Below are 56262 nucleotides of genomic sequence, written 5' to 3'. Positions count from 1 at the left end.
TCCGGCGTGTTCAGGCAGTCGATGAACGCGTAGATCCAGAGCGCCAGGACCAGCAGGAACGGCAAGTAGCGCAGCATGGTGTCGCGATCCCCCAAGGAGCGGAACGGGGCACATCGGGCCCCCGGTGACCCGGCCAGCGTAGCCCGTGCCGGATACTGGAACGCATGGCTTACGACGATCTTCGCTCCCTGCTCAGGGCTCTGGAACGCGAGGGCGACCTGAAGCGCATCAAGGCCGAGGTCGACCCGTACTTGGAGGTCGGTGAGATCGTCGACCGGGTGAACAAGGCCGGCGGCCCCGCTCTCCTCTTCGAGAACGTGAAGGGCTCGTCGATGCCCCTCGCGATGAACGTGTACGGCACCGACCGGCGCCTCCTCAAGGCGCTCGGCCTCAAGTCGTACAACGACATCAGCGACAAGATCGGCGGCCTGCTGAAGCCGGAGCTGCCGCACGGGTTCGTCGGCATCCGCGAGGCGTTCGGCAAGCTCGGGGCGATGACCCACGTACCACCGAAGAAGGTGAAGTCGGACGCCGCGCCCGTGCAGGAGGTGGTGCTCCGGGGCGAGGACGTCGACCTCGACAAGCTGCCCGCGCTGTTCACCTGGCCCGAGGACGGCGGCTCCTTCTTCAACCTGGGGCTCACCCACACCAAGGACCCCGAGACGGGCGTCCGCAACCTCGGTCTCTACCGCCTCCAGCGCCACGACAAGCGCACCATCGGCATGCACTGGCAGATCCACAAGGACAGCCGGAACCACTACCAGGTGGCCGCCCGCAAGGGCGAGAAGCTCCCCGTCGCGATCGCCTTCGGCTGCCCGCCCGCCGTCACGTACGCGTCGTCGGCGCCGCTGCCCGGGGACATGGACGAGTACATGCTGGCCGGGTTCATCCAGGGCAAGCGCGTCGAGATGGTCGACTGCAAGACGGTGCCGCTCCAGGTCCCGGCCAACGCGGAGGTCGTCATCGAGGGCTGGCTCGAGCCCGGCGAGATGCTCCCCGAGGGGCCCTTCGGCGACCACACCGGTTTCTACACGCCGCAGGAGCCGTTCCCGGCGCTGAAGATCGACTGCGTGACGATGCGGAAGCGCCCGCTGCTCCAGTCGATCGTCGTCGGCCGTCCGCCGACGGAGGACGGCCCGCTGGGCCGCGCCACGGAGCGCTTCTTCCTGCCGCTGCTCAAGGTGATCGTCCCGGACATCGTGGACTACCACCTGCCGGAGTCCGGCGGCTTCCACAACTGCGCGATCGTCTCGATCGACAAGAAGTACCCGAAGCACGCCCAGAAGGTGATGTCCGCGATCTGGGGCGCGCACATGATGTCGCTGACCAAGCTCATCGTGGTCGTCGACTCCGATTGCGACGTCCACGACCTTCATGAAGTCTCGTGGCGAGCCCTCGGCAACACGGACTACGCCCGCGACCTGATGGTCACCGAAGGCCCGGTCGACCACCTCGACCACGCCTCGTACCAGCAGTTCTGGGGCGGCAAGGCGGGCATCGACGCGACGAAGAAGTGGCCCGAGGAGGGCTATACGCGGGACGGAGGCTGGCCCGAGATGGTCGTCTCCGACCCCCGTACGGCGGCCCTGGTGGACCGCCGTTGGAAGGAGTACGGACTCTAGTGACCAGCGCTTCAGCAGCAATCCCGCAGCAGCCGGGACGGACCAGGGCGTTTCTGCGCCTGGTCATGATCGAGCACTCGGTCTTCGCGCTGCCCTTCGCCTACATCGCCGCCCTGACCGCGATGTTCGAGTGGGACAAGAACATCCACTGGGGCCGGCTGCTCCTGGTGACGATCTGCATGGTCGGCCTGCGGACCTTCGCGATGGCGGCGAACCGGATCATCGACCGCGAGATCGACGCCCGCAATCCGCGCACCGCGCACCGCGAACTGGTGACGGGCGCGGTGTCGGTGAAGTCGGCGTGGACCGGTGCGCTGATCGCCCTGGCCGTCTTCCTCGCCTCGGCGGCGCTCCTGAACCCGCTCTGCCTGGCCCTCGCGCCCATCGCGGTCATCCCGATGGTCGTCTACCCGTACGGCAAGCGGTTCACGAACTTCCCGCAGGCGATCCTCGGCCTCGCCCAGGCGATGGGCCCGATCGGCGCGTGGATCGCGATCACGGGGGAGTGGTCATGGACCGCGGTCATCCTCGGCCTCGCCGTCGGCATCTGGATCGGCGGCTTCGACCTGATCTACGCCTGCCAGGACGTGGAGACGGACCGCGAGGTCGGCGTGAAGTCGGTCCCGGCGCGCTTCGGGATCCCCGGCGCGATCTGGGGCGCCCGCGCCTGCCACACGATCACGACGGCCCTGTTCGTCTGGTACGCCCTGGCCACCGACGCGGGCACCTTCTTCTGGGTCGGCCTCGTGATCGTCGCGGGCGCCTTCCTCTACGAGCACACGATCGTGAAGCCCCACGACCTGTCCCGCCTCAACCGGGCGTTCTTCCAGGTCAACGGCTTCATCGGCATCGCACTCTTCGTGTGTGCGCTGCTCGACCTGCTGGTGCGGGGGCTGTCGGTCTAGGGCGCGCCCCGGGGCGACGGGCGGCGGCGGAAGACGAACGCTGCCGCCACGCCCGCGGCCAGCCCGATCAGGTGGCCCTGCCAGCTCACCCCGTCGTTCGTGGGGGAGAGGCCCGCCAGGAACGACGTGCCCCAGTACGCGGCGATGAGCACGCCGACGACGATGCCGAGCGGGCGGCGCTCCACGAAACCGGACAGGACGACGAAGCCGAACAGGCCGAATATCAGGCCCGACGCGCCCGCCGTGTTCGTGTGCGCCGGGGCCACCAGCCACACCCCGAGACCGTCCGCGACGACGATCAGGGCACAGGCCCAGAAGAAGCGGCGCAGCCCGCCGAGCGCCGCGACGAAGCCCAGGACCAGCAGGGGTGTCGAGTTCGCCGCGACGTGGGCGAAGCCGAAGTGGATGAAGGACGCCGGGACGACGTCGATCAACTCGGAGGCATCGCGCGGCTGAATGCCGAAGGTGTCCAGAGCGTGCCCCGAGGCCGCGTCGACCACTTCGAGGAGCCAGAGCAGGGCCACCCAGGCGAACATCACCTTGCCCGCCGTCAGCGCCCGCTCGCGCGTCGGCCGGCGCCGCACCGCCGCTCGGCCCGATCCGTCCTCGTACGTCATCCCAGCCCCCGCCCGTCATGGAAAGAACGCTCGCCGCCCCTGCTCAAGTTCCCCCGCCGGGCCGCCGGATAGGCTCGTGGTGTGGAGCACGTCAAAGCAAGCAGCCGCAGACCCTGGGTCGTCGGGGTGTCCGGAGCCTCGGGTACCCCGTACGCCGCTTCCGTGCTGCGGGCCCTGCTCGCGGCGGGCGAATCGGTCGACCTCGTCGTCTCGCGGGCCTCGCGGCTCACACTGCTCGACGAGACGGGCATCCCGCTCAGGGACGCGCACTGGCGCGAGGACCTGGCGGAGTGGCTGGCGCGCGGCGCCGACGGCAAGCCGGACACGTTCACCGGGATCGGCCTCGACGACGTGCGGTACTGGCCCGCGGGCGATCTCGCCGCCGGGCCCTCCTCGGGCTCGTACCCGGTCAAGGGCATGATCGTCGTGCCCGCCTCGACGGCCTGCGTGGCCGGTGTCGCGCTCGGGCTCTCGAAGGACCTGTTGCAGCGCGCGGCGAGCGTGACCCTCAAGGAGCGGCGGCCGCTGATCGTCGCCGTACGGGAGACGCCGCTGAACGGGCAGACCCTCAAGCACCTGGTGACGCTGGACGAGGCAGGCGCCGTGGTGCTGCCCGCCTCACCGGCGTTCTACGCGGGGGCGACGCACATCCAGGACCTCGTGGACTTCGTCGCGGGGCGGACGCTGGACGCGGCGGGGGTGCCGCACACGCTGTACCGCCGCTGGGAGGGCGAGCTCGGGGGAGGCTCCCGTGCAGCCGGGTGACGCGGTCGCGCTCAGCGCTTCTTGGCGGGGCGGGCGGCGTGCCGGCCCTTCGTGCGGCGCGCCGGGGCGGGCTGCTCGGCACCCGAACGAATGGCCTCGGCCCGCATCTCGCGCATACGGGCGTACGCCATCTCGATCGTGAACACGCTGACACTCTCCTGGGGGGTTCGGTATCCGATGGATCTTTACTGATCCGAAGGATGGACTTTAGATTTTGCGGGGATAAACCCTAGCGCGCCTTCGATCGTACACATAAGCTCGCGTCAACGCTGAATAATGAAAGGCATTGGACCTTATGGACGCCGTGGACAGGCAGCTCATCCAGGCCCTGCGCGAGAACGGCCGCGCCTCGTATGCGGAGTTGGGCCGGCTCGTCGGCCTGTCCGGACCCAGCGTCACGGACCGCATCAACCGCCTCGAGGCGGCCGGCGTGATCACCGGCTACCGCGCGACCGTCGACTCCGCCTCGCTCGGCCTCGGTGTCACCGCCCTCATCGGCATCTCGCTCTCCGACGCGGCCGACCACGAGGACGTGGCGCACCGCCTGCGCGACCTGCACGAGATCGAGGACTGCTGGTTCATCGCGGGCGACGACTCGTACATGCTCAAGGTCCGCGCGGGCGACGTCGACAGCCTGGAGCGCACGATCCGGCGCCTCAGCGGCACGAAGGGCGTGTCCCGGACGCGTACCACGATCATCCTCTCCACGAAGTGGGAGAACCGGGTGGGGGAACTTCCCGAGGAAGCGTGACGGCGTACGGTGGGACGGTCGTTGAGCGAGGAGAGGTAACGGGCATGGACGCAGGGCTCAAGCGCGAGCTGGAGCAGAAGGTCAGGGACGGTGAGCGGCTGTCCCGCGAGGACGGCATCGCGCTCTACGAGTCGGACGACCTGGCCTGGCTCGGCGGCCTCGCCCACGAGGTGCGCACGCGCAAGAACGGCGACGTCGTGCACTTCAACGTCAACCGTCATCTGAACATGACGAACGTGTGCACCGCGTCGTGCGCCTACTGCTCCTTCCAGCGCAAGCCCGGCGAGAAGGACGCCTACACGATGCGCATCGAGGAGGCCGTCAAGCTCGCCCAGGAGATGGAGTCGGAGAACCTGACGGAACTCCACATCGTCAACGGGCTGCACCCGAACCTGCCGTGGCGGTACTACCCGCGCTCGCTCAAGGCGCTCAAGGAGGCCCTGCCGAACGTCGGCCTCAAGGCCTTCACCGCCACCGAGATCCACCACTTCGAGAAGATCTCCGGGATGAGCGCGAGCGAGATCCTCGACGAGCTGATCGAGGCCGGTCTCGAGTCCCTCACCGGCGGCGGCGCCGAGATCTTCGACTGGGAGGTCCGGCAGCACATCGTCGACCACGACACCCACTGGGAGGACTGGTCGCGGATCCACCGGCTCGCGCACGAGAAGGGCCTCAAGACGCCGTCCACGATGCTGTACGGGCACATCGAGGAGCCCCGGCACCGCGTGGACCACGTGCTGCGGCTGCGCGAGCTCCAGGACGAGACCAACGGTTTCCAGGTCTTCATCCCGCTGCGCTACCAGCACGACTTCGTCGACATGCAGGACGGCAAGGTCCGCAACAAGCTCCAGGCGCGGACGACGATGGCCACCGGCGCGGAGGCGCTGAAGACCTTCGCCGTGTCCCGTCTCCTGTTCGACAACGTGCCGCACGTGAAGTGCTTCTGGGTCATGCACGGGCTCCAGACCACGCAGCTCGCGCTTCAGCACGGGGCGGACGACATGGACGGCTCGGTCGTCGAGTACAAGATCACGCATGACGCGGACAACTACGGGACGCCGAACAAGATGACGCGTGAGGATCTGCTCGACCTCATTCGCGACGCGGGGTTCCGGCCGGTGGAGCGGAACACGCGGTACGAGATCATCCGTGAGTACGAGGGGGCGGACCCGGGGCGGCGGGACGAGCCGCAGCCCATGCGGGTCTGAGGGTTTTGTTGCGGTAGGCGTCCACCTGGGTCGCGGGGCTCTGCCCCGGACCCCGCGCCTCAATCGCCGGCGGGGCTTCAAAAGATCGGGGCTCTGCCCCGGGCCCCGCGCCTCAATCGCCGGCGGGGCTTGAAAAGACTCACCGGCGGGGCTCGAAAAGACTCAATCGCCGCAGGGGCTTGAAATGCGGGGCTCGAATCAGCCCAGGGGCAGCATCATGTGGACGTCGTCGCGGTCGTCGCCCGGGGACACCCGGATCGCGCCGGGGACGCGGCCGACCTCTTTGTAGTCGCATGCCGCGTAGAAGGCGTCCGCGCCCGTGCCGCCGCGGCACGTGAGGCGGATGGCCTCGATGCCGTCGAAGGTGCGGGCCGCGTCGGCGGCGGCCGACATCAGGGCGCGGCCGTAGCCCTTGCCCTGGTGCCGCGGGTGGACCATCACCGTGTAGAGCCACAGGTGATGCTTCATCAGGCGGTGCTGGTTGTACGCGAGGAAGGCCGACGCCGCGATCTCCCCGTCCTCGTCGTGACCCACGAGGAGCCGGGTCCGGCCCTCCGCGAGGTCGGCGAGGCGCTTGACCAGTTCGGGGCGTATGTCGTCGGGCGTGACCGGCGGCACGAAGCCGACCGCGCCGCCCGCGTTCGTGACGTCGGACCACAGCGCGAGGAGCCCGTCGCGCAGGGCGGGGTCGATCGCGGGGTCGAGGGTGAAGCGGAGGGACATGTGGGCGAGCGTAACCACGGGATTCCCGGTGAGGTCGGGACGTTCGTATGCCGGGATCGGGACCTTCGGCCGTAGGGGCGGGCTAAGCACCGGGCGTAGCTTGTGAATGTATTCACGAGCGGATCGCACCGCAGGGTGCCCAAGGAAGAAGGCAACGGCCATGGCTCTCCACGCATCGGACAGTCCCGCCCGACACGGCGCCACGGGCGCCCCGCGCCGCGACGCCGGCAGCCAGGACGACGTACTCGTCCGCGCGCCCGCCGCCCGCAAGGTCCTCGCCGCGTCCCGCGTGCTCGTCGGCTTCTACTTCCTGTGGGCCTTCCTGGACAAGACCTTCGGCCTCGGGAAGGCGACCCCCTCCGGCGGAAGCTGGCTCAACGGCGGCAGCCCCACCGAGGGCTTCCTGCTGCACGGCACGAGTGGCCCCCTCGCCCACATGTTTGACTCCGTGGCCGGTGCCTGGTGGCTCGACCTGGTCTTCATGCTCGGCCTGCTCGGCGTCGGCCTCGCCATGATCCTCGGCATCGGCATGCGGATCGCCGCCGCCGCGGGCACGCTGATGATGGCCTTCATGTGGCTCGTCTCGCTGTGGCCCGACAGCAACCCGTTCATGGACGACCACTGGATGATCGCCCTCGTCCTGCTGATCACCGCGGCGACCGGTGCCGGCCGCTACTACGGCCTCGGCGGGGTGTGGGCCCAGCTGCCCGCCGTCCGCAAGAACCGCTGGCTGGTCTGACAACGGGACTCCATGAGCCCCCGCCGAAATCGGACGCCCCTCCCCGTGCTTCACTGGAGGGGCGCTCGTCCTGTAAGGGCACCATTTCGGAACGGAAGAGTGGATTGACATGCTCCGCTACACGCTGATGCGGCTCGGGATCTTCGTGGGCTGCTTCCTCGTCGTCTGGGGTCTCGTCGCCACCGGCATCGTGCCCGCTGGCATCGGTGGCTCCTACTGGCTCTGGATCGCGCTGCTGGGCCTCGTGATCTCCGCCCCCATCAGCTACATCGTGCTGCGCGGTGAGCGCGACCGCGCCTCTCAGAAGGTCGTCGCCCGCGTGGACCGCGCCAAGGCGAACATGGCGGCCAGCCGCTCCATGGAGGACGAGGCGGACGACGCCGCCCGCACCGGCTCGGCCTCGTAAGCTTCCTCACACCTCGCACGACCCCGGCACCGGATCTGGTGCCGGGGTCGCCTGCGTTTTCAAGGTAAATCCCGCTTTGGGGGCGTACGGGTGCCTCGTCTTCCCCAAAGAACCCCTTTGATGTACTCAAAGGTGCAGTGTTAACGTTCTTGTCATGAAGACATCAGCAGCGCACCAGAAGGCCATGAGCGTCCCGCTCGTGGAGCGCCTGCATGTCGATCTCTGCCGCTGCATGTCCGCGGCGTGTCGCGTCTGATCGCGAAATTCCGAAGTATGCAGCGGCGCCGTTGACCGGATCCGAGGATCCAGCGGTCGTCGCTCCTGCACGTTGCCCGCAACCCCGCGCGTCATCACTGGAGTGCCTCCGTGTCCGCGAACACCCCCGCAGCCGAACAGAAGTCCGGCTTTCGCATACCCAAGATCCCGTTCTGGGCGCAGATCCTGGGCGGTCTCGTCCTGGGTGTGCTGCTCGGCTGGCTGGCCCGCAGCCAGGACATCTCCTGGCTCGTCACCACCCTGCAGAAGGTCGGCGACACCTTCATCCAGCTCCTGAAGCTGGCCGTCGCCCCGCTGGTCTTCTTCGCGATCCTGGTGTCCATCACCAACCTGCGTAAGGTCAACAACGCCGCCCGGCTCGCCTCGCGCACGCTGATCTGGTTCATGATCACGTCGCTGATCGCGGTCGTCATCGGCCTCGCCATCGGGCTGCTCACCAACCCGGGCGCCGGCACCGGCCTGACCCCGAAGGACGGCGCCAAGCCGGAACAGGCCGGGTCCTGGATCGACTTCCTCACCGGCATCATCCCGACGGACATCATCACGCCGTTCACCCAGCTGAACGTGCTCCAGATCGTCTTCATGGCCGCCGTCGCCGGTATCGCCATCCTGAAGGTCGGCGAGAAGGCCCAGCCGATCCTCACCCTCTCGGAGTCGGTCCTCGAACTGCTCCAGAAGGCCCTGTGGTGGGTCATCAAGCTCGCCCCGATCGGCACCATCGGCCTCATCGGCAACGCCATCGCCACGTACGGCTGGAACCTCATCAGCAAGTACGCGACGTTCACCGCCGACATCTACGTCGGTTGCGCCCTGGTCCTCTTCGGCGTCTACCCGCTGCTGCTCGCCACGGTCGCCAAGCTCAGCCCGCTCCAGTTCTTCAAGGGCGCCTGGCCCGCGATCCAGCTGGCCTTCGTCTCCCGCTCCTCCGTCGGCACCATGCCGCTCACGCAGCGGGTCACCGAGCGCCTCGGCGTCCCGAAGGAGTACGCCTCCTTCTCCGTGCCGTTCGGCTCGACGACCAAGATGGACGGTTGCGCCTCGATCTACCCGGCGATCGCCGCGATCTTCGTCGCGCAGATCTTCGGCATCGACCTCAACGTCGGTGACTACCTGCTCATCGCGTTCGTCTCGGTGATCGGTTCCGCGGCCACGGCCGGCCTCACCGGCGCCACGGTCATGCTGACGCTGACCCTGTCGACGCTCGGCCTCCCGATGGAGGGCGTCGGCCTGCTCCTCGCGATCGACCCGATCCTGGACATGATGAGGACGGCGACGAACGTCGCGGGTCAGGCCCTCGTGCCGGTGATCGTCTCCGCCCGCGAGAAGATCCTCGACCGCGACGCCTACAACAGCGCGACGTCCTCCCCGGTGGACGAGCCGCAGGAGGTGGCCGTGACGGCCGCCGCCTGACGTCCCCCGGCTCGTCCCCACGCGAAGGCCCGCTCCCGGATCCCCGGGGCGGGCCTTTCCGTGTGTCCGCGGCCGCGGAGGGGTCAGAGGATGCGCTCGGCCGCGTCGAACTGGTCGACCGGGGCGTCGTCGCACGCGGCGACAGGGCCACCGAGCACATTGCCGCCGACACCCTGCGGGGCCGGCACGGCGCAGCGCAGGTCGGCGTTGACGAGCGGGGCGCCGTAGGAGTTGAGGATGCCGCCCGGGTCGCCGCCGATCGCGACGTCGCCGTTGTCGGTGGCGAACTGCGAGACACCGGTGCCGCTCGTGGTGTCGCCCGACATGGTGGTGGCGCCGGTGTCGGTCCCGTCGTAGCCGCCGGACACCGTCTCCGGCGTGTCGCCGTATCCGGTGGCGGATGCGACGCCCGACGCTCCGACGGTGGCGGCGACGGCGGCCGAGGCGAGAGCGGCGCCGGCCAGAACCTTGCGAATCATGAATTCTCCAAGAATGCGGGGGAGTGGACAGCAGGAGCATGCACGCCGCCACCCCGACACCATGCACACCACCTGTGAAACGGCACATCAAACTAACCGAATAGATCAATAGAGACCCGGTGACGATATGGCGGGCGAATTCCGGGCCGCGGCGAAGCCTTTGATCCAATGGAGTGGATCACGGGACACGTCAAAGAGGGCGGTCGTTTTCGCAGGTCATTGAGGTGCATGCTGCATCCGCGCCGCCCGGAGTCTTCCCTTTCCCTCGGGGTGTGGCGCCGGCGGGACGAGGTTCTCGCGATGACGCGCGTCACTCCTTGCGCGGGTCGTCGCGAGAATCTCACGCCTTTTTCCTCAAAAGAAGAAACGTTTCCGTAATTCCTGATCGAAAACCATTGATCTGTTTGGTTGGATTGATGGGATCTACCGCCTGTATTTCGTGTCCCGAGGCCGCCGGAACGTGCAAGCTCCTGCTGTCCACCCCCACAGCTTGGAGTGATCATGATCCGCAAGGTTCTGTCCGGTGCCGCTCTCGCCTCGGCCGCCGTCGCCGCCACCGTCGGTGCGACGGGTGTCGCGTCCGCCGCCGAGTCCGGCCCGCAGGCCGAGACGATGACCAACGCCCACGAGGCGAACGAGGCCGGCCGCGCCGCCGCCTTCGGTGACACGACCAGCGGGACGGGCGTCTCGCAGTTCGGCACCGCGAACGGCGACGTCGCCATCGGCGGCGACCCGGGCGGCATCCTCAACACGTACGGCGCCCCGCTCGTCAACGCCGACCTGCGCTGCGCCGTCCCCGCCGCTCAGGGTGTCGGCGGCAATGTGCTCGGTGGCCCTGTCGCCGCGTGCAACGACGCGCCGGTCGACCAGTTCGACGCTCCCGAGCGCATCGTCTGACCGCTGCTCGCCGCGGCCCCCGCGACGACCCGTGTTCCTCCAGGTGCGGATCGTCGTGGGGGCCTCGGCGTGCCGTGACACGGCGCCCGATGCGTACGCTGAACGGGGTAGAACGTGCGAGGGAAGGCGGCTGGGGTGGGCGGTGGCGAGCAGTCCGCGGTGGTGAGGCAGAAGAGGATGCCGCGGGCCGAGCGGGAGCGGCAGATGCTGGACGCCGCGGTGCGGGTGTTCGGCGAGCGCGGCTACCGGGCCGCGTCGATGGACGAGATCGCCGAACTGGCGGGCGTGTCCAAGCCGTTGGTGTACCTGTACCTGAACTCGAAGGAAGACCTGTTCAGCGCCTGTATCCGGCGTGAAGCGGCGGCGCTCGTCGACGCGATCCGGGCCGGTGTGCGCACGGACGTGGCCGCCGACCGGCAGCTGTGGGAGGGCCTGACCGCCTTCTTCGCGCACACCGCCGAGCGCCCAGACGGCTGGGCGGTGCTGCACAGCCAGGCCCGCTCCGGCGGGGACCCGTTCGTCGCCGAGGTCGTCGCGATGCGCGAGGAGATCGTGGCGTTCGTGACCCATCTGATCGCGGAGGCCGCCCGCGAGGCGCACGACAACCCGGAGCTGGCCGAGCGTGAGGTCGCGGGCCTCGCCCAGGCGCTGGTCGGCGCGGCGGAGGCGCTGGCCGGCTGGGCGAACGGCGACGAGTCGGTGTCCGCGAAGGAGGCCGCCGCGACGATGATGAACTTCGCGTGGTCGGGCCTCGGCAACCTGATGGTCGGGGAGCGCTGGTCGGCCCGTTAGGTCCCTAGTCCGCCAGCCCGTGCACCTCGCCGGTGACGTGCACCCGGTCGCCCTTGGTGTCCCGCAGCTCGAAGGCCGGGCCCCGCGCCGCGTACACCACCTCGCCCGGCAGCAGCACCGGCGCCTTGAAACGGGCCTGTACGTGGACGGGCCCGTGCGCCTTGTACTCCGCCAGGCAGCGGGCCACCGTCCACATGCCGTGCGCGATGGCGCGCGGGAAACCGAAGAGGCGGGCCGTGAGCGGGTGCAGGTGGATGGGGTTGCGGTCGCCCGACGCGGCGGCGTAGCGGCGGCCGAGGTCCTCGCCGAGGCGCCAGCGGGCGAGTTCGGGGAGCGGTTCGGCGGGGGCGGTCTCCCGCGGCTCCTCGGCGGCGGGCGCCGACGTCCTGTGCCGTGCGAGATACGTGCTGGTCGACTGCCACACCGGTTCCCCCTCGGCGTGCAGCTCGGTGACGACGACGGCCTCGGTGCCGCGGCGGTGCGGCTGCAACTCCCTCACCTGGACGCCCAGTTCAAACGTTTCGTTCGGTGTCAGGTCGCGCTGCTGCGTGATGGCGATCGACGTGTGGACGAGGCCGAGCAGCGGCAGCGGGAACGCGCGCTGCGACATCAGCCGCATGGCCAGCGGGAACCCGAGCACGTGCGGGTAGGTGACGGGCGGCTCGGGCCGCTCGGTGCCGAATCCGCAGGCGCGTTCGTACGCGGTGAGGTGGCTCTGCGTGATGCGGAGACCGGGGACGGTGAGCCGGGTGTCGGGCACCGGGGCGTCGTGCCGCGGCCGCTTGAGCGGAGAGAGCGCGGCACCGCGGAGCATGAGGGGGAGCAGGGAGGGGACGGCGTCGAGGGCGACGGTGTGGGTCATTGCGGTCCTCGTGAGGGGTTGCGGGAGTGGTCGTACCGACGGGGGCCGACGCCTGACGCGGACGCGGCCCGCACCGGGGGCCGCCTTGCCCACCCTGCCTTCCCCAAGCTCTCCGACAAGCTCCGAGCAGGGGAGACCCCATGAGGCTCGGTCGGCATGATCAAGCCTCTGCGGCCGGGTGGGCATTTCAAGCCCCTGCGGCGATTGAGCAGCGGGGTCCGGGGCGGAGCCCCGAGGCCGGGGGACGGTCGGGCGCAACGGGACGGCCTGGCGTACCAGTCGGCCCGCCCACCCGTCCCGCTCGGCCCGGAGGGCTTACGCGCCCAACAGGGACTGTCCGCACACCCGCACCACCTGCCCGTTCACCGCTCCCGACCCCGGGGAGGCGAACCACGACGTCGTCTCCGCCACGTCCACCGGAAGCCCGCCCTGCCCGAGGGAGTTCATGCGCCGCCCGGCCTCCCGGATGAAGAGGGGGACGGCCGCCGTCATCTTGGTCTCGATGAATCCGGGCGCCACCGCGTTCACCGTCACCCCGTGCTCCGCGGCGGCGCGCGGCGCGAGGGACCGTACGAGGCCGATGATGCCCGCCTTGCTGGCCGCGTAGTTGGTCTGCCCGGTGTTGCCCGCGATCCCGGCGATGGAGGCGGTGGCGACGATCGACCCGCCGCGCCGCACGGCCCCCGCCTTGAGCAGCGAGTCCGTCGTCCGCAGCACGCTCGCGAGGTTGACCTCCAGGACCGAACCCCAGCGCTCGGCGGGCATGTTGGCCAGGCGCCGGTCGCGGGTGATGCCCGCGTTGTGCACGAGGGTGTCGAGACCGTCGGGCACGAACTCCGCGATCCGCTCGCCCGCGTCCTCCGCCGTGATGTCCAGCGGCAGCGCGCGCCCGCCGAGCCGCTCCGCCACCTTCGCGAGGTCGGCCTCGGCGGACGGCACGTCGAGCAGGACGACCTCGGCCCCGTCCCGTACGAGGGTCTCGGCGACGGCCTCCCCGATGCCGCGGGCGGCGCCGGTGACGAGCGCGGTGCGTCCGGCGAGCGGCCGGTCCCAGTTGTCGGGAAGCGTCGACCCGCCGTTCGCAGAGCCCACGTGGATCACCTGGCCGCTCACGTACGCCGACTTCGGTGACAGCAGGAAGCGCAGGGTCGACTCGGCCCCGGCCACCGGGCCCGCGACGCGCACCAGGTTCACGGTGCGGCCGCGCCCGATCTCCTTGCCGAGCGAGCGCACGAAGCCTTCGAGGCCCTGCTGGACGGCCGCCTGGTGGTGGTCGTCGGGCGAAGGCGGTGCGCCGAGGACGACCACGCGCCCACCGGGTGCGAGGGAGCGGACGACCGGGTGCAGTGCGGCGTGCACCTCGGCGAGGGAGTCGAGGCCGGTGACGGCGGTGGCGTCCACGACGGCGGCGGCGGGCCGCTCGGCGGACGAAGCGGAGGACGCGACGTCGAGGCCGGTGCCGGCCAGCAGCTTCGCGAGTTCCTCGCGGTGCGCGGAGTCGGGGTCGCCCGCCGTGAGGTGCAGCAACTGCCCCTCAAGGCGCGGGTGTTCGGGGCTGAAGCGGTGCAGCGGTGCGGGCTGCGGCAGGCCGAGGCGGCGGGTCAGGAACCGGCCCGGGGCCGTGCCGGTGAAGTTCAGGTAGCGGTCGGCCATTGTCCAGCTCCCAGCTCGGTCGTAAATTTACTAGAGAGTAAGGTTACTCAATGGTCAGTACTTGTCGAGAGCTCAGGAGCTGCCGAACATGGCGCGAACCCCGAAGGCCCCCGCTGCCCCCGCTCTGAGGAACGCCCCGCGTCGCGTCGCCGTCGTCGCCGGCAGCCGCATTCCGTTCGCGCGCTCCGACGGCCCGTACGCGACCGCGTCCAACCAGGACATGCTGACCGCCGCGCTCGACGGCCTCGTCGGCCGGGCGAAGCTCCACGAGCCGGGCGCCGTCGGCGAGTTCGTGGCGGGCGCCGTGCTCAAGCACAGCCGCGACTTCAACCTCGCGCGCGAGACCGTCCTCGGTTCGATGCTGGACGCGCGCACCCCCGCGTACGACATCCAGCAGGCCTGCGGCACCGGCCTCCAGGCCGTGATCGCCGCCGCCAACAAGATCGCGCTCGGCCAGACGGAGAGCGCGATCGCGGGCGGCTCCGACACCGCGAGCGACGCGCCGCTCGGGGTCAACGACGAGCTGCGCAAGATCCTCCTCGAGGCCCGCCGCGCGAAGTCGGCGGGCGCCAGGATCAAGGCGCTCGCCAAGGTCAGGCCGGGGCACCTGGTCCCCGACATCCCGCGCAACGCCGAGCCGCGCACCCGCCTGTCCATGGGCGAGCACGCGGCCGTGACCGCGCGCGCGTGGGGCATCGCCCGCGAGGCCCAGGACGAGCTGGCCGCCACCAGCCATCAGCGGTTGGCGGCGGCGTACGAGCGCGGCCTCCTGGACGAACTCGTGGTGCCTTTCCGGGGACTTGAGCGCGACCAGAATCTGCGTCCCGGCTCGACCGTCGAGAAACTCGCCAAGCTGAAGCCGGTGTTCGGGGTCGAGGGCGAGAACCCGACCATGACGGCCGGTAATTCGACGCCGCTGACGGACGGTGCGGCGGTGGTGCTGCTCGCGAGCGAGGAGTGGGCGAAGGCGAGGGGCCTTGAGCCGCTCGCGTACCTGACCGCGTACGAGACGGCGGCGGTGGACTTCGTCGACGGCGACGTCAAGGGTGGCGAGGGCGACGGGCTGCTGATGGCGCCCGCGTACGCCGTGCCGCGGATGCTGGAGCGGGCCGGGCTCGGGGTCGAGGACTTCGACCTGTTCGAGGTGCACGAGGCGTTCGCCTCGCAGGTGCTTGCCACGCTCGCCGCGTGGGAGAAGGCGGGGCTCGCGCCGGTCGACCGGGACCGGCTGAATGTGGCGGGGTCGTCCCTCGCGACCGGGCATCCGTTCGCGGCGACGGGGGCGCGGATCGTCGCCACGCTGGCCAAGTTGCTGGCGGATCGCGGCGGTCCGGGCCGCGGCCTGATCTCGATCTGCGCGGCGGGCGGCCAGGGGGTCACGGCCATCCTGGAGCGCGCCTGAACCGTGGCCGAGGCCGCGGGGCTCCGCCCCGGACCCCGCTGCTCAATCGCCGCAGGGGCTTGAAATGCCGATTGCCGTCGGCGGCGATTGAGCAAATCAAGCCCCGCCGGCGATTGAGGCGCGGGGTCCGGGGCAGCGCCCCGAGACGTCAACGCCGTCAGGGCGCGCCAGGGTCCAACTTCAGCACCGCCTCCTCGTCCGGTGACCCCGCGGGCGCCTGGTAGACGACCATCCGCTGCCCACCCGTCCGCGCCAGCTGCATCACCTCGAAGGTGAGCGTCATCGCGCCGACCTTCGGATGGTCGAACGACTTCGTGCCACCGCTGCGCTCGTGCACGTCGTACCGATCCCAGATGCGGGCGAAGTCGGGCGACTTCAGCAGAAGTTCGCCGACCAGCGCCGCCATCCTCGGGTCGTCCGCCTCCGTGCCGCCGATGGCCCGCAGGTGGGCGACCGACGCGGTCACCGTCTCCTCCCACGGCACGTACAGGGCCCGCCCGACCGGGTGCAGGAACAGGTAGCGGGTGATGTTGCGCTGCTCGGCGGGCAGGTCCCACAGGCCGGGCAGCAGACGGCGCCCCGCCGGGTTCGCCGCGAGCACGTAGTTGAAGCGGCTGACCACGTACGCGGGCAGCGGCCGCAGCGCCTCCAGCATCCGCAGCACGGACTCGCGGACCGTGTCGTCGGTGGTGGGGCGGGGCTCGGTGTGCCGGCCGGAGGCCATCTCGGCCAGGTCGTGGAGGCGCTCGTGGGCGTCGCCGCGCAGCCGCAGCGCGTGGGCGATGGCGTCGATCACGGCGGGGGAGGGGTTGGTCTCTCGGCCCCGCTCCAGGCGCGTGTAGTAGTCGACGCTCACTCCGGCGAGCGTCGCGAGCTCCTCGCGCCGCAGTCCGGGCGTGCGCCGCAGGCCCGTGCCCGCGGGCAGCCCCGCGTCGGCGGGTGTCACCTGCCCCCTGCGGGCCCGCAGATAGCGGCCCAGTTCCGTGGTCTCAGCCATACGTGCATTGTCCACGGTCGTCGAGTGCGGTGGGGGGCCGTGTCAGGGCCAGGAACCCGGCACCCCGGTGGAGCGCGGCCTGCCACCTTTCGCCGCGCGGCCGCAGAGTTGTCCTCGCTGCGGGTGGCCGGCAGGCAAGGGCCCCTCTCCGAGGGGCCCGGGGCCCAGGGAGTGCATGTCACAGGGCCGCGGCCCGTGCCTGCCGCCCACCCGCACCTCGAACACCGCCCCAGGAGGACAGCGTGACCACCGTCGCCGCCAGAACCCGTACCCGTACTCGTACGCGACCCGTACCCGACACCGAGGCGGCCGCACCCGGCCGCGGTGGCCGGACGCCCGCGCTGCTCGCCGCGCTGCTCGGCTTCGCCGTGATCACCATCGACGTGTCGGCCGTGAACATCGCGCTGCCCGGCATCCGGGACGATCTGCACGGCGGCATGACCGGGCTCCAGTGGGTGGCGGACGCGTACACGCTGATGTTCGCCGGTCTGATGCTGTCGGCCGGGGCCCTCTCGGACCGCACGGGCGCCCGCCGCGCCTACGTCCTCGGCACCGCCCTGTTCACCCTCGCCTCGCTGGCCTGCGCGCTCGCACCCGGACTCGGCGCGCTGATCGCGGCCCGCGTGATCCAGGGCGGGGCGGCCGCCGTGCTGATGCCCGCCTCGCTCGCCCTGATCCGCGAGGCGTACGACGACGCGCGGCAGCGGGCGCGGGCCATCGCGCTGTGGACGGTCGGCGGTTCGGTGTCGATGGCGGCGGGCCCGGTGCTCGGCGGCGTGCTCACCGAACACGTCGGCTGGCGCGCGGTGTTCTTCCTCAACCTGCCCGTCGGCGCGGCGATCCTGGCGCTCCTGACGAAGGTCGCCCCCTCGCCGCGCCGCCCGGCGCCGCTCGACATCCCCGGCCAGATCACGGCGGTCCTCACGCTGGCTGGCCTGACGTTCGCGGTCATCGAGGGCGGCAGCGCGGGCCTCGCGGCACTGGCGGTCGCGGTCGTCTCCGCGCTCACCTTCTACGTCACGGAGAAGCGCCACCGCGCCCCGATGGTCCCGCTGCCCATGCTGCGCGACCGCACGGTCTCGGTGTCCCTCGCGGTCGGCTTCGCCATCAACGTCGGCTTCTACGGGGTGGTGTTCCTGCTCGGCCTGTACCTCCAGCAGCTGCGCGGCATGACGGCGACGGCGGCGGGCCTGGTCTTCGTCCCGCTGGCCGTACTGATCACCGGCACGAACCTGATCTCGCCGCGCGTCGCCGAACGCTTCGGCCGCCGCCCGGTCGTCGTCATCGGCCAACTCGTCCTGGCCCTCGCGATGTTCGCGCTGCTTCCCCTGACCGCGGACACGCCCACGTGGCTGCTCCTGACGCTGCTCGTCCCGACGGGCCTCGGCGGCGCGTTCGCGATCCCCGCGGTCACGGCGATGCTGATGGACGCGGTCCCGGGCCCGCGCGTGGGCACGGCGTCCGGCCTCCTCAACGCCCTGCGCCAAACGGGCGGCGCCCTCGCGGTGGCCCTGTTCGGCACCCTCCTCGCGGGCGGAGGAGAGGGCACGTTCTCCCTGGCCGGGATGCGGGTGAGCCTGGTGGTGGCGGGGGTGCTGCTGGTGTCGACGGCGACCTTGAGCGCGGTGCTGCTGCGTACCTCGAGCACGGTTCGGCCGAATTGAGCCCCTGCGGCGATTGAGCAGCGGGGTCCGGGGCAGCGCCCCGAGACGTCAACCCCGGTGGGCCGCCACATCACGCCGCCCGCCGCGCGCATAGCGCCCCGGCGGAACCCCCACCACCCGCTTGAAGCACCGCGACAAATGCGCCTGATCGTAGAACCCGCACGCCTCCGCCACCTCGACGGGCGCCTGCCCGCCGAGCAGCAGCCCCCGTGCCCGGTCCACCCGCCGTGACATCACGTACTGGTGCGGCGCGATCCCGTACGCGGCCCCGAAGGACCGCACCAGATGCGCCGGGTGCGCATGCACCAGCGAGGCGGCCTCCTTGAGGCCGACGCCCTCGGTCACCCGCGCATCGAGCAGCTCCCGCAACGAGGCCGCGACCCGCCGGTCGGGCGGCGGCTTGCCGGCGTCGGCGAGTGCCGGCCGCAACCGCTCCCGCAGCCGCTCCCCGACGAGCGCGAGCCGGGCGGCGGCCTCCAGCTCGTCGCCGGGGTGCGCGAGCGCGGCGTGCAGCTGCCCGATCCGCTGCCGCAGCAGCGGATCCACCAGGTCGGGGCTGTCCGCCGCGGCCCCGATGAACGAGGGATCGAGCGGCCCGTCACCGGCCGCGTCCAGATACAGCACCCGCTTGCGGAACCCCTCGGGCGTCGCGGCCTGCCCGTTGTGCGGAACGTGCGGCGGCAGCAGCGAGACGGTGCCGAGCGGCGTCCCGTGCTCGTGCCGTTCCAGGTCGTAGCGGACCGCGCCCTCGTCGACGATGAGCAGCGTCCAGGTGTCGTGCACGTGCATCGGATAGGCGTGCCGCGTGAAGTGGGCGTGGAAGACCTCCGCGACCCCCGGTACGCGGGGCTTCCACGCGGTGATCTGTTCACTGTCCCTGCCGCTGGGCATGCAAAAAACGTACAAGACCGGACGCGGGGGCGGGCGGCAGTCTCAAGGCATGAGCACCGAGACCACCGCCCCGGCCCCCGTCCGCTTCGACACCAAGATCGCCGTCCTGCTCCGGGACGACCTGGAGACCTGGCAGCGCCTGAACGTGACGGCCTTCCTGGTCAGCGGCCTCGGCACCGAGCTGCCCGAGGTGATCGGCGAGCCCTACGAGGACGCGGACGGCACCCCGTACCTGCCGATGCTCCGCCAGCCGGTCCTGGTCTTCGAGGGCGACAAGGCCCTCCTGAAGACCGCCCACGAACGCGCCCTGCGCCGCGCCGTGCCCCGCGCCGTCTTCACCTCGGACCTGTTCACGACCGGCAACGACCGCGACAACCGGGCCGCCGTACGAGCCGTCTCCACCACCGAACTGGACCTGGTCGGCCTCGCGGTCCACGGCCCGCGCAACGCGGTCGACAAGATCCTGAAGGGTGCCCGGATGCACCCGTGAGGCCCCGTGGCGCCCGGGGCCGTCACTTCCTCTTGGGCCCCGGAGGGCTCAGCAACTGCTCCCGCAACACCGTGAGCTGGTGCGAGGTCTCCACGGCGCGGGCCTCGTCCAGGGTCGTCATCGCCAGCAGCAGGGCGTCCGCCACCACGAGCGCGGTCAGGGCCTCCGCCGTGATCCCCGTGGGGGTGTGCGGGGCGGTGAGGACCGCGTCGACCCGCTCCCCGTAGCGCTCGGCCAGCTCGTCCGTGACCAGGACGACCCGCGCGCCCACCGCCCGCGCCCGGTCGATCAGTACCGTCAACTCGGGCAGATCGCGGCCCGGTTGGAAGATGACGACCGCGTCGCCCTGGCGCAGCCGCAGCAGCTGGTCCGCGAGGGCGAAGCCCGTGGAGCCGACGTACTGCGCCCGCCGTCCGACCCTGCCGAGCGCCAACGTCAGGTGCCGCGCGGCGAGTTCGGAGGCGGCGACCCCGTAGCAGTGGATCTCGCCGGCCTCCGCAAGGAAGCCCACCGCCGCCCGCAGCGCGTCGCCGGGCGTCAGCCGCCGCGCGTGCTCGATGCGCTCCGCGGCCTCGTCGAAGACCTCGCCCCAGATCGAGTCCAGGTCGCGGCCGACATGGTCGATGCGCTGCTTGAGCCGCACCTCGGGGGCCACCGCGGACGTGAGGTCCGAGGCCAGCTCCCGCTTGAGCGCGGGCAGCCCCGCGTACCCGAGCCGCTGCAACGTCCGCACCACGCTCGCGTTGCTGGTGCCGCTCGCCGCCCCCAGCTCCTGCGCGGAGGCGAACAGCAGGGATTCGGCGGGCGCGCTCACCAGGTACTGGGCCACGGCCCGTTCGGACGCGGACAGTCCGTCCCAGTGCTCGCGCACGGCGCCGCGCAGCCGGGCGACCCCATCGGTAATTTCCATTACAGCTATTGACTCTCGTGTGACGGCCGTTACTCTCCTGGGCAACGCATTCCAAGTGGAGAGCATCTCGTAATCGACGTTACAGCACGGTTGCGGGAGGCGGACCCTTCCGGGCCCGCACGGACCCTCTCCGTGGCGAGGAGAACAATGGCACCCCGCACCACCGCAACCCGAACCCTCCCGGTCATCGAGATCAGCGGCGCCCCCCTGGACCGCGGCCGCCAGTACGGCGAGGCCGTCAGGCCCCAACTGCGCGCCGCCATCGGCTACTACGAGCAGGCCTTCGGCCGGTCGGCCGGTCTCACCTGGGACCGGGTCACCGCCCGGGCCGCCCGCTGGCTGGAGCCGGTGCGCGCGTACGCCCCGGAACTCCTCGACGAGATGCGGGGGATCGCGGACGGGGCGGGCGTCGACGTGCTCGACGTCCTCGCGCTCAACGCCCGCGGCGAGGTCATCTACGACCGCTCTTTCAAGGACATGGCGGCCGGGCGCGAGGAGGAGCCCGCCGAGGGCTGCACCTCCTTCGCCGCCTTCGGCGAGGCCAGCGGCGACGGCCACGTCTGGGCGGGGCAGAACTGGGACTGGCGGGCCGGCGTCGCCGACACCGTCGTCATGATCCGGATCGTCCAGCCGCCCAAGCCCACCGTGATCATGCAGGTGGAGGCGGGCCAGATCGGCCGCCAGGGCGCCAACTCCGCCGGAATCGCCCTCAACGCCAACGGCCTCGGCGGCCGCTTCGACGACGCGATCGGCCTCCCGCAGACGGTCGTCCGCCGCGGCGTCCTCGACACGCACACCGTCACCGACGCCCTCGACGTGCTGTGCCGCACCCGCGCGCACATCGCCAGCAACGCGCTGCTGACCTGCCGGGAGGGCTTCGCCGTCGACCTGGAGACGACGCCCGCGGGCATCGGCTGGATGTATCCGACGAACGGCCTGCTCGTGCACGGCAACCACTACCAGGCGGGCGTCCCCGCGGCCCTCGCCGCCGACTACCGGCCGATGTCCTCCGACTCCCTGGTCCGCGTCCCCCGCGCCGAACAGGGCCTCGCCGCGCTGCGGGAATCCGGCGGCCCCGACGAGTCCCGCAAGCTCATCAAGGAGGCGATGTCGGACCACCTCGGTCTGCCCGAGTCCCTGTGCACCCACCCCGACGCCCGCAGTCCGGAGGTCAAGCACTGGATGACACTCGTCTCCTCCTGCGTGGACCTGACCAGCGGCGACTACCACGTCACCGCGGGCACCCCCTGCGACCGCGACTACCAGCACCTGCCCTGGAACCTCTACGACGGCCCGTACGGAGACGCCCGATGACGACGACGAAGTCCCGAAGAGTGCCGGCCGCGGCCCTGCTCGCCACGGCCACCCTCCTCGTCACCACCGCCTGCGCGGGCGCCGACCGCCCCGAGGGCGAGGGCGGCGGCACCCCGGCCGCCGACCTGAAGCTGGACGCCACCACTCCGGCCGCCAACGGCCCCGTGAAGAAGGCGAACTGGCTCCTGGAGGACGAGCCGGACTCCCTCGACCTGGACTCCCAGGGCAGCAGCGCGGGCCGCGTCGTCCTCACCAACGTCTGCGAGCGGCTCTACCAGCTCCAGCCGGACATGACGACGAAGCCGCAGCTCGCCGAGCGGGCCGAGACCTCCGACGGCGGACGGAAGCTGACCTTCACCGTCCGCGACGACGTCACGTTCCACGACGGCACGAAGCTGACCGCCGACGACGTGCTGTGGTCGCTGAAGCGGCACGCCGCCAAGGACATGGAACAGTCCGACGAGTTCGAGAACGTCACCTCGATGAGGAAGACGGCGCCGCACCGCGTCACCGTCACCTTCAAGACGCCCGACGCCATGTTCCTCAAGGCCATGGCGGGCGACGCGGGCATCGTCTGGAACAAGGCACAAGTCACCAAGGCGGGCAAGGAGTTCGGCACACCGGGACAGCCGGACGCCTGCTCGGGGCCGTACGAACTCGCCCGCTGGAAGTCCGGCGACTCGATCGCCATCCGCGCCTACGACGACTACTGGGGCAAGAAGCCCCTCACCCGCGAGGTCGTCTTCCGCTGGGCCTCCGACAGCGCCCTGGTCAACGCCCTCAAGACGGGCGCGGCCGACGGCGCGTACGCCGAGTCCCCGAACACGGCGGCGGCACTGCGCGCGGACAAGGACCTCACGCAGTACTACGGCCCCTCCACCGCGTCCCTCGCCCTCATCCCCACCGACCGCGGCGGCCTCACCGACCCGAGGATCCGCCGCGCCCTCTCGCTCTCCCTCGACCGCACGGGCATCGCCGACTCCGGCTACGGCGGCCTGGTCCAGCCGTGGGCGTCACCGGTCGGCTCGGGCGCCTGGGGCTACGAGAAGGCCGCATTCGCCGCCGCGCAGAAGAAGTTGGACCGCTTCGCCCCCGCCTCGCCCACCGCGTCCGACCTCGCCCGCGCCAAGAAGCTCGTCAAGGAGGCCGGCGCCCCCACCGACCCCGTCGTCATCGGCACCGACGCGAGCCAGGGCCGCACCGTCATCGCGAACGCCACCCGCGCCGCCCTCCAGCGCGTCGGCGTCCGCGCGGAGATCAAGACCGTGCCGACGGCCCAGTTCGAGGAGTTCTACAGCGACCCGACGGCCCGCGCCGACATCGACGTACTCGTGGGCGACTGGTACATCTCCAAGGCCGACCCCATGGGCTTCTACGACAACGGGCTCTCCGACTCCCCGAACAACTGGGTCGGTTTCAAGGACGCCGCGTACGACCGGCAGGTGAAGCAGGCCCTCGGCACCCTCGACGACGCGGCCCGCGCGAAGCTCGCCACCACCGTCCAGCGCACCTTCGTCGAGAACGCCGTGTGGATCCCGGTGGCGCAGGTCCCCACGATCCTCGTCCTGAACAAGAAGCTGACCGGACCGACGGCCTCGCAGTCCTACCTCTACTACCCGTGGGCCGCCGGGCTCGGCGCGCGAAAGGGGCACCAGTGAAGACCCTGCCCCTGCGCGCGGTGGCCCACCTCTCGCGCCGCCTGGCCGGTCTGGTCGCCACCCTCGTCGCCGCCTCGTTCGTCATCTTCGCCGCCGTGTACGCGGCACCCGGCGACCCCGCCGTCTTCCTCGCGGGCGGCCGCGACAAGCTGACCCCCGAACGGCTCGCCCAGGTACGCGCCCAGTACCACCTCGACGAACCGCTCGTCGTCCAGTACGGCCGCTGGCTGTGGGACACCGTCCACCTCGACCTCGGCCGCTCCTTCAAGTACGGCGACCAGGTCGCGGACCTCATCTCCTCCCGCCTCGCCACCACCCTCGAACTCGTCGCGTACGCCACCGTGCTGTACGTGATCCTCGGGGTCGGCGCCGGAATCCTCGCGGCCGTGCGGCGCTCCACCTGGGTCGACTCGGCGGTGGTCGGCGGCACGACCCTCGCGGCGTCCGTCCCCTCGTTCGTGGCCGCCATCGCGCTGGTCTCGCTGTTCGGCGTGCAACTCGGCTGGTTTCCGGTGACCGGCGCGGGCGAGGGCTTCGCCGGCACCGTCCACCACCTCACCCTGCCCGCCGTCTCCCTCGCCCTCGGTGCGCTCGCCATCATCAGCCGCGTCACCCGGCAGGCCATGGCGGACGCCTCCGCGTCCGATCATGTCGAGGCGGCCCGCGCCTCCGGCGTCCCGGAACGCGAGATCGTCCGCCGCCACGTCCTGCGCAACGCGCTCGGCCCCATCGTCACCATGTGCGGCCTCGTCATGGCGGGCATGCTCGCCGGCACGGTCGTCGTCGAGACGGCGTTCGGCATCAGCGGCATCGGCTCCCTGCTGGTCAACGCGATCAACACCCACGACTTCCCCGTCGCCCAGGCCGTCCTGCTGCTGATGGTCACCGGTTACGTGGTCGTGACGACGCTCGTCGACCTGGCCCACCCCCTCCTCGACCCGAGAGTGAAGGAGGCCCACGCATGACGGCGGCCCTCACCCTGACCCCCGTCAGGACCACCCGGCGCCCCCTCGGCGTCACCCTCGCCGCGGCGGTGCTCGCACTCGTCGTCCTCGCGGCGCTCGCCGCACCCCTGCTCGCGCCCTACGCGCCCGACGCCATCGACCTCTCCGCCTCCCTCGTCGGCACCGGCTCCGAGCACCTCCTCGGCACCGACTCCTCCGGCCAGGACCTGCTCTCCCGCGTGCTCTACGGAGCCCGGTCCAGCCTCGTCGCACCGGTCGCGCTGCTCGCGGTCGCCGCGGCACTCGGCGTGACGCTCGGCGTGCTCGCCGCCTGGCGCGGCGGCTGGGTGGACACCCTCGTCTCCCGCCTCACCGACGTGATGTACGCTTTCCCCGGCCTGCTCTTCACGGTCCTGATCATCGCCGTGTTCGGCGCCGGCATGACGACGGCGGTCCTCGCCCTCGGCCTCGCCTTCACCCCGACCATCGCCAAGTACACCCGCTCCCTCGCCCTGTCCGAGGCCCGCAAGCCGTACGTCGACGCGTACCGGATCCAGGGCATGGGCGGCGTCCGGATCTGCGCGCTGCACCTGGTCCCGAACCTGGGCCGGTCGGTCCTCGGCTACCTGGTCGTCCTCTTCGGCGAGGCCCTGATGTCGCTTGCGACCCTCTCCTACCTGGGCTTCGGCGCCCAACCGCCGTCCTCCGACTGGGGCCTGATGGTCCAGGAGGGCCAGGCCGCGATCGTCCAGGGCGCGCTCCTGCCCGCCCTCGTGCCCGGCACGGCCATCGCCCTGGTCGTCGTCTCCTTCAACGTCGTCGGGGTGTGGGCCGCCGACCGCCTCGGAAGGCAGAACTGATGACCACGACCCTGAACACGACCACGAAGACGCTGCTCTCGATCGAGGACCTCACGGTCACGGTCCCCGGCGCCGCCCGGCCATTGCTCGACTCCGTCTCCCTGAACGTCGCCGAGGGCGAGGTCGTCGGCCTGGTGGGGGAGTCGGGATCGGGCAAGTCCACGACGGCGAAGGCCGCGCTCGGCCTCCTGCCGGACGCGGCCACGACCACGGGAACGGTCCGGGTCGACGGCTCCGACGTCCTGTCCCTGCGCGGAGAGGAATTGCGAAAGCACAGGTCGGACACGGTCGCGATGATCCACCAGGACCCGCGCGCCGCCCTCAACCCGGTCCGCCGCATCGGCGACTTCCTCACCGAACGCGGCGCGACGAAGGACGAGGCGCTCGACCTGCTCGCCGCGGTCGGCCTGCCCGACCCGGCCCGCCACCTGCGCCAGCGCCCGCACGAACTCTCCGGCGGCATGCTCCAACGCGTCGTCATCGCAGGCGCCCTGGCGGCCCGCCCCCGGCTCCTCCTCGCCGACGAGGCGACCAGCGCGCTCGACGTGACGACCCAGGCGGAGATCCTCACGCAACTCCGAGAGGCCCGCGCGTCCCGCGGCGCCGGCCTCCTCTTCATCACGCACGACCTGCACCTGGCGGCGGCCTACTGCGACCGCGTCCACGTCATGTACGCGGGCCGCGTGGTCGAACACCGCACGGCGGACGCCCTGTTCACGACCCCCGCCCATCCCTACACCCGCGGCCTCCTCGCCTGCTCCCCGACCTTGGGCGATTCCCACCCCCTCGCCCCGATCCCGGGCAAGCCGCCATCCCTGTCGGACACGTTCACAGGCTGCCCCTTCGTGGATCGGTGCGGAGAGGCCGAGCCCGACTGCCGGACCTGGACGCCGCAGGCGTACGAGGTGAACGGCAACGGGGCAGCAATGTGCCTTGCTGTGGGCAGGCGTCCCGCACGGCGGGACGGGTGGGCACAGCCCCCGGTGCCGCGCAACGAGAAAGAGGGGGCAGGCCCCAAGTGACCACGCAGCCACCACTCCTGGAGGTCACGGACCTCCGTAAGACCTACGGCCTCCATGCCGCGGCCGAAGCGATCAGCTTCACCCTCACCCCCGGCGGGTCGCTCGGAATCGTCGGCGAATCCGGCTCCGGCAAGACCACGGTCGCCCGCATGCTGGTAGGCCTCGTCCGCCCCGACCACGGCACGATCAAGGTCGACGGCACCCCGAGGCCCGCGAAACCCCCGCGCGGCAAGGCCCCCCGCCTGGCCAGGGCCCGCCAGATCCAGATGGTGTTCCAGGACCCGTACGTCTCCCTGGACCCCCGCCTCACCGCCGAACAGTGCCTGCGCTCCGCCCTGCGACTGCACGGCCGCGACGAATCCACCGCGTCCGCGCTCCTCGACCGGGTGGGCCTCGGCGCACGCGAGGCCACGGCCCTTCCCCGCCACCTCTCCGGCGGCCAGCGCCAGCGCCTGGCCATCGCCCGCGCGCTGGCCGTCGACCCGCGCATCCTGGTCCTCGACGAGGCGGTCGCCGCGCTCGACGTCTCCATCCAGGCGCAGATCCTGCGGCTCCTCGACGAGATCCGCCGGGACACCGCGGTGGCCCTGGTCTTCGTCAGCCACGACCTGGCGGTCGTCCAGCACGTCACGGACGAGGTTCTGGTGATGCGGCGGGGCAGGGTGGTCGAGCAGGGGCCCACGCGCCGCGTCCTGAGCGAGCCCACCGACCCGTACACGCGGCTGCTGCTCGCCTCGGTGCCGGGCCAGGGCTGGGACCCGGCGGACGCCGTCGCGGCCCGCGCCGCACTCACGTAGCGCCGGACAAAAAGGCAGGAGCCCCGCTGCCATAAGGCGCGGGGCTCCTTGGGTACTGCACTAGGTTCCGGATCAGATCACGGCAACCACCGTGTGATCACGAAGGGATCAGACGGGGGTGACGTTCTCCGCCTGCGGGCCCTTCGGGCCCTGCGTGACGTCGAAGGACACGGCCTGGTTCTCCTCGAGGGAGCGGAAGCCGCTTGCGTTGATCGCGGAGTAGTGGACGAAAACGTCCGGGCCGCCGCCTTCCTGGGCGATGAAGCCAAAGCCCTTTTCAGCGTTGAACCACTTCACGGTTCCGGTAGCCATAAGCCCTCCCATGGGCCAAAGGGTTGCCCTGCTCCAGAACCTGCAAATGCGCTTGCGAACAACTGCAAAAGTCTGAAAACGACGAGAGCCCGCGGTCACATGCTCCGCAGGCTCTGTACTGCAAGGGAAACCAAACTGCAACTTGCGGCGAGCCTAGCACGCAGGCAGCCGAATGCAATAGAGGGCAAGATCACGTCACCCTCAGGTTTGATCGGGGCGCCGTGAGGGTTGACCCGAGGCCGCGCCGACCCGGATCCCGCACCGTACCGCATGGGGTTTAGTCTCGCGATGTGGACAATTCTCCCGAGACCCTGAAGGCCGCGCGGCGCACCCGTCCGCGAGTGGGCCACATCCAGTTCCTGAACTGCATGCCCCTGTACTGGGGACTTGCCAGGACGGGCTCGCTCCTGGACTTCGAGCTGACGAAGGACACGCCGGAGAAGCTGAGCGAGCAGCTGGTGAACGGTGACCTCGACATCGGTCCCATCACCCTCGTCGAGTTCCTCAAGGCGTCCGACGACCTCGTCGCTTTCCCGAATCTCGCCGTGGGCTGCGACGGCCCCGTGATGTCCTGCGTGATCGTCTCGCAGGTTCCCCTCGACCAGTTGGACGGCCGGCGTGTCGCCCTCGGGTCCACCTCCCGGACGTCGGTGCGGCTCGCGCAGCTGCTGCTGGCCGAGCGTTTCGGCGTCCAGCCCGACTACTACACGTGCCCGCCCGACCTGGGCCTGATGATGCAGGACGCGGAGGCGGCCGTACTCATCGGGGACGCGGCGCTGCGGGCCAATCTGCACGACGCCCCGCGGCTCGGCCTGGAGGTGCACGACCTGGGCGCGCTGTGGAAGGAGTGGACCGGCCTTCCGTTCGTCTTCGCGGTGTGGGCGGCGCGCAAGGAGTACGTGGAGCGCGAACCGCAGATCACGCAGAAGGTGCACGAGGCGTTCCTGGCCTCGCGCGATCTGTCCCTCGAAGAGGTCGCCAAGGTCGCCGAGCAGGCGGCGCGCTGGGAGGTCTTCGACGAGAAGGTCCTGGAGGAGTACTTCACGACACTCGACTTCCGCTTCGGGTCCGCGCAGCTGGAAGGCGTCACGGAGTTCGCGCGGCGGGTCGGCCCCACGACGGGATTTCCCGCGGATGTACGGGTCGAGCTGCTGATGTCGTGAATTCCCCGGTACGCACCCGTGGCCCCTGGGGCGCGGCGTTCTCCGGCGCGGGATTCCCGGAACCTTGTACGGGAATTCCGCCCGGAGGGGTGAATTCGGCATGAATTCACGGTGATCCACCCCGTGCTTCCGTGTGCTCCCGATGTGTTCGGATTCCGGATGTGTTCTGGATGTGTTCCGGTGCGTTCGAGAGGCGTGTGCGCGGATGACGCGCGGGGCTACGCTGCTGGTGCGTGCGTGCACACGGGGGAGGTCCGCATCATGCAGCCGCTTCAGACCGGCGAACCCACGGTGGTGGGGCCCTACCGGTTGCTCGGCAGGATCGGTTCGGGCGGCATGGGCAGGGTGTATCTGGGCCGCAGCGCCGGAGGGCGCACCGTCGCCGTGAAGATCGTGCACCCGCACTTCGCGCTCGACGACGAATTCCGGGCGCGCTTCAAACGTGAGGTGCAGGCGGCCCGCCGGGTCGGCGGGGCCTGGACGGCGCCGGTGCTCGACGCCGACCCGGACGCCGAGGTGCCCTGGGTGGCGACCGGATACGTCGCGGGCCCCTCCCTCACCCAGGCCGCGAGCGAGGGCTCCGGCCTGCCCGAGCATTCCGTGCGGGCCCTGGGGGCCGGCCTCGCCGAGGCGCTCGCGGCCGTGCACGGCCTGGGGCTCGTGCACCGCGACGTGAAGCCTTCGAACGTGCTGCTGACCCTCGATGGCCCGCGGCTCATCGACTTCGGCATCGCCCGCGCCACCGACGGCACGGCCTCGCTCACCTCCACCGGCGTCTCCATCGGCTCGCCCGGCTACATGTCGCCCGAGCAGATCCTCGGCAAGGGCGTCACGGGCGCCGCCGACGTCTTCTCGCTCGGCGCGGTCCTCGTCTACGCGGCCGTGGGATCCTCCCCCTTCCCCGGTGACTCGTCGGCCGCGCTGCTCTACAAGGTCGTCCACGAGGAGCCCGAACTCGGCTCGCTCACCGGGGAGCTGCGGGAGGTCGCCGCGGCCTGCCTCGCGAAGGACCCGGCCGCGCGCCCCGCTCCCGAGGAGATCGCCCGGCGCCTCGCCCCGGACGGCGCGGCGCGGCTCGTCCGGGCGGGGTGGCTGCCGGGCCCGATGGTGGAAGAGGTGTCGCGCGGCGCGGTGCGGCTCCTGGACCTGGAGGGCGCGCCCGCCGACGTCCCGCACTCGGGGCCCATGGAGTTCAGCAGCCCCGCCGTCTCCGGGGGTTCGCGGCCCGCGGGCGTCTTCGGACCGCCGGATCCGTCGTACGCGCCCGTGCCCACGCCCCGTACGGAGGGGCCGCCCACCGAGGGGCCGGAGCGGGACGCCGCGCCGGGGCGCCTGTCGATGTCCGTGACGGCGAGCTCGACCCCCGACAGGCCGAACGGCCGGGGCCGCCGCGTCAGTTGCACGGTGGCGCTCGCCGTGGCCGGCGCGTTCGCGGCGGTGACCGTCGGCGGAGCGGTCTTGTTCAACGTGCTGCCGAGCGAGGGCGGCGACAGCGACCAGGGCAGCGCGAGCGATGCCGGGCCCGCCTCGTCCGCCGCCCCGAAGGCGCCGGGCGTGCCGAAGTTCTATCTGGGTTCGTGGGACGGGCCCGCCAAGCAGGCGGGGGTCTCCTTCGGCACGTTCCGCGTCGACCTGAAGCAGGCCAGGGCCCACAAGCAGGTCGGCAAGGTGACGTCGACGGACCCGCTGGGCATCCAGTGCGTCGACGTACTGACCCTGAGGTCCGCCGACGGCAAGGTGCTGGTCGCCGACGGCAGGGCCGCCCCCGGCAACCCGGGCACCTGCGCGAAGGGCCCGCACACCGTGCGCCTCACCCGGCACGGCGCGTCCCTCGAATACACCTCGCAGTACCCGGCCGCGGGCAATCCCACGGCGGACCTCGACCGGGTCACGGGCGGCTGAGGCCCGGTGCGGGAGAGAGCGGGCGAGGCGTGGTGCAAGGAGGCGTGGTGCAAGGGGGACCGCTGATCGCCACCGAGGCCGGTGCGCCGGTCGTGCTGGTGGTGCTCGCCGCGGTGTGGGGCGCGGCCTGCGGGCTGCTCCTGCCGCGGCCCGCGTACCGGCTGTCCGTCGAACCCGGGGAGCCGTGGCGCCCGGCCCGCGGCTGGCTGGGGCCGCGACCGGGGCCCCGGGCCGCCGGGCTCTCCGCCGGCACCGCGCTCGTCTGCGCGCTGCTCGCCACCGCCACCGGCACCCGCCCCGAACTGGGCGCCTGGCTGCTGGTCGCACCGCTCGGCGTGCTCCTGGCCACCGTCGACTTCGCGGTGAAGCGGCTGCCCGACGTGCTCACGCTGCCGCTCGCCGGGCTCACCGTGCTCGCGCTCGGCGCGGCGGCGCTGCTGCCGGAGGCCGGCGGGGAGTGGAGCGGCGCGCTGTGGGGCGCGCTCGGCCTCGGCGCGGGATACCTGCTCCTGCTCCTCGCCTACCCGAAGGGCATGGGCTTCGGGGACGTGAAGCTCGCGGTGGGGCTCGGCGCGGCGCTCGGCTGGTACGGGTGGGGCGTGCTGTTCCTGGGGGCGTTCGCCGGAGTGCTGTTCAACGGCCTGTACGCCCTGGCCCTCGTGGTGACGCGGCGGGCCGGGCGCGGGACCGAGATCCCCTTCGGCCCCTTCATGATTCTGGGCGCCCTCGCGGGGGTTCTGCTGGGCGGCCTGGGAGCCTGACGTACGCTGAGATTTCAGCTCAGACTCGTCGAGATTCCAGCTCGGACTCGTCAGAATCCTCGAAAGGGGCTCGCCCGGTGACCGAGAAGGCCGCGCTTCAGTCCGTCCTCGACCGCGCCGCCGACGGTGGGCGGATCACCCCCGAGGAGGCCGTCGCCCTCTACCGCGACGCCCCGTTGCACGCGCTCGGCGCCGCCGCCGACGCGATCCGCCGCCGCAAGTACGCGGGCATCGAGCACATCGCGACGTACATCATCGAGCGGAACATCAACTACACGAACGTGTGCGTCACGGCGTGCAAGTTCTGCGCCTTCTACGCGGCCCCCAAGGACACCAAGAAGGGCTGGTCGCGCGACCTCGACGACATCCTGCGGCGCTGCGCGGAGACGATCGAGCTGGGCGGCACGCAGATCATGTTCCAGGGCGGCCACCACCCGGACTACGGCGTCGAGTACTACGAGGAGCACTTCGGGGCCATCAAGAAGGCGTACCCCGAGCTGGTCATCCACAGCCTCGGCGCTTCGGAGGTCGAGCACATGGCCCGCATCTCCAAGGTGTCCGTCGAGGAGGCGATCCAGCGCATCCACGCAGCCGGCCTCGACTCCTTCGCGGGCGCCGGCGCGGAACTCCTCCCGGCGCGCCCCCGCAAGGCGATCGCCCCGCTCAAGGAGTCCGGCGAGCGCTGGCTGGAGATCATGGAGACGGCGCACCGCCTGGGCGTCGAGTCGACGTCCACGATGCTCATGGGCACGGGCGAGACCAACGCCGAGCGCATCGAGCACCTGCGCATGATCCGTGACACGCAGGACAAGACGGGCGGCTTCCGCGCCTTCATCCCGTACACGTACCAGCCGGAGAACAACCACCTGAAGGGCCGCACGCAGGCCACGCTCTTCGAGTACCTGCGGATGATCGCGATCGCCCGGATCTTCCTGGACAACGTCCAGCACATCCAGGGCTCGTGGCTGACCACCGGCAAGGAGGTCGGTCAGCTGTCGCTCCACTACGGCGCCGACGACCTCGGCTCGATCATGCTGGAGGAGAACGTGGTCTCCTCGGCCGGTGCCAAGCACCGCTCCAACCGCATGGAGATCATCGAGCTGATCCGCAAGGCCGGTCGCGTTCCCGCGCAGCGCGCCACGACGTACGAGCACCTCGTCGTGCACGACGACCCGGCGAACGACCCGGTCGACGACCGTGTCACCTCGCACATCTCGTCGACCGCGATCGACGGCGGGACGGCTCACCCCGAGCTGAAGCTCGTCTCCACCAACTGAGCCCGCCTTGGCGACACTTCACGTCACCGAGGCCGACGGGGCGGCCGTCCTCGTCGAGGGCGAGACCATCAAGGCGCTCGGCCCGTACGAGGAACTGGCCGCGGCGCTCGACGGCCCAGCGCAGGCGCGGGTGCGGCGCTGGCCCGGCATCCTGACTCCCGGGCTCCTCAACCCGTACGGTCCCGAGATCCTCGAGCACACGTACCACCCGGATCCGCGTGAGGCGGACACCTACGGGACGGTGCCGATCGGCGGCGAGCGGGCGCGGGAGATCTTCCGCGCGGACCCGTCCCGGCTCGGCGCGAGCGCCCGGCGGGGCGTGCAGCGGCTGTTCGCGCACGGGACGGTGGCCCTCGCGGGTGAGCTCCGCTCCAAGGCGGTCCTCGAGGTGGCGCGGCGCTCGGGCCTCGCGTTCGGCGCCCGGCCCGAGCGGCTGCCGGGGCCGGTGTCGCTGTCCCCGCGGCCGATGGTCCTGCTGCCGGCCCTGACCGTCGGCGGACCGGCACGCTTCGCGGTCTTCGACGTGGCGGACCGTGCGGAACTGGTGGCCAAGGGGGCGACCACGTGTGTGGCGACGGTGGTCGGCGGGCGACTGGTCTACCGCTCCCACTGACGGCTCCGCCGGGGGGCCGGGGGGTGTGGGTGCCGGTGCCGGTGCTGTTCTGCCGCACCGGCGTTACGGCCTCGGGGCTCTGCCCCGGACCCCGCGCCTCAATCGCCGGCGGGGCTTGAAAGATCGGGACCCCGCGCCTCAATCGTCGGCGGGGCTTGAAGATTGGGGCTCCGCCCCGGACCTCGTTGGCCCCCGTCACAGGGCGGTGCTTGATCGTCCCGCCCACCCGCAGGCGATGGCCCTGGCCGTGACCCCGCCCGACTCCGCCACCTATTTCCTCCGGGAAGGCCGGCCTCGCGGGGGTGGCGCCCTCGCCTTGGGCAACCCGCCGCCCACTGTGGCTCCCGCCCGGGACGACGAGGGTTGCCTCCGCGTGGGTTGCCCCCTGGTCTTGGGTAATCCGCCGCCCACTGCGGCTCCCTGCCTGGTCCCGCGTAGGCTGCCCCGCTTTGGGTGATCCGCCGTCCACTGCGGCTGTCAGCCCGGTGCCGCGTGGGCCGCATCCGCCCTGGGGGATCCGCCGCCCGCCCGGACTTCCCGCCCGATGCTGCGAGGGGGCCCGGCCCACCACGGCTCCACGTCCCGTACGTCGAGGGCCGCCCCTGCCCACCCGTGCCCCCGCCCGACTCCGCCACCTATCTCCCACCCGCCCGCCCCCTCCGGGGACGTCGGCCTCGCGGGGTGGCGCCCCCGCCCACCACGGCTCCCCGCCCATGGCCGTCGGCCGCAACCGCCTTGGGCAATCTGCCGCCTTGGGCGGCAGGGTGGGCAAGGCGGCACCCCGGTGCAGGGCAACGCAAGGGTCGGGCATCGCCCCGGTACGGGTTACAAGCCCGGTGCCGCGTAAGGGTGGTGCGGGTCTTCGGCGCCGTCCCACGGAAACGACGAGTGCCACCCCGGCACGGCCCGGGCCCACGGGGGCCGAGCCCCCGGAGGGGGCGGGTGGGTGGGAGATGGGCGGGGACCGACGCAGTCGGCGGCTGCGCCGAACTCTTACGGTGGGCGTCGGCCCGGTAAGGCGTTGCTCCGGTGCTGCGGAACGCCCGCGGTGGGCGTCGACTCCGGCATGGCGTCGCCCCGGCTGCGCCGAACTCTTACGGTGGGCGTCGGCCCGGTAAGGCGTTGCTCCGGTGCCGCGGGACGCTCGCGGTGGGCGTCGACTCCGGCATGGCGTCGCCCCGGCTGCGCCGAACCCATACGGCGAGGTGCCGCCCCGGCATGGCGCACCCCGGCTCCGCCGGACCCTCACGAGGGGCCCCGCCCCGGGCACGGGTCACCGCCACCCGTCGCGGGCCGCCTGACACAATGGCGCCGTGACCCGTGCATCCCTGGACAAGCAGCCCCACGAAGTCGCCTCGATGTTCGACGACGTGGCGGAGAAGTACGACCTCACCAACGACGTGCTGTCCCTGGGACAGACCCGGCTGTGGCGCAAGGAGGTCGCCAAGGCCGTCGACGCCCGCCCCGCCCAGAAGGTCCTCGACCTCGCCGCCGGCACCGCCACCTCCTCGCAGCCCTTCGCCCAGGCGGGTGCGTACGTCGTCCCCTGCGACTTCTCCCTCGGCATGCTGCGCGTGGGAAAGCAGCGCCACCCGTGGATGCCGTTCACGGCGGGCGACGGCACGAAGCTGCCGTTCAAGGACGACACGTTCGACGCCGTGACGATCTCCTTCGGGCTGCGCAACATCCAGGAGACCGAGGCCGCGCTGAGCGAGATGCACCGCGTCACCAAGCCGGGCGGCCGCGTCGTCATCTGCGAGTTCAGCCACCCGACGTGGGCCCCCTTCCGCACCGTCTACACCGAGTACCTGATGCGCGCCCTGCCGCCGGTCGCCCGCGCGGTGTCCTCGAACCCGGACGCGTACGTCTATCTCGCCGAGTCGATCCGCGCCTGGCCCACGCAGCCCGAGCTGGCCGCGCTGATGCAGGGCGTCGGCTGGCAGCGGGTGGCCTGGCGGGACCTCACCGGCGGCATCGTCACGCTGCACCGCGGCTACAAGAAGGCGTGAGCACGCGCGCGTACGTGAGCACGCGCGCGTAACGGTTCAACTGTGCCTGACGGCAAACGCGTTGAGGGGAACCGGGCGGCGGACAGGATGTGTCCGTTGAGAGTGGGGGACCTCCGGCTCCGGTGAGCGACGGGGCGTGCCCCGCCGTACCCGACGCCACGGGGGGCCGCCATGCCGTCGTCGAACTGCCCGCACTGCGGGGCCGCCTCGCCCGACGAAGCGCGCTTCTGCATGAGCTGCGGCCAGGAGCGCCGGCCCGCCGACCAGGCCGGCCCCGTGCCACCGCGGCCACCGGCGGCGCCGCCCACCGCCCCGCCGCCGCCCACGCACCCGCCGGAGCCCGCCGGGCGGCCCTCGGCCGTGGGCGCCTTCTTCGGCAGGGCGCTGCGCGGCGACTGGCCGGGCGCGGCTCAGGCCGCCCTGTGGCCGGTAGGACTGCTGCTGGTCGGCGCGGTCGGGCTCGCGATCCCCACGTACGGTCAGAACGCCGACGACGGCGACTTCGTCGGATTCGGCGACCGGATGAGGATCGCCCTCGCCGTGCTCATGCACGGGCTCGGCGGCGGCTTCGAGGTGCGGAGCCACAGCCGGGGCTCGTCGCTCGACACCGTCAGCGGTTCGGCCGGCGGTTCGATCGACGGCTCGATCAGCGTGTCGATGCCGCCGCTGCTCGTCGCGGTGCTGTGGAGCGTCGCGCTGCTGACCGGCGTGCGCATGCTGCGTACGCGGATGCTCGACACGCACGCGGCGACGGCCGCCTGGACGCCCCGGCCGGACCGCACCCTGGGGCTCGAGGTGGCCGTCCGGGTCGGCCTGCTCGCGATGGCGGGCACCGTGGTGCTCGCCCTGTTCGGGCAGCCGGAGATCCAGCAGGTGGAGTTCGTCTCGGCGCCGTTCATGGTGGCGCTGTGCACGCTGGCGCTGGGCGTGATCGTGACCGTGGGCGTCTTCCAACGGGCCGACATCGCCGAGTGGTTGACCGTCCGCCCCGGTGTCGCGCTCGCGGGCCGGGCCTTCGGCTCCGCGGTGCGGGCGACGGCGTGGGTGCTGCCGCTCGCGCTCGTGGCGGCGTTCGTGGTGGGCGCCGTCGCGGGCGACGGCTTCGACTCCTCGGGCACCGACGACGCGAGCGACGCGGGCGGCACCGCGGGCGGCATCGTCCTGCTCCTGCTCTGTCTGCCCAACGTCGCCGTGATGGCGCTCGGCTTCCTGTGGGGCGCACCGCTCCAGGCGCAGGCGCGCGGTTCCGGTCTCGCGGGTGGCGGGACGTACGAGAAGGAGTCCTTCGGCTGGGGGCAGCTCGGCGACGAGGCCGGCACCGGGGCGGTGGTCGGCGTCGCCGCGGCGGGGCTGCTGCTCGCGCTGCTCGTCGGCTGCGTCATCGCGCGGCGCTCGCGCGAACGCCGCGAGATGTTCCTCGGGGGCGGCGTCTTCTACGTTCTGCTGCTGATCCTCGCCGCCGTCGGTGGCCTGGAGGCCGAGGGCTCGGGCGGGCTCGCCGGCGATGTCCTCGCCGACGGGCGCGTCGAGGCCGGCCTTGGCATGCCGGAACTGCTGCTGTTCGGCTTGCTGTGGGTGGGCTGCGGCGTCCTCGCTGCGCCGTATCTGCTGCGCCTGTTGGGCCTGGACGCGGGGCAGCGGGCTCCCGTCGACCGCCGCGGCGTCGGTGTCTGGGTCGGCACCATCGTGGGCGCCTTCGTGATCGGCGGTGGTGCGGCGGCCGGGGTGCTGCTCCTTCAGGGCGCCGGGAACGGGGACGGGGACGGCGGGTCGAGCGCCAAGGACGACAAGCCGGTGGCCGCCGCGAGCACCGAGGGCCCTTCGGCCTCACCGAGCCCGTCCGCCTCCGCCTCCGCCCCCGCCTCCGACTCCACTGCTGACTCCGCATCCACGGCCGCGTCCGCACCCGCCACCGTCCCCGCCGGCTACCACCGGGTCACCGACAGCCTCGGCTTCTCCTTCGCCGTCCCCGATGCGTGGTCCCGCCAGGGCGTCGAGAACGGCAGCCAGGTCACGTACGCGGGCAGCACCGGCCTCGAGCACTACCTGGTCGGCGTCATCCCGAACGCCGACTACACCTCGTACGGCAACCTCCTGAACATGGAGAAGCACGCCCGGGCGGACAAGGACAAGGCGAACTACCAGCGGGTGCGCCTGGAGAGGAACACCTTCCAGGGGCGGCCCGGCGCGCGCTGGGAGTACACCTACGAGAACGGGGCCGGGCAGACCCTCCACTGCGTCGACCAGTCCTACATCGGCGCCGACGGCACCGAGTACGCGATCCTGCTCACCGTGAACGACGACGTCTGGGCCGAGTCCGAGGAGATCTACCGGGTGGGGCTCGACACCTGGCGGCTCACGGACACGGACTGAACGACCCGGCGCGCGTGGGCGGCTCGTCCGGTTCGCCGAGCTCCCTGCGCATGCCGCCGCCCCGGGGACCCGGCGCCCGCGGCACGCGCACGCCGGCCCCGCCGCCACCGCCCTCGCCCTCACCGAGGTCGAACCAGACCGTGACGACCGCGTCCCGCGGCACCTCGACGCCGGGCAGCGGGTACTGGCGCACCACGTACTCCACCGTCACCCGGTCGAAGTCGTCCCGGTCCGCCGCCACGATCAGCACGCCGTGCTCATGGGCCGCCTGCCGCGCGTCGACCGCCATCAGGCCGACGAGCTTCGGCACGGGAACGTCCGGCGGCCCGGCATCCGGCATCTTGGGCGTCTTGGGTGTCTTCACCACAGATGTCACCCCCAGGAGGTACCGGAAGGGTAGCTCCTGGGGTGTGGTGTCCGGAAGGTCCGGTCAGCGCTCCGGCGGGCGGGGTCAGAACTCCAGGCGGAAGCAGTGCCCCCGCTTCCCGGTCGGCGTCACGAACGTCTCGGCCAGCTCCATGCCCAGGCGCCGGGTCACCGCGATCGACCGCTCGTTGCCGGCGTCGACCATCGCGACGACGCTCGGTACGCCCGCGGCCCGGACCCGCTCCAGCGTCAGGTGCGCGGCCGTCGTCGCGTACCCCTGCCCCCAGTACGCGCGCCCGAGCCGCCAGCCGATCTCGATCTCGCCGGTCGGCCCCCACTCCCGCTCCCACGGCTGCGCGCCCGTGAACCCGATGACGTCGCCGACGGCGTCGGTCATCGTCCACAGGCAGAACCCGCGCTCCGCCTCGTGCCTGCGCTGCCGCGCGGTCAGCTCCTCGTACACGGAGAGATCCGCCGACTTGCCTCCGTGGAACTCCATGACATCGGGGTGGTCGAACACCCCGTGCCAGGCGAGCGCGTCCTCATGGGTGGGGACGCGCAGATCCACGGCGGGCAGAACTCGACTCATGGGCTGGCCCTTCGGCTGGGTGATCGCAGTCGCTGCTGCATTCTCCCGGGGGCAACCCCCGGACCCCCGGCCGGACGAGCAGGCCGTCGGGGGCGAGGACCGATCAAGGATCGGCGGCCTGCGGTGAATAGACTGCCCATGTCCGTGCCGGACGGCACACCGTTTTCGAGCCTGGGGAGAACCCGCCGTGACCGAGCAGCCCAAGCGGCTCACCGACAAAGCTGAGCACAGCGCGGACGTGATCGTCGTCGGGGCCGGACCCGCCGGTTCGACGACCGCCTACTACCTCGCCAAGGCCGGCCTCGACGTCCTGTTGCTGGAGAAGACGGCCTTCCCGCGCGAGAAGGTGTGCGGCGACGGCCTCACCCCGCGCGCCACCAAGCAGCTCGTCTCCATGGGGATCGACATCTCCGAGGAGGCCGGCTGGCTGCGCAACAAGGGCCTGCGCATCATCGGCGGCGGCGTCCGCCTCCAGCTCGACTGGCCCGACCTCGCCTCGTACCCGGACTACGGACTCGTTCGCAAGCGCGACGACTTCGACGAGCAGCTCGCGCGGCAGGCGCAGAAGGGCGGCGCCCGCCTGTACGAGCGGTGCAACGTCGGCGCCCCGATCATCGACGAGCGCACGGGCCGCATCACGGGCGTGCACGCGAAGCTCGGCGAGGAGAAGACCCCGGTCACCTTCCACGCCCCGCTGGTGGTCGCGGCCGACGGCAACTCCACGCGGCTCTCGCTCGCGATGGGCCTGCACCGCCGCGAGGACCGCCCGATGGGCGTCGCCGTCCGTACGTACTTCACGTCGCCCCGCCACGACGACGACTACCTGGAGTCCTGGCTGGAGCTGTGGGACCGGCGCGGCGCCGAGGACCGGCTGCTGCCCGGCTACGGCTGGATCTTCGGCATGGGCGACGGCACGTCCAACGTGGGCCTGGGCATCCTGAACTCCTCGAAGGCCTTCCGCGAGTTGGACTGGCGCGAGGTCCTCAAGGCCTGGTGCGCGTCGATGCCCGAGGACTGGGGGTACACCCCGGACAACATGACGATGCCGATCCGCGGCGCCGCCCTCCCGATGGCCTTCAACCGTCAGCCGCACTACACCAAGGGCCTGCTCCTGGTCGGGGACGCGGGCGGCCTGGTCAACCCGTTCAACGGCGAGGGCATCGCGTACGCCATGGAGTCCGGCCAGATCGCGGCCGACGTCATCGTGCAGGCACACGCGCGTGCCACCGACGCCCAGCGCGAACTGGCCCTCCAGCGCTACCCGAAGGTCCTCAAGGACACCTACGGCGGCTACTACACGATGGGCCGCGCCTTCGTGAAGCTCATCGGCAACCCGAAGATCATGAAGATCGCGACGCAGCGGGGTCTGACCCACCCGATGCTGATGAAGTTCACGCTGAAGATGCTGGCGAACCTGACGGACCCGACCGGCGGCGACGCGATGGACCGGGTCATCAACGGGCTGAGCAAGGTCGCCCCGAAGGCCTGACCCGGAGCCTTCGCGCGGTGCTCGTGCCCGGCCCCGACTTTGCCGGGCCGGGCGGCTCGGGGGAGGGTGGACCCATGATTTTCATCGCCGTGAAGTTCACCGCCCGCCCCGAGCACGCCGACTCGTGGCTGGAGAAGACCGCCGCGTTCACCGCGGCCACCCGCGCCGAGGAGGGCAACCTCTTCTTCGACTGGTCCCGCAGCGTCGAGGACCCGAACCAGTTCGTGCTCCTGGAGGGCTTCCGGGACGGCGACGCCGGCGCCGCGCACGTGGGCTCCGACCACTTCAAGGCGGGCCTCGACGCCATGGCGCCGCTGATCGCCACCACCCCGGAGATCATCAACGCCGACATCCCGAACGAGGGTTGGGGCGCGATGGGGGAGCTCTCCCCGCAGGCCTGAGCCGCCCTTGGGGGACAGCGCCGCCCCCGGGCAGCGCTGTCCCGGTTTATCCGCACAAACACCGAAGGCCGCCGCACCCCGCAGGGGGAGCGGCGGCCTTCGGCCGTGCCACCGTGAAGCCCGCGAGGGGCCTTAGGAGGCTGTGTGCGGCCTTTGCGGACCGCAGGGGTCCCTGGGGACCCGGGAGTTCACCAGAACCTCGGAGAGGCTCAGAGGACGCGCACCGCGCCGGTCGGCTGGTCGTAGGAGAGCGGCTTCTCGACGACACCGGTCGAGGAGTTCTGCGCGCCGACGAAGTTGCCGCCGCCGACGTAGATCGCGACGTGGTAGGCGCTGCCGGAGCTGCCCCAGTAGAGGATGTCGCCCGGCTGGAGGTTGTCCAGGCCGACCTGGGTACCCGTCGCCGACTGGTCCTGCGAGACGCGCGGCAGGTCGACACCGGCCTGCTTGAACGCGGCCTGCGTGAGGCCGGAGCAGTCCCAGGAGCTGGGGCCCGTGCCGCCGGACACGTAGGCGTCACCGATCTGCGCCTTGGCGAACGCCACGACCGCAGCGGCGGAGCCGCTGGCCGGGGCGGGGGCCTCGTCGGAGGAGGTCGAGGCGGACGCCTGGAGCGTGGTGCGCTCGCTGGAGCGGGAGGCGGCGGCCTTCTCGGCGGCCTCGCGCTTGGCGGCGGCCTCGGCCTTGGCCTTCGCCTCGGCCTTCCTCTGGGCCTCGGCCTTCTTCTCGGCGGCGACCTGGTCCTTCTTCGCCTGGTCCGCGGCCTTGTCGAAGGCGGCGTCGCGCTCGGCCTGGACCTGGTAGTTGGCCGCGGCCTGCTGGGTGGCGTCCGCGGACTGGGCGACCTGAGAGGAGAGGTCGGCGGTGAGCGTGGGCATCTCGATGGTCTGCGTCACCGGCTCGGCGGCGTTGGCCGGGCCGGCCGCACCAGCGACTGCCAGGGTGCTGAGGACGCCACCGGTAACTCCGGCGCGCAGGGCCATCTTCGACGCGCTGCGGCGGGGCTTCCGGTGGCTGGGTATGTGAGCGGTGTGGGACATGAGACCAACCGGTATCAGGGCCTCCCCGATCCCTTCAAGAAACGTGTGGTGCGCCACAGTTGTGGAGCGGGGAGCCGAAATCGGGTCCCGACAGGCTTTATTGACGCCGTAACGGGCATATTGGACAAGCCCTCGCACCGTCCTGAGCACGGGTTTTCAGCAATACGCCCGAATTGCCCCACGCTTACCACCCGTTGAGGCCGTTGGCCAAGCCCGGTTTCTGACGGTGTGACTACCGCGTGACGCAGGTCACAAGTGGACCCCTAGGGGGCGCGGTGCACACGCGATGAACACATCTCGCGTCCATTTCCATTCACACCCATCCCTCCAACGTGTGAACGGAGTCCACTATCAGCCAACCCCGTCCAGCACCAATTTGCTTGCATGCGCCACCTCTTGATAGTGAGCGCACCGCTCCGACCAGGGGTTACTGGCCAAGTTGTCACCACTGGTGATCACTCAGGTGCTTCGCGTGTGAAGATCACCGCTCATCCGACTTCATGATCCTTCGTCAGGTGGTGGAGATCACAAAGTAGTTGGCGCACCCCGTGTCGCAGATCACAGAGTTGCAGGCATAGGATGCGGGGCAAGTTGGGCTTGTGACCCGCTTCACATGTAGGCGATCTTCGACCGTTCGCAGGACGTGGGGTGCGGGCGCGGGCTCATGGCAACCGCCAGCAGTCAGTGCCGACTGAGAGGAGCGAGGAGCGGTGAACGCTTATGCGCCCATCCTCGTACTGGGAGCCCTCGGGGCAGGCTTTGCGATCTTCTCCGTGGTCATGGCCACGCTTATCGGTCCAAAGCGGTACAACCGGGCCAAGCTAGAGGCCTACGAGTGCGGGATCGAGCCGACCCCCACGCCGGCCGGTGGCGGGCGCTTCCCCATCAAGTACTACCTGACGGCGATGCTCTTCATCGTCTTCGACATCGAGATCGTCTTTCTCTACCCCTGGGCCGTCACCTTCGACGCCCTCGGGGTGTTCGGGCTCGTAGAGATGCTGCTCTTCGTGCTCACCGTCTTCGTCGCGTACGCGTACGTATGGCGGCGCGGCGGCCTGGAATGGGACTGAGCCCCGTATAGGGGAGACCAGGAGCCACAGACCAATGGGACTCGAAGAAAAGCTGCCGAGCGGATTCCTGCTGACCACCGTCGAACAGGCCGCGGGCTGGGTGCGCAAGTCGTCCATGTTCCCCGCCACGTTCGGACTCGCCTGCTGCGCCATCGAGATGATGACGACGGGCGCGGGCCGTTACGACCTGGCGCGGTTCGGCATGGAGGTCTTCCGCGGATCGCCTCGCCAGGCGGACCTGATGATCGTGGCCGGGCGGGTGAGCCAGAAGATGGCGCCCGTCCTTCGCCAGGTCTACGACCAGATGCCGAACCCCAAGTGGGTCATCTCCATGGGCGTCTGCGCCTCCTCCGGCGGGATGTTCAACAACTACGCGATCGTGCAGGGCGTCGACCATGTCGTCCCGGTCGACATCTACCTGCCCGGCTGCCCGCCCCGGCCCGAGATGCTGATGGACGCGATCCTCAAGCTCCACCAGAAGGTGCAGGGCGGCAAGCTCGGCGTGAACGCCGAGGAGGCGGCCCGCGAGGCGGAGGAAGCGGCGCGCAAGGCGCTCCCGACGATCGAGATGAAGGGGCTGCTGCGGTGAGCGACGCGCAGAACGGCAAGGGGCCCGAGAAGGGCTCCAACGGGGTCAACCCCGAAAAGGACCTCAGCGCTTCCAACCTCCCGGGGCAGCGCGGCGATCAGGGCGAGGAGATCCGCGTCCAGCGCGGCATGTTCGGCGCCAACAACGGCGGTGACACCTCCGGCTACGGCGGCCTCGTCCGCTCGATCCGGCTGCCCGGCGAATCGTCCCGCCCCTACGGCGGCTGGTTCGACGAGGTGGCGGACGAGCTGGAGGGCGCCCTGGAGGAACAGGGCCTCGTCCCCGAGAACGCCATCGACAAGACGGTCGTCGACCGCGACGAGCTCACCTTCCACATCGAGCGCGAGCACCTGGTCCGCGTCGCCCGCACCCTGCGCGACGACCCGGCCCTGCGCTTCGAACTGTGCACGGGGGTCTCGGTGGTGCACTACCCCGAGGACAAGGGCCGCGAGCTGCACGCCGTCTACCACCTGCGCTCGATCACCCACAACCGGCTGATCCGCCTCGAGGTCTCCGCGCCCGACGCGGACCCGCACATCCCGTCCCTGGTCCCGGTGTATCCGACGAACGACTGGCACGAGCGCGAGGCGTACGACTTCTTCGGGCTCGTCTTCGACGGCCACCCCGCGCTGACCCGGATCATGATGCCGGACGACTGGCAGGGCTTCCCGCAGCGCAAGGACTACCCCCTCGGCGGCATCCCCGTCGAGTACAAGGGCGCCCAGATCCCGGCTCCGGACCAGCGGAGGTCGTACTCGTGACCACTCCTTCTGAAGCTTCTGCATCTCCCCGCGAGACCACCGAAGGCACCGTCTACACGGTCACCGGAGGTGACTGGGACGAGGTCGCCGAGTCGGCCGCCAAGTCCGACGACGAGCGCATCATCGTCAACATGGGGCCCCAGCACCCGTCCACGCACGGAGTGCTGCGTCTGATCCTGGAGATCGACGGCGAGACGGTCACCGAGGCCCGCTGCGGCATCGGCTACCTCCACACCGGCATCGAGAAGAACCTCGAGTACCGGACGTGGACGCAGGGCACCACGTTCGTGACGCGCATGGACTACCTGACGCCCTTCTACAACGAGACGGCGTACTGCCTCGCCGTCGAGAAGCTCCTCGGCATCGAGGACGAGATCCCGGACCGCGCCAGCATCATCCGCGTGCTCCTCATGGAGCTGAACCGGATGTCCTCGCACCTGGTGGCCATCGCCACCGGCGGCATGGAGCTCGGCGCGACCACGATCATGATCTACGGTTTCCGCGATCGTGAACTCGTTCTCGATGTCTTCGAGTTGATCACCGGCCTGCGGATGAACCACGCGTTCGTCCGGCCCGGCGGACTCGCCCAGGACCTGCCGCCCGGCGCGGTGGACCAGCTCCGCGAGTTCGTGAAGAAGATGAAGAAGAACCTTCCCGAGTACGACAAGCTCGCCACCGGGAACCCCATCTTCAAGGCCCGTATGCAGGACGTCGGCTACCTCGACCTCGCGGGCTGCATGGCCCTCGGCGCCACGGGGCCGATCCTGCGCTCCGCCGGACTGCCGCACGACCTGCGCAAGGCGCAGCCGTACTGCGGCTACGAGAACTACGAGTTCGACATCCCGACCGCCGACACCTGTGACTCCTACGGGCGCTTCCTGATCCGCCTGGAGGAGATGCGCCAGTCGCTGCGCATCGTCGAGCAGTGCCTGGACCGCCTGGAGCCGGGCCCGGTCATGGTCGGCGACAAGAAGATCGCCTGGCCCGCCCAACTGGCCCTCGGCCCGGACGGTCTCGGCAACTCGCTCGACCACATCAAGAACATCATGGGCACCTCCATGGAGGCCCTCATCCACCACTTCAAGCTGGTGACCGAGGGCTTCCGCGTCCCGCCGGGGCAGGCCTACACGGCCGTGGAGTCGCCCAAGGGCGAGCTGGGTGTGCACGCCGTGTCCGACGGCGGCACCCGCCCGTTCCGGGTCCACTTCCGCGACCCGTCCTTCACCAACCTTCAGGCCATGGCGGCGATGTGCGAGGGCGGCCAGGTCGCCGACGTCATCGTCGCCGTCGCGTCCATCGACCCCGTGATGGGAGGCGTCGACCGGTGACCACCAGTTCTTCGGAGCAGGGCGTGAGTCTGGGCATGCCACAGCTGCCCGCGCCCGCCTACCCGGACGACGTCCGAACCCGGCTCGAGGCCGACGCGAAGGAGATCATCTCCCGCTACCCCGGCTCCCGCTCGGCACTGCTTCCGCTGCTGCACCTCGTGCAGTCGGAGGAAGGGCATGTCACGCGCACCGGCATGCAGTTCTGCGCGGACATGCTCGGCCTGACCACCGCCGAGGTCACGGCCGTCGCGACCTTCTACACGATGTACCGAAGGAAGCCGAGCGGCGACTACCAAGTGGGCGTCTGTACCAACACGTTGTGCGCCGTCATGGGCGGCGACGCCATCTTCGAGTCGCTCCAGGAGCACCTCGAGGTCGGCAACAACGGCACCACGGACGACGGCAAGATCACGCTGGAGCACATCGAGTGCAACGCCGCTTGTGATTTCGCTCCCGTGGTGATGGTCAACTGGGAGTTCTTCGACAACCAGACGCCCGAGACCGCCAAGCAGCTCGTCGACGACCTGCGCTCGGGCGCCGAGGTGTCACCCACGCGCGGCGCTCCCTTGTGCACCTTCAAGGAGACCGCGCGCATCCTGGCCGGATTCCCCGACGAGCGCGAAGGGGCCGTCGAGGCCGGCGGCAGCGCGGGGCCCGCCTCGCTGATCGGGCTCCGGCTGGCCAAGGGCGAGACGGAGCCCGCGCGCGTGGTCCACCCGCGCGGCGAGGGCATCGAGGGCGAGCCGGCCCACGATCCGTCGCCCACGGAGCACTTGAGCTCGCACGACGCGCCGCAGGACACGTCGGCCTCCGACCCGCAGCACCCAGCGGGACCGACCGCCGAGGAGGGGGAGTGATGACCTTGGCAGCCGAGATCGAGAACAACGACACCAGCCCGGAGAAGCTGCTCTCTCCGGTCCTGTCGGCCTTCTGGGACCAGGACAAGTCCTGGTCTTTGGATGTGTACCGCCGGCACGAGGGATACGAGGGGCTGCGCAAGGCCCTCGCCATGGCACCGGACGACCTGATCGCGTATGTGAAGGACGCGGGGCTCCGCGGGCGTGGTGGCGCCGGATTCCCGACGGGGATGAAGTGGCAGTTCATCCCGCAGGGAGACGGCAAGCCGCACTATCTAGTTGTCAACGCCGACGAATCGGAGCCGGGGACCTGCAAGGACATCCCGCTCCTCTTCGCGAACCCGCACAGCCTCATCGAGGGCATCGTGATCGCGTGTTACGCGATCCGTTCCGAGCACGCGTTCATCTACTTGCGCGGTGAAGTGGTCCCCGTACTGCGGCGCTTGCACGAGGCCGTGCGCGAGGCCTACGCCGCGGGGTATCTCGGGCAGAACGTCCTGGGCAGCGGTCTCAATCTCGAACTCACCGTGCACGCCGGCGCGGGCGCGTACATCTGTGGTGAGGAGACCGCACTCCTGGACTCGCTCGAAGGCCGCCGTGGTCAGCCGCGACTCCGTCCCCCCTTCCCTGCCGTCGCGGGCCTCTACGCCTGCCCCACTGTGGTGAACAACGTCGAGTCCATCGCGTCGGTTCCCGCCATCATCAATCGGGGCAAGGACTGGTTCAAATCGATGGGCAGCGAGAAGTCCCCGGGCTTCACGCTCTACTCGCTCAGCGGCCACGTCGCGAGCCCCGGCCAGTACGAGGCCCCGCTCGGCATCACGCTGCGCCAGCTCCTCGACATGAGCGGCGGCATGCGGCCCGGCCACCGCCTCAAGTTCTGGACACCCGGCGGCAGTTCGACGCCGATGTTCACCGACGAGCACCTCGACGTACCCCTTGATTACGAGGGAGTCGGAGCCGCCGGATCGATGCTCGGCACGAAGGCGTTGCAGTGCTTCGACGAGACGACCTGCGTCGTGCGCGCGGTCACGCGGTGGACCGAGTTCTACGCCCACGAGTCCTGCGGCAAGTGCACGCCGTGCCGTGAAGGAACGTACTGGCTCGTGCAGTTGCTCCGCGACATCGAGGCCGGCAAGGGCACGATGTCCGACCTCGACAAGCTGAACGACATCGCCGACAACATCAACGGCAAGTCGTTCTGCGCCCTCGGCGACGGCGCCGCCTCGCCGATCTTCTCCTCGCTCAAGTACTTCCGCGAGGAGTACGAGCAGCACATCACGGGCAAGGCCTGCCCCTTCGACCCGGCCAAGTCGACGCTCTGGGCGGACCGGGGCGACAAGCACCGCACGGAGGTGAACGCATGACTGTGACCGCTAGCGCTCCCTCCGGGGGCGGCGAGGCGGCGGTTCCGCCGGAAGACCTCGTTTCGCTGACGATCGACGGCATCGAGATCAGCGTCCCCAAGGGGACCCTGGTCATCCGGGCCGCCGAGATGCTCGGCATCGAGATCCCGCGCTTCTGCGACCACCCGCTGCTCGACCCCGCAGGCGCCTGCCGGCAGTGCATCGTGGAGGTGGAGGGCCAGCGCAAGCCGATGGCGTCCTGCACCATCACCTGCACCGACGGCATGGTGGTCAAGAGCCAGCTCTCCTCCCCGGTCGCCGAGAAGGCGCAGAAGGGGGTCATGGAACTGCTGCTCATCAACCACCCCCTCGACTGCCCGGTCTGCGACAAGGGCGGCGAGTGTCCGCTCCAGAACCAGGCGATGTCGCACGGCCAGGCCGACTCGCGCTTCGAGGGCAAGAAGCGCACCTACGAGAAGCCGGTCCCGATCTCGAAGCAGGTGCTGCTCGACCGCGAGCGGTGCGTGCTGTGCGCCCGCTGCACCCGGTTCTCCAACCAGATCGCCGGCGACCCGATGATCGAGCTGATCGAGCGCGGCGCGCTCCAGCAGGTCGGCACGGGTGAGGGCGACCCCTTCGAGTCGTACTTCTCCGGGAACACCATCCAGATCTGCCCGGTCGGCGCGCTGACCTCGGCGGCGTACCGGTTCCGCTCCCGGCCCTTCGACCTCGTGTCGTCGCCGAGCGTGTGCGAGCACTGCGCCGGCGGCTGCGCGACGCGCACGGACCACCGGCGCGGCAAGGTCATGCGGCGCCTCGCGGCCAACGACCCCGAGGTCAACGAGGAGTGGATCTGCGACAAGGGCCGCTTCGGCTTCCGGTACGCGCAGAAGCCCGACCGGCTCACCCACCCCCTCGTACGGGACGCGGAGAGCGGTGAACTGCGGCCCGCTTCCTGGCCGGAGGCGCTGGAGGCCGCCGCGCGCGGGCTCGCCGCCGCCCGCGGCCGGACGGGCGTGCTCACCGGTGGCCGCCTCACCGTCGAGGACGCCTACGCGTACAGCAAGTTCGCGCGCGTCGCCCTCGACACGAACGACATCGACTTCCGCGCGCGCGTGCACAGCAGCGAGGAAGCCGACTTCCTGGCGGCGCGCGTCGCCGGTCGCGGTCGCGACCTGGACGGCAGCGGGGTCACGTACACGAAGCTGGAGAAGGCCCCGGCCGTTCTCCTCGTCGGGTTCGAGTCGGAGGAGGAGGCGCCCGGCGTCTTCCTCAAGCTCCGCAAGGCGTGGCGGGGCCATGGCCAGAAGGTCTACTCGCTGGCCACGCACGAGACGCGCGGCCTGGAGAAGGCGGGCGGCACGCTGCTGCCGGCCGCTCCCGGCACCGAGCCCGAGTGGCTCGACGCGCTCGCCTCCGGTGTCGGCCTCGAAGGCGGGGGAGCGGACGCCGCGCAGGCGCTGCGCGGCGAGGGCGCCGTGATCGTCGTCGGCGAGCGGGTCGCGGCTGTGGCGGGCGGTCTCACCGCCGCGGTACGGGCCGCGTCCGCGACCGGGGCCGAGCTGGTGTGGATTCCGCGCCGGGCCGGTGAGCGCGGCGCCGTCGAGGCGGGCGCGCTGCCCTCGCTGCTGCCGGGCGGCAGGCCCTCGACCGACCCGCGCGCGCGGGACGAGGTCGCCGCCGCCTGGGGTGTGGCCGAACTGCCGCACCGCTTCGGCCGGGACACCGGGCAGATCGTGGAGGCCGCGGCCACCGGCGAACTGGGAGCCCTGGTGGTGGCCGGTGTCGAGGTCGCCGACCTGCCGTCGCCGGCACGCGCGCGTGAAGCCCTTCACGAGGTGGGTTTCCTGATCTCCCTGGAGCAGCGGCCCAGCGAGGTCACCGACCACGCCGACGTCGTCCTCCCGGTGGCCGCGGTCGCCGAGAAGGCGGGCACGTTCCTCAACTGGGAGGGCCGTGCCCGGATGTTCGAGGCGGCACTCAAGCCCGACCAGATGACACGGCGCGTCGCGCCCACGGACGCGCGCGTGCTGCAGATGGTGGCGGACGCGATGGACGTCCACCTGGGGCTGCCGGATCTGCGCTCGCTGCGCGGCGAGTTGGACCGCCTGGGCAACTGGGACGGCCCGCACGCGACGGAGCCGCTGGAGACGACGGGTCAGCTGCCGCGCCCCTCCTCCGGGGAGGCCGTACTCGCCGGACACCGGCTGCTGCTCGACCTGGGCCGCCTCCAGGAGGGTGACGACGCGCTCGCCGGGACCCGGCATGCCGCCCACGCGCGCGTGTCCGCCGCGACCGCCGCGGAGGCGGGCGTGAAGGACGGCGACGTACTGACGGTCACCGGGGCCCTGGGCAGCGTCGCGTTCCCGCTCCAGGTCACCGATATGCCCGACCGCGTCGTGTGGCTGCCGCTCAACTCCGAGGGCGGCGGCGTCGCTTCGGACACGGGGGCCGTGCCCGGCGACCTGGTGAAGATCGGCCCGGCCGTCGCCGCCGGAACCCCGGAGGTGCAGTCATGAACCCACTCGGAATGAGCCATGTGGCGCTGAGTCCCCTGGCCGCCGAAGACCTCTCGATGTTCGGGCGCGACCCCTGGTGGCTCGTCGTCGTGAAGGCGGTCTTCTGCTTCGCCTTCCTGATGGTGACCGTGCTGTTCTCCATCGTGTGGGAGCGCAAGGTCGTCGCCTGGATGCAGCTGCGCATCGGCCCGAACCGGCACGGCCCCTGGGGCATGCTCCAGTCGCTCGCCGACGGCATCAAGCTGATGCTCAAGGAAGACCTGATCGTCAAGCGCGCGGACAAGGTGGTCTACATCCTCGCGCCGATCGTCGCGGCGATCCCCGCCTTCATGGCGATCGCCGTCATCCCGTTCGGCCCGGCGGGCAACGAGATCTCGATCTTCGGTCAGCGCACGACGATGCAGCTCACCGACCTGCCGATCGCGATGCTCTACATCCTCGCGGTCGCCTCCGTCGGCATCTACGGCATCGTCCTCGCGGGCTGGTCGTCCGGGTCGACGTACCCGCTGCTCGGCGGCCTGCGCTCCTGCGCGCAGATGATCTCGTACGAGATCGCGATGGGCGCCGCCTTCGCCTCGGTGTTCCTCTACTCGGGCTCGATGTCGACCTCGGAGATCGTCGCCCAGCAGCACGACCGCTGGTACATCGTGCTGCTGCCGGTGTCGTTCCTGATCTACGTCGTGACGATGGTCGGCGAGACCAACCGTGCCCCGTTCGACATGCCGGAGTCCGAGGGCGACCTCGTCGGCGGCTTCAACACCGAGTACTCGTCCATCAAGTTCGCGATGTTCATGCTCGCCGAGTACGTGAACATGGTGACGGTCTCCGCGGTGTCCGTGACGCTCTTCCTGGGCGGCTGGCGCGCACCGTGGCCGGTCTCCACGTTCTGGGAGGGCGCGAACCACGGCTGGTGGCCGATGCTCTGGTTCGTCATCAAGGTCCAGCTGCTGTTGTTCTTCTTCATCTGGCTGCGCGGAACGCTGCCCCGCGTCCGCTACGACCAGCTGATGAAGCTCGGCTGGAAGGTCCTCATCCCGGTCTCCGTGGTGTGGCTGATGCTGGTGGCGACCGTGCGAACGCTGCGCAACGAGAACTACGACTTCGCCTCCATCGCCCTGTACGTCGGGGCCGCGATCCTTGTGGTCCTCCTCCTGTCGTTCGTCGTGGACATCTTCCGCGACCGAGGGGCCAAGCAGCGCGAGGCCGCCGAAGAGCCCGCCGCCTTCGACCCGATGGCGGGCGGATTCCCCGTGCCGCCGCTGCCCGGACAGACACTGCCGCCCGTCCCGCGCAGGCGCTCCCGTCGGGAGCGGGAGCTGATTGTCAGTGGCGGGCCCGATACTCAGAGTGACGAGTCGCTTGGCGGTTCTCGCGAAGGAAAGGAGGCGTCCGATGGCTGACGAGACCGACTCCGGCCAACAGAAGGACACCGAGCCGGGGTTCCAGAACCCCGTCGCGGGCTTCGGCGTGACCTTCAAGGCCATGTTCAAGAAGCGGCTGACCGAGCAGTACCCGGAGCAACCGAAGACCACTGCTCCCCGCTTCCACGGTCGGCACCAGCTCAACCGCCATCCGGACGGCCTGGAGAAGTGCGTCGGCTGCGAGTTGTGCGCCTGGGCCTGTCCGGCGGACGCGATCTACGTGGAGGGCGCGGACAACACCGAGGAGGAGCGCTACTCGCCGGGTGAGCGCTACGGCCGCGTCTACCAGATCAACTACGCCCGCTGCATTCTGTGCGGCCTGTGCATCGAGGCGTGCCCCACGCGCGCGCTGACGATGACGAACGAGTTCGAGCTGGCGGACAGCAGCCGCGCCAACCTCATCTACACCAAGGAGCAGCTGCTCGCCGGGCTCGACGAGGGCATGGTCGACAGCCCGCACTCGATCTTCCCCGGCATGGACGAGCAGGACTACTACCGGGGACTCGTGACCGAGGCCGCGCCCGGCACCGAGCGCCAAGTGGCCGTCTCCAAGGGCGAGAAGCCGGACGAGGTGGTCGCCGAAGGCGAAGCGGGGGTGGACGCATGAGTGCGCAGCTCGCGACGACGCTCGCCGCCAACACCTCCACCGGCGAGGCCTTCCAGTTCTGGATCCTCGGCACGGTCGCCGTCATCGGCGCCCTGTGCACGATCCTGATGAAGAAGGCCGTGCACAGCGCCCTGTGCCTGGCCGGCACCATGATCATCCTGGCGATCTTCTACCTGGCCAACGGGGCGTACTTCCTGGGCATCGTGCAGATCGTCGTCTACACCGGCGCGATCATGATGCTGTTCCTCTTCGTGGTGATGCTCGTCGGCGTCACCGCGGCAGACTCCCTGACCGAGACCATCAAGGGGCAGCGCTGGCTCGCCGCCCTGTGCGGCCTCGGCTTCGGGGTGCTGCTCATCGCGGGGATCGGCAACGCCTCGCTGAAGCAGTTCAACGGCCTCGGCAAGGCGAACGCCGGGGGGAACGTGGAGGGCTTGGCGTCCCTCATCTTCACCAAGTACGTCTTCGCCTTCGAGATCACCGGCGCCCTGCTGATCACGGCCACGGTCGGCGCGATGGTGCTCACGCACCGCGAGCGCACCGAGCGGGCCAAGACCCAGCGCGAGTTGGCCGAGGAGCGCGTGCGCGAGGGCAAGCACCTGCCGCCGCTGCCCGCCCCGGGCGTCTACGCCCGGCACAACGCGGTGGACATCGCGGGCTTGCTGCCCGACGGCACCCCCTCGGAGCTCACGGTCATGCAGACACTGCGCGAACGCGGTCAGATCCGGGACGTCACCGGTGAGGCGATGAGCGATCTGAAGGCTCTGGAACAGCGGTCCTCGGACCGCCTGGAGCGTTCGGACGCCGAGCGGGCCGAGGAGGCGTCGAAGTGAATCCGGTCAACTACCTGTATCTCGCGGCCCTGTTGTTCACGATCGGCGCCACCGGCGTGCTCATCAGGCGGAACGCGATCGTCGTGTTCATGTGCATCGAGCTGATGCTGAACGCGTGCAACCTCGCGTTCGTCACGTTCTCCCGCATGCACGGCAATCTCGACGGCCAGATCATCGCGTTCTTCACGATGGTCGTCGCCGCCGCCGAGGTCGTCGTGGGGCTCGCGATCATCGTGTCGCTGTTCCGTTCCCGCCACTCGGCCTCGGTCGACGACGCCAGCCTGATGAAGCTGTAAGGGGTCGCTGAATCGTGGAGAACCTGATTGCGCTGCTTGTAGCGGCGCCACTGCTCGGAGCGGCCGTACTGCTGTGCGGCGGGCGGGCGTTGGACCGGGTGGGTCATCTGCTCGGCACGCTGCTCGCGGCCGTCTCCTTCGTGATCGCCGTCGTGCTCTTCTCCGATCTGCTCGGGAAGGGCCCGGAGGACCGCACACTCAGCCAGCACCTGTTCAGCTGGATCCCCGTCGAGGGCTTCCAGGCGGACATCGCGTTCCATCTCGATCAGCTGTCGATGACGTTCGTCCTGCTGATCTCCGGTGTGGGCACGCTGATCCACCTGTACTCGATCGGGTACATGGAGCACGACGAGCGGCGCCGCCGCTTCTTCGGCTACCTGAACCTGTTCCTCGCGGCGATGCTGCTTCTCGTCCTCGCCGACAACTACCTTCTGCTTTACGTCGGTTGGGAGGGCGTGGGCCTCGCCTCGTACCTGCTGATCGGCTTCTGGCAGCACAAGCCGAGCGCGGCCACCGCCGCGAAGAAGGCGTTCCTGGTCAACCGCGTCGGCGACATGGGTCTGTCCATCGCGATCATGCTGATGTTCACGACGTTCGGGACCTTCGCCTTCGGCGATGTCCTGGAGGCCACCGGGGACACCAGCGAGGGCAAGCTCACCGCCATCGGCCTGATGCTGCTGCTCGCCGCGTGCGGCAAGTCGGCGCAGGTGCCGCTTCAGTCCTGGCTCGGGGACGCGATGGAGGGCCCGACCCCGGTCTCGGCCCTCATCCACGCCGCGACCATGGTGACCGCGGGCGTCTACCTGATCGTCCGCTCCGGCGCGATCTTCAACGGGGCGCCGGACGCCCAGCTCGTCGTCACCATCGTCGGCGCGGTCACGCTGCTGTTCGGTGCGATCGTCGGTTGCGCGAAGGACGACATCAAGAAGGCCCTCGCCGGCTCGACGATGTCGCAGATCGGCTACATGATCCTCGCCGCGGGCCTCGGCCCCATCGGCTACGTGTTCGCGATCATGCACCTGGTGACGCACGGCTTCTTCAAGGCCGGGCTCTTCCTCGGCGCCGGTTCGGTCATGCACGGCATGAACGACGAGGTCGACATGCGGAAGTTCGGCGGCCTGCGGAAGTACATGCCGGTCACCTTCGTGACGTTCGGTCTCGGGTATCTCGCCATCATCGGCTTCCCGGGCCTGTCCGGCTTCTTCTCCAAGGACAAGATCATCGAGGCGGCGTTCGCCAAGGGCGGCACCGAGGGCTGGATCCTCGGCTCGGTCGCGCTGCTCGGCGCGGCCATCACCGCGTTCTACATGACCCGCGTGATGATCATGACCTTCTTCGGTGAGGAGCGCTGGAAGAACCGGGCGACGGCGTCGCCGGAGCAGCCGAGCGCCGAGCCGGCGGCCGAGACGCAGGGCGCGCACACCGAGCCGCACCCGCACGAGTCCCCGTCCTCCATGACGATCCCGATGATCCTGCTCGCGGTCGGCTCGGTCTTCGCCGGTGGCTTCTTCTCCATCGGGGACCGCTTCCTGCACTGGCTGGAGCCGGTCACCGGGCACGATCACGGGCACGCGCCCATCAGCGCGGGCGTCGTCACCGGAGCCACCATGGTGTGCCTGGTGATCGGTGTGGGGCTCGCCTGGGTCCAGTACGGGCGCCGCGAGGTTCCCGTCGTCGCCCCGCGCGGCTCGCTGCTCACCCGCGCCGCCCGGCGCGACCTGCTCCAGGACGACTTCAACCACGTGGTCCTGGTGCGCGGCGGCGAGCACCTGACGCGCTCCCTCGTATACGTCGACCACACCCTGGTCGACGGGGTGGTCAACGGGACGGCGGCCTCCGTCGGGGGTCTGTCCGGTCGGCTGCGCAAACTCCAGAACGGCTACGTGCGCTCGTACGCCGTCTCGATGTTCGGCGGCGCGGCGGTCATTGCCGCAGTGACCCTGCTGATGAGGGCGGTCTGATACCGATGTCTTTTCCTCTGCTGACAGCGACGGCGGTACTGCCGGCCGTGGGCGCGATCGCCACGGCCGCCGTGCCGGCGAAGCAGCGCACCGCGGCCAAGTGGCTCGCGCTGCTGTTCTCGCTCGCCACCCTGGTGCTCGCGGCGGTGGTCGCGGTCCGCTTCGATCCTGGTGGCGGCCGCTTCCAACTGACCGAATCGCACGCGTGGATCAAGGACTTCGGAGTCCGCTACGAACTGGGTGTGGACGGCATCGCGGTGGCTCTCATCGCGCTGACCGCGCTGCTGATCCCGTTCGTGATCCTCGCGGGCTGGCACGACGCCGACCCGCAGGAGACCGGGAACACGAGGTGGCGGCCGACTCAGGGCTTCTTCGCCCTGATCCTCCTCGTCGAGGCGATGGTGATCATCTCCTTCGAGGCCACCGACGTCTTCGTGTTCTACATCTTCTTCGAAGCCATGCTCATCCCGATGTACTTCCTCATCGGCGGCTTCGGGGACCGGGCGGGCCCGCACGGCGAGAAGGAGGCCGCGACCCAACGCTCGTACGCGGCGGTCAAGTTCCTCCTCTACAACCTCGTCGGCGGCCTCATCATGCTGGCGGCCGTCATCGGCCTCTACGTGGTGGCGGGGAGCTTCTCGCTCTCGGAGATCGCCGAGGCCCGCGCGAGCGGTTCGCTCGACATGGCGACCAACACCGAGCGGCTGCTCTTCCTGGGCTTCTTCTTCGCCTTCGCGGTGAAGGCTCCGCTGTGGCCGCTGCACACCTGGCTGCCGAACGCGATGGGGGAGGCCACCGCCCCGGTCGCCGTACTGATCACGGCAGTTGTCGACAAGGTCGGTACGTTCGCGATGCTCCGCTTCTGCCTCCAGCTCTTCCCGGAGGCGAGCAAGTGGGCGACGCCGGTGATCCTGGTGCTCGCCCTGATCAGCATCGTCTACGGGGCGCTTGTCGCGGTCGGCCAGCGCGACATCAAGCGCCTGGTCGCCTACGCGTCGATCTCGCACTTCGGCTTCATCATCATGGGCATCTTCGCGATGACCAGCCAGGGCCAGTCCGGCGCGACGCTCTACATGGTCAACCACGGGATCTCGACGGCGGCGCTGATGCTGGTCGCCGGCTTCCTGATCTCGCGGCGCGGTTCGCGGCTCATCGCGGACTACGGGGGCGTGCAGAAGGTCGCCCCGGTGCTCGCCGGCACGTTCCTGATCGGCGGCCTGGCGACGCTCTCGCTGCCGGGTCTCGCGCCCTTCGTGAGCGAATTCCTGGTCCTGGTCGGCACGTTCACGCGCTATCCGGTGATCGGCATCATCGCCACGTTCGGC

General features: G+C 70.7%; 55 protein-coding genes (2 of these 55 cut by a window edge). 41 read left to right on the top strand and 14 right to left on the bottom strand.

The annotated features are described in order from the left end of the window. On the bottom strand, nt 1–77 hold the beginning of the coding sequence (locus ACNYS0_RS18080; protein ID WP_422474897.1) for a PLD nuclease N-terminal domain-containing protein. It extends 202 nt beyond the left edge of the window; 77 of the gene's 279 nt are visible here — the first part of the coding sequence; the start codon lies at nt 75–77; the stop codon falls past the left edge of the window. A gap of 87 nt (nt 78–164) precedes the next feature. On the opposite strand from ACNYS0_RS18080, the gene ACNYS0_RS18075 reads away from it, so the two are divergent. Then, a complete protein-coding gene (locus ACNYS0_RS18075; protein ID WP_422474895.1) occupies nt 165–1622 on the top strand; it encodes a menaquinone biosynthesis decarboxylase in 1458 nt (485 codons plus the stop codon). Then, entirely contained in the window at nt 1622–2527 is a 906-nt protein-coding gene (gene mqnP / locus ACNYS0_RS18070; protein ID WP_422474893.1) for a menaquinone biosynthesis prenyltransferase MqnP, read from the top strand. The genes ACNYS0_RS18075 and mqnP overlap by 1 nt, the downstream gene beginning before the upstream one ends. Here the strand turns inward: mqnP and ACNYS0_RS18065 are convergent. Next, entirely contained in the window at nt 2524–3144 is a 621-nt protein-coding gene (locus tag ACNYS0_RS18065; protein ID WP_422474891.1) for a rhomboid family intramembrane serine protease, read from the bottom strand. The two genes, mqnP and ACNYS0_RS18065, sit on opposite strands and share 4 nt — an antisense overlap. An 81-nt stretch (nt 3145–3225) precedes the next feature. Here ACNYS0_RS18065 and ACNYS0_RS18060 point away from each other — a divergent pair, with 81 nt between their 5' ends. Then, the gene (locus ACNYS0_RS18060; protein ID WP_422474889.1) at nt 3226–3909 is read left to right on the top strand and encodes a UbiX family flavin prenyltransferase; all 684 of its coding nucleotides are present in this window, start codon (nt 3226–3228) and stop codon (nt 3907–3909) included. A gap of 11 nt (nt 3910–3920) precedes the next feature. Here the strand turns inward: ACNYS0_RS18060 and ACNYS0_RS18055 are convergent, their stop codons facing one another. After that, nucleotides 3921–4055 carry a hypothetical protein gene (locus ACNYS0_RS18055; protein ID WP_422474887.1) on the bottom strand — a complete coding sequence of 45 codons (135 nt, stop codon included), beginning with the start codon at nt 4053–4055 and terminating at the stop codon, nt 3921–3923. Between the two features lie 149 nt (nt 4056–4204). On the opposite strand from ACNYS0_RS18055, the gene ACNYS0_RS18050 reads away from it, so the two are divergent. Together ACNYS0_RS18050 and mqnE are read left to right on the top strand one after the other, a co-directional pair. After that, nucleotides 4205–4660, top strand: a complete 456-nt coding sequence (locus tag ACNYS0_RS18050; protein ID WP_422408774.1) for an Lrp/AsnC family transcriptional regulator — start codon at nt 4205–4207, stop codon at nt 4658–4660. A 44-nt stretch (nt 4661–4704) separates the two neighbouring features. After that, nucleotides 4705–5868 carry an aminofutalosine synthase MqnE gene (mqnE, locus tag ACNYS0_RS18045; RefSeq protein WP_422474886.1) on the top strand — a complete coding sequence of 388 codons (1164 nt, stop codon included), beginning with the start codon at nt 4705–4707 and terminating at the stop codon, nt 5866–5868. 198 nt (nt 5869–6066) lie between these two features. Here the strand turns inward: mqnE and ACNYS0_RS18040 are convergent, their stop codons facing one another. Further along, nucleotides 6067–6591: a GNAT family N-acetyltransferase gene (locus tag ACNYS0_RS18040; protein WP_422474884.1), complete on the bottom strand. Its 525-nt coding sequence runs from the start codon at nt 6589–6591 to the stop codon at nt 6067–6069. Between the two features lie 160 nt (nt 6592–6751). Here ACNYS0_RS18040 and ACNYS0_RS18035 point away from each other — a divergent pair, with 160 nt between their 5' ends. The 3 genes from ACNYS0_RS18035 (at nt 6752) to ACNYS0_RS18025 (ending at nt 9422) form a co-directional block, all read left to right on the top strand. After that, nucleotides 6752–7330: a hypothetical protein gene (locus tag ACNYS0_RS18035; protein WP_422474882.1), complete on the top strand. Its 579-nt coding sequence runs from the start codon at nt 6752–6754 to the stop codon at nt 7328–7330. A gap of 109 nt (nt 7331–7439) precedes the next feature. Further along, nucleotides 7440–7736, top strand: coding sequence for a DUF4229 domain-containing protein (locus tag ACNYS0_RS18030; RefSeq protein WP_422474880.1), 297 nt, complete (start codon nt 7440–7442; stop codon nt 7734–7736). A gap of 366 nt (nt 7737–8102) precedes the next feature. After that, entirely contained in the window at nt 8103–9422 is a 1320-nt protein-coding gene (locus tag ACNYS0_RS18025) for a dicarboxylate/amino acid:cation symporter (protein WP_422474878.1), read from the top strand. Nucleotides 9423–9505: 83 nt separating this feature from the next. Here the strand turns inward: ACNYS0_RS18025 and ACNYS0_RS18020 are convergent, their stop codons facing one another. Beyond that, nucleotides 9506–9901: a hypothetical protein gene (locus tag ACNYS0_RS18020; RefSeq protein WP_422474876.1), complete on the bottom strand. Its 396-nt coding sequence runs from the start codon at nt 9899–9901 to the stop codon at nt 9506–9508. Nucleotides 9902–10402: 501 nt separating this feature from the next. Between ACNYS0_RS18020 and ACNYS0_RS18015 the strand changes: the two genes are divergently transcribed. Together ACNYS0_RS18015 and ACNYS0_RS18010 are read left to right on the top strand one after the other, a co-directional pair. Continuing rightward, nucleotides 10403–10798 carry a hypothetical protein gene (locus tag ACNYS0_RS18015; protein WP_422474874.1) on the top strand — a complete coding sequence of 132 codons (396 nt, stop codon included), beginning with the start codon at nt 10403–10405 and terminating at the stop codon, nt 10796–10798. A gap of 177 nt (nt 10799–10975) precedes the next feature. Continuing rightward, nucleotides 10976–11590 (top strand): TetR/AcrR family transcriptional regulator, encoded by a 615-nt coding sequence (locus ACNYS0_RS18010; RefSeq protein ID WP_422482694.1) that lies wholly within the window; start codon nt 10976–10978, stop codon nt 11588–11590. Nucleotides 11591–11594: 4 nt separating this feature from the next. Here the strand turns inward: ACNYS0_RS18010 and ACNYS0_RS18005 are convergent, their stop codons facing one another. Together ACNYS0_RS18005 and ACNYS0_RS18000 are read right to left on the bottom strand one after the other, a co-directional pair. Next, the gene (locus tag ACNYS0_RS18005; RefSeq protein WP_422474872.1) at nt 11595–12452 is read right to left on the bottom strand and encodes a MaoC family dehydratase; all 858 of its coding nucleotides are present in this window, start codon (nt 12450–12452) and stop codon (nt 11595–11597) included. A gap of 315 nt (nt 12453–12767) precedes the next feature. After that, complete coding sequence (locus ACNYS0_RS18000; RefSeq protein WP_422474870.1) at nt 12768–14105, bottom strand: 3-oxoacyl-ACP reductase; 1338 nt, start codon at nt 14103–14105, stop codon at nt 12768–12770. A gap of 88 nt (nt 14106–14193) precedes the next feature. On the opposite strand from ACNYS0_RS18000, the gene ACNYS0_RS17995 reads away from it, so the two are divergent. Further along, entirely contained in the window at nt 14194–15507 is a 1314-nt protein-coding gene (locus ACNYS0_RS17995) for an acetyl-CoA C-acetyltransferase (RefSeq protein ID WP_422474868.1), read from the top strand. Nucleotides 15508–15664: 157 nt separating this feature from the next. Here the strand turns inward: ACNYS0_RS17995 and ACNYS0_RS17990 are convergent, their stop codons facing one another. After that, a complete protein-coding gene (locus tag ACNYS0_RS17990; protein ID WP_422474866.1) occupies nt 15665–16504 on the bottom strand; it encodes a helix-turn-helix domain-containing protein in 840 nt (279 codons plus the stop codon). 242 nt (nt 16505–16746) lie between these two features. Between ACNYS0_RS17990 and ACNYS0_RS17985 the strand changes: the two genes are divergently transcribed. Next, nucleotides 16747–18168, top strand: a complete 1422-nt coding sequence (locus tag ACNYS0_RS17985) for an MFS transporter (RefSeq protein WP_422474864.1) — start codon at nt 16747–16749, stop codon at nt 18166–18168. A 48-nt stretch (nt 18169–18216) separates the two neighbouring features. On the opposite strand, the gene ACNYS0_RS17980 is transcribed toward ACNYS0_RS17985, so the two are convergent. After that, complete coding sequence (locus ACNYS0_RS17980) at nt 18217–19059, bottom strand: helix-turn-helix domain-containing protein (protein WP_422474862.1); 843 nt, start codon at nt 19057–19059, stop codon at nt 18217–18219. Between the two features lie 49 nt (nt 19060–19108). Between ACNYS0_RS17980 and ACNYS0_RS17975 the strand changes: the two genes are divergently transcribed. Continuing rightward, entirely contained in the window at nt 19109–19549 is a 441-nt protein-coding gene (locus ACNYS0_RS17975) for a DUF2000 family protein (protein ID WP_422474860.1), read from the top strand. 22 nt (nt 19550–19571) lie between these two features. Here ACNYS0_RS17975 and ACNYS0_RS17970 read toward each other — a convergent pair whose 3' ends face one another. Continuing rightward, nucleotides 19572–20459, bottom strand: a complete 888-nt coding sequence (locus ACNYS0_RS17970) for a MurR/RpiR family transcriptional regulator (protein WP_422474858.1) — start codon at nt 20457–20459, stop codon at nt 19572–19574. Nucleotides 20460–20606: 147 nt separating this feature from the next. Here ACNYS0_RS17970 and ACNYS0_RS17965 point away from each other — a divergent pair, with 147 nt between their 5' ends. From ACNYS0_RS17965 to ACNYS0_RS17940, 6 genes are read left to right on the top strand one after another with little or no spacing between them, the layout of a single operon-like run. Then, a complete protein-coding gene (locus ACNYS0_RS17965; RefSeq protein WP_422474856.1) occupies nt 20607–21773 on the top strand; it encodes a C45 family autoproteolytic acyltransferase/hydrolase in 1167 nt (388 codons plus the stop codon). Next, complete coding sequence (locus ACNYS0_RS17960) at nt 21770–23431, top strand: ABC transporter substrate-binding protein (RefSeq protein ID WP_422474854.1); 1662 nt, start codon at nt 21770–21772, stop codon at nt 23429–23431. Before ACNYS0_RS17965 ends, ACNYS0_RS17960 begins: the two co-directional genes overlap by 4 nt. Further along, entirely contained in the window at nt 23428–24396 is a 969-nt protein-coding gene (locus ACNYS0_RS17955) for an ABC transporter permease (protein WP_422474852.1), read from the top strand. The genes ACNYS0_RS17960 and ACNYS0_RS17955 overlap by 4 nt, the downstream gene beginning before the upstream one ends. Beyond that, the gene (locus ACNYS0_RS17950) at nt 24393–25235 is read left to right on the top strand and encodes an ABC transporter permease (protein ID WP_422474850.1); all 843 of its coding nucleotides are present in this window, start codon (nt 24393–24395) and stop codon (nt 25233–25235) included. The genes ACNYS0_RS17955 and ACNYS0_RS17950 overlap by 4 nt, the downstream gene beginning before the upstream one ends. Then, complete coding sequence (locus tag ACNYS0_RS17945) at nt 25235–26257, top strand: ABC transporter ATP-binding protein (RefSeq protein WP_422474848.1); 1023 nt, start codon at nt 25235–25237, stop codon at nt 26255–26257. The genes ACNYS0_RS17950 and ACNYS0_RS17945 overlap by 1 nt, the downstream gene beginning before the upstream one ends. Then, a complete protein-coding gene (locus ACNYS0_RS17940) occupies nt 26254–27054 on the top strand; it encodes an ABC transporter ATP-binding protein (RefSeq protein WP_422474846.1) in 801 nt (266 codons plus the stop codon). The genes ACNYS0_RS17945 and ACNYS0_RS17940 overlap by 4 nt, the downstream gene beginning before the upstream one ends. Nucleotides 27055–27162: 108 nt before the next feature. Here ACNYS0_RS17940 and ACNYS0_RS17935 read toward each other — a convergent pair whose 3' ends face one another. Continuing rightward, nucleotides 27163–27366 carry a cold-shock protein gene (locus ACNYS0_RS17935; RefSeq protein WP_003998944.1) on the bottom strand — a complete coding sequence of 68 codons (204 nt, stop codon included), beginning with the start codon at nt 27364–27366 and terminating at the stop codon, nt 27163–27165. 290 nt (nt 27367–27656) lie between these two features. On the opposite strand from ACNYS0_RS17935, the gene ACNYS0_RS17930 reads away from it, so the two are divergent. The 7 genes from ACNYS0_RS17930 (at nt 27657) to ACNYS0_RS17900 (ending at nt 37464) form a co-directional block, all read left to right on the top strand. Then, entirely contained in the window at nt 27657–28529 is an 873-nt protein-coding gene (locus tag ACNYS0_RS17930; protein ID WP_422474844.1) for a menaquinone biosynthetic enzyme MqnA/MqnD family protein, read from the top strand. A gap of 261 nt (nt 28530–28790) precedes the next feature. Further along, nucleotides 28791–30431 (top strand): serine/threonine-protein kinase, encoded by a 1641-nt coding sequence (locus ACNYS0_RS17925; RefSeq protein ID WP_422474843.1) that lies wholly within the window; start codon nt 28791–28793, stop codon nt 30429–30431. Between the two features lie 47 nt (nt 30432–30478). Continuing rightward, nucleotides 30479–31192 (top strand): prepilin peptidase, encoded by a 714-nt coding sequence (locus tag ACNYS0_RS17920; RefSeq protein WP_422482692.1) that lies wholly within the window; start codon nt 30479–30481, stop codon nt 31190–31192. A 77-nt stretch (nt 31193–31269) separates the two neighbouring features. Further along, nucleotides 31270–32469, top strand: a complete 1200-nt coding sequence (gene mqnC / locus ACNYS0_RS17915; RefSeq protein WP_422474841.1) for a cyclic dehypoxanthinyl futalosine synthase — start codon at nt 31270–31272, stop codon at nt 32467–32469. A 7-nt stretch (nt 32470–32476) separates the two neighbouring features. Next, the gene (locus ACNYS0_RS17910) at nt 32477–33082 is read left to right on the top strand and encodes an imidazolonepropionase-like domain-containing protein (protein WP_422474839.1); all 606 of its coding nucleotides are present in this window, start codon (nt 32477–32479) and stop codon (nt 33080–33082) included. A gap of 1313 nt (nt 33083–34395) precedes the next feature. Then, nucleotides 34396–35091: a demethylmenaquinone methyltransferase gene (locus tag ACNYS0_RS17905; RefSeq protein WP_422431767.1), complete on the top strand. Its 696-nt coding sequence runs from the start codon at nt 34396–34398 to the stop codon at nt 35089–35091. Nucleotides 35092–35262: 171 nt separating this feature from the next. Beyond that, nucleotides 35263–37464 carry a hypothetical protein gene (locus ACNYS0_RS17900; RefSeq protein WP_422474837.1) on the top strand — a complete coding sequence of 734 codons (2202 nt, stop codon included), beginning with the start codon at nt 35263–35265 and terminating at the stop codon, nt 37462–37464. Here ACNYS0_RS17900 and ACNYS0_RS17895 read toward each other — a convergent pair. Then, nucleotides 37448–37804 (bottom strand): PASTA domain-containing protein, encoded by a 357-nt coding sequence (locus ACNYS0_RS17895; protein ID WP_422482690.1) that lies wholly within the window; start codon nt 37802–37804, stop codon nt 37448–37450. The two genes, ACNYS0_RS17900 and ACNYS0_RS17895, sit on opposite strands and share 17 nt — an antisense overlap. Nucleotides 37805–37915: 111 nt before the next feature. Next, complete coding sequence (locus tag ACNYS0_RS17890) at nt 37916–38419, bottom strand: GNAT family N-acetyltransferase (RefSeq protein ID WP_422474835.1); 504 nt, start codon at nt 38417–38419, stop codon at nt 37916–37918. Between the two features lie 187 nt (nt 38420–38606). Here ACNYS0_RS17890 and ACNYS0_RS17885 point away from each other — a divergent pair, with 187 nt between their 5' ends. Both ACNYS0_RS17885 and ACNYS0_RS17880 read left to right on the top strand, forming a co-directional pair. Next, entirely contained in the window at nt 38607–39908 is a 1302-nt protein-coding gene (locus ACNYS0_RS17885) for a geranylgeranyl reductase family protein (protein WP_422474833.1), read from the top strand. 74 nt (nt 39909–39982) lie between these two features. Further along, the gene (locus ACNYS0_RS17880) at nt 39983–40309 is read left to right on the top strand and encodes a putative quinol monooxygenase (protein WP_422474831.1); all 327 of its coding nucleotides are present in this window, start codon (nt 39983–39985) and stop codon (nt 40307–40309) included. Nucleotides 40310–40518: 209 nt separating this feature from the next. On the opposite strand, the gene ACNYS0_RS17875 is transcribed toward ACNYS0_RS17880, so the two are convergent. Beyond that, nucleotides 40519–41349 carry a C40 family peptidase gene (locus ACNYS0_RS17875; RefSeq protein ID WP_422474829.1) on the bottom strand — a complete coding sequence of 277 codons (831 nt, stop codon included), beginning with the start codon at nt 41347–41349 and terminating at the stop codon, nt 40519–40521. A gap of 710 nt (nt 41350–42059) precedes the next feature. On the opposite strand from ACNYS0_RS17875, the gene ACNYS0_RS17870 reads away from it, so the two are divergent. The 13 genes in view from ACNYS0_RS17870 to ACNYS0_RS17810 are tightly spaced (at most 34 nt apart) and all read left to right on the top strand, a layout consistent with a single transcriptional unit that may run on beyond the window. Beyond that, on the top strand, nt 42060–42419 hold the full coding sequence (locus ACNYS0_RS17870; protein WP_007383963.1) for an NADH-quinone oxidoreductase subunit A: 360 nt from the start codon (nt 42060–42062) through the stop codon (nt 42417–42419). A gap of 34 nt (nt 42420–42453) precedes the next feature. Beyond that, nucleotides 42454–43008, top strand: a complete 555-nt coding sequence (locus tag ACNYS0_RS17865; protein ID WP_422408828.1) for a NuoB/complex I 20 kDa subunit family protein — start codon at nt 42454–42456, stop codon at nt 43006–43008. After that, entirely contained in the window at nt 43005–43769 is a 765-nt protein-coding gene (locus tag ACNYS0_RS17860; protein WP_422474827.1) for an NADH-quinone oxidoreductase subunit C, read from the top strand. Before ACNYS0_RS17865 ends, ACNYS0_RS17860 begins: the two co-directional genes overlap by 4 nt. Next, nucleotides 43766–45097, top strand: coding sequence for an NADH-quinone oxidoreductase subunit D (locus tag ACNYS0_RS17855; protein ID WP_422474825.1), 1332 nt, complete (start codon nt 43766–43768; stop codon nt 45095–45097). The genes ACNYS0_RS17860 and ACNYS0_RS17855 overlap by 4 nt, the downstream gene beginning before the upstream one ends. Beyond that, nucleotides 45094–45954, top strand: coding sequence for an NADH-quinone oxidoreductase subunit NuoE (gene nuoE / locus ACNYS0_RS17850; RefSeq protein WP_422474823.1), 861 nt, complete (start codon nt 45094–45096; stop codon nt 45952–45954). Before ACNYS0_RS17855 ends, nuoE begins: the two co-directional genes overlap by 4 nt. Next, complete coding sequence (gene nuoF / locus ACNYS0_RS17845) at nt 45954–47321, top strand: NADH-quinone oxidoreductase subunit NuoF (protein ID WP_422474821.1); 1368 nt, start codon at nt 45954–45956, stop codon at nt 47319–47321. The genes nuoE and nuoF overlap by 1 nt, the downstream gene beginning before the upstream one ends. Then, nucleotides 47318–49819, top strand: a complete 2502-nt coding sequence (locus tag ACNYS0_RS17840; protein ID WP_422474819.1) for an NADH-quinone oxidoreductase subunit G — start codon at nt 47318–47320, stop codon at nt 49817–49819. The genes nuoF and ACNYS0_RS17840 overlap by 4 nt, the downstream gene beginning before the upstream one ends. A gap of 26 nt (nt 49820–49845) precedes the next feature. Next, nucleotides 49846–51219, top strand: coding sequence for an NADH-quinone oxidoreductase subunit NuoH (gene nuoH / locus ACNYS0_RS17835; RefSeq protein WP_385756043.1), 1374 nt, complete (start codon nt 49846–49848; stop codon nt 51217–51219). Continuing rightward, nucleotides 51212–51847 (top strand): NADH-quinone oxidoreductase subunit NuoI, encoded by a 636-nt coding sequence (gene nuoI, locus ACNYS0_RS17830; RefSeq protein ID WP_422474818.1) that lies wholly within the window; start codon nt 51212–51214, stop codon nt 51845–51847. Before nuoH ends, nuoI begins: the two co-directional genes overlap by 8 nt. Then, complete coding sequence (locus ACNYS0_RS17825; protein ID WP_422474816.1) at nt 51844–52680, top strand: NADH-quinone oxidoreductase subunit J; 837 nt, start codon at nt 51844–51846, stop codon at nt 52678–52680. Before nuoI ends, ACNYS0_RS17825 begins: the two co-directional genes overlap by 4 nt. Further along, nucleotides 52677–52976 carry an NADH-quinone oxidoreductase subunit NuoK gene (nuoK, locus tag ACNYS0_RS17820; RefSeq protein ID WP_020130147.1) on the top strand — a complete coding sequence of 100 codons (300 nt, stop codon included), beginning with the start codon at nt 52677–52679 and terminating at the stop codon, nt 52974–52976. Before ACNYS0_RS17825 ends, nuoK begins: the two co-directional genes overlap by 4 nt. 14 nt (nt 52977–52990) lie before the next feature. Then, nucleotides 52991–54937 carry an NADH-quinone oxidoreductase subunit L gene (gene nuoL, locus ACNYS0_RS17815; protein ID WP_422474814.1) on the top strand — a complete coding sequence of 649 codons (1947 nt, stop codon included), beginning with the start codon at nt 52991–52993 and terminating at the stop codon, nt 54935–54937. Between the two features lie 5 nt (nt 54938–54942). Further along, a protein-coding gene (locus tag ACNYS0_RS17810; protein WP_422474812.1) for an NADH-quinone oxidoreductase subunit M crosses the window boundary here: on the top strand, nt 54943–56262 show its 5' portion. Its footprint extends 255 nt past the window's final position; only the first 1320 of its 1575 coding nucleotides appear in the window; the start codon lies at nt 54943–54945; its stop codon lies off the right edge, out of view.

It is taken from the genome of Streptomyces anthophorae (genome assembly GCF_049310305.1).
In the GTDB taxonomy this organism is placed as follows: Bacteria; Actinomycetota; Actinomycetes; order Streptomycetales; family Streptomycetaceae; genus Streptomyces.
Note: the sequence above shows the minus strand (reverse complement) of the source record. Positions and strands in the feature narration are given on the sequence as shown.

Bases quoted from the DNA above. Each gene is read 5' to 3' on its own strand.
- ACNYS0_RS17975 (WP_422474860.1), top strand. From the start codon at position 19,109: ATGAGCACCGAGACCACCGCCCCGGCCCCCGTCCGCTTCGACACCAAG.
- ACNYS0_RS17945 (WP_422474848.1), top strand. From the start codon at position 25,235: ATGACCACGACCCTGAACACGACCACGAAGACGCTGCTCTCGATCGAG.
- ACNYS0_RS18005 (WP_422474872.1), bottom strand. From the start codon at position 12,452: ATGACCCACACCGTCGCCCTCGACGCCGTCCCCTCCCTGCTCCCCCTC.
- ACNYS0_RS18040 (WP_422474884.1), bottom strand. From the start codon at position 6,591: ATGTCCCTCCGCTTCACCCTCGACCCCGCGATCGACCCCGCCCTGCGC.
- ACNYS0_RS17840 (WP_422474819.1), top strand. From the start codon at position 47,318: ATGACTGTGACCGCTAGCGCTCCCTCCGGGGGCGGCGAGGCGGCGGTT.
- ACNYS0_RS17965 (WP_422474856.1), top strand. From the start codon at position 20,607: ATGGCACCCCGCACCACCGCAACCCGAACCCTCCCGGTCATCGAGATC.
- ACNYS0_RS18065 (WP_422474891.1), bottom strand. From the start codon at position 3,144: ATGACGTACGAGGACGGATCGGGCCGAGCGGCGGTGCGGCGCCGGCCG.
- ACNYS0_RS17995 (WP_422474868.1), top strand. From the start codon at position 14,194: ATGGCGCGAACCCCGAAGGCCCCCGCTGCCCCCGCTCTGAGGAACGCC.
- nuoF (WP_422474821.1), top strand. From the start codon at position 45,954: ATGACCTTGGCAGCCGAGATCGAGAACAACGACACCAGCCCGGAGAAG.
- nuoI (WP_422474818.1), top strand. From the start codon at position 51,212: ATGGCTGACGAGACCGACTCCGGCCAACAGAAGGACACCGAGCCGGGG.
- ACNYS0_RS17925 (WP_422474843.1), top strand. From the start codon at position 28,791: ATGCAGCCGCTTCAGACCGGCGAACCCACGGTGGTGGGGCCCTACCGG.
- ACNYS0_RS18015 (WP_422474874.1), top strand. From the start codon at position 10,403: ATGATCCGCAAGGTTCTGTCCGGTGCCGCTCTCGCCTCGGCCGCCGTC.
- ACNYS0_RS17960 (WP_422474854.1), top strand. From the start codon at position 21,770: ATGACGACGACGAAGTCCCGAAGAGTGCCGGCCGCGGCCCTGCTCGCC.
- ACNYS0_RS17970 (WP_422474858.1), bottom strand. From the start codon at position 20,459: ATGGAAATTACCGATGGGGTCGCCCGGCTGCGCGGCGCCGTGCGCGAG.
- ACNYS0_RS17935 (WP_003998944.1), bottom strand. From the start codon at position 27,366: ATGGCTACCGGAACCGTGAAGTGGTTCAACGCTGAAAAGGGCTTTGGC.
- ACNYS0_RS17825 (WP_422474816.1), top strand. From the start codon at position 51,844: ATGAGTGCGCAGCTCGCGACGACGCTCGCCGCCAACACCTCCACCGGC.
- ACNYS0_RS18010 (WP_422482694.1), top strand. From the start codon at position 10,976: ATGCCGCGGGCCGAGCGGGAGCGGCAGATGCTGGACGCCGCGGTGCGG.
- ACNYS0_RS17950 (WP_422474850.1), top strand. From the start codon at position 24,393: ATGACGGCGGCCCTCACCCTGACCCCCGTCAGGACCACCCGGCGCCCC.
- ACNYS0_RS17980 (WP_422474862.1), bottom strand. From the start codon at position 19,059: ATGCCCAGCGGCAGGGACAGTGAACAGATCACCGCGTGGAAGCCCCGC.
- ACNYS0_RS17865 (WP_422408828.1), top strand. From the start codon at position 42,454: ATGGGACTCGAAGAAAAGCTGCCGAGCGGATTCCTGCTGACCACCGTC.
- ACNYS0_RS18020 (WP_422474876.1), bottom strand. From the start codon at position 9,901: ATGATTCGCAAGGTTCTGGCCGGCGCCGCTCTCGCCTCGGCCGCCGTC.
- ACNYS0_RS18035 (WP_422474882.1), top strand. From the start codon at position 6,752: ATGGCTCTCCACGCATCGGACAGTCCCGCCCGACACGGCGCCACGGGC.
- ACNYS0_RS18000 (WP_422474870.1), bottom strand. From the start codon at position 14,105: ATGGCCGACCGCTACCTGAACTTCACCGGCACGGCCCCGGGCCGGTTC.
- ACNYS0_RS18075 (WP_422474895.1), top strand. From the start codon at position 165: ATGGCTTACGACGATCTTCGCTCCCTGCTCAGGGCTCTGGAACGCGAG.
- ACNYS0_RS18030 (WP_422474880.1), top strand. From the start codon at position 7,440: ATGCTCCGCTACACGCTGATGCGGCTCGGGATCTTCGTGGGCTGCTTC.
- ACNYS0_RS17900 (WP_422474837.1), top strand. From the start codon at position 35,263: ATGCCGTCGTCGAACTGCCCGCACTGCGGGGCCGCCTCGCCCGACGAA.
- mqnE (WP_422474886.1), top strand. From the start codon at position 4,705: ATGGACGCAGGGCTCAAGCGCGAGCTGGAGCAGAAGGTCAGGGACGGT.
- ACNYS0_RS17890 (WP_422474835.1), bottom strand. From the start codon at position 38,419: ATGAGTCGAGTTCTGCCCGCCGTGGATCTGCGCGTCCCCACCCATGAG.
- ACNYS0_RS17875 (WP_422474829.1), bottom strand. From the start codon at position 41,349: ATGTCCCACACCGCTCACATACCCAGCCACCGGAAGCCCCGCCGCAGC.
- ACNYS0_RS17895 (WP_422482690.1), bottom strand. From the start codon at position 37,804: ATGCCGGATGCCGGGCCGCCGGACGTTCCCGTGCCGAAGCTCGTCGGC.
- ACNYS0_RS17880 (WP_422474831.1), top strand. From the start codon at position 39,983: ATGATTTTCATCGCCGTGAAGTTCACCGCCCGCCCCGAGCACGCCGAC.
- ACNYS0_RS17990 (WP_422474866.1), bottom strand. From the start codon at position 16,504: ATGGCTGAGACCACGGAACTGGGCCGCTATCTGCGGGCCCGCAGGGGG.
- ACNYS0_RS18050 (WP_422408774.1), top strand. From the start codon at position 4,205: ATGGACGCCGTGGACAGGCAGCTCATCCAGGCCCTGCGCGAGAACGGC.